The following is a 57,671-nucleotide window of genomic DNA, read 5'->3' on the forward strand; positions in this document are numbered from 1 at the left end:
GATTTTCCCTTGCGCTTTGCTGTAAACGGTATCCGAAAACCCATAAGGGCCGCCAATTACGAAAACTAAAGTTTTGATTCCGGAATTCATTTTCTTTTGCAACTCTTCAGAAAAACCAACGCTAGAGAAATTTTTACCGTTTTCATCCAGTAAAATAAGCTGATCTGTTGGTGAAAGCTTGGATAGAATCAATTCGCCTTCTTTTTCTTTTTGTTGGCTCTCAGATAAATTCTTGACATTTTTTATATCCGGAATAATCTCCAGATCAAATTTGATATAAAACGACAAACGTTTGGTATAATCATCTATCAAAGTTTGAAGCGATTTGTTATCTGTTTTGCCTATGGCGATAAGTTTGATGTTCATTGATGTTTGTTTTTTCCACGAATCGCACGAATTAACCCAAATTTTAAAATAAAAAAACCTGTATAAACCGTTTATTCTGTGAGCTTATTTTTTATTCTCAAAAACCGTTTCAAAATGTTCTACCACAGGAAATGGTTCATAATAATGATGAAGTATCTTTTTCCATTCTAAGTATGCCTCAGAAGTTCTAAAACCAACGGTATGGTCTTCGAGTGTATTCCAGTCGACCAGTAAAAGATATTTGTTTTCAACTTCAATACATTTCTCCAGGCGATGTCCCAGATAACCTTCAATTGACGAAATATATCGACTTGCTTTTGCAAAATCGGCTTCAAATTGAGTTGCCAGATTTGGTTTTACATAAAGAAAAGCGGCTTCCAGAATCATACTTATAATAATTTTATCTGCTGAATTTGTGGAAAAAATGACACTCTCGCAGATTGCTTCGTCTGTTCGCTATCGCTCGGGTTAGCTGATCAGGCAGATTTGTTTTGAATTTTTGGCAAAAAAAAAATGGTGTCAATCCGCTTTAAGCGGTTTAAAATCTGCGTACAATAAAAAGTCTAGTTTTTAGAAAATTTATCTTCAAAAGTTTTAAACCTTGCATCCAGATCTTTCAATAATTGTTTTTTAACTGCTGAATCCTGAATAAAACTGTAATTGATACTATTGTAAACATATTGTTTTATAGTAGCATACGAAACATCCTTGTATCTTTTGGCTAATAAAACATATTGCTCCGTCATATTTGTTCTTAGAATTCCCGCATCATCCGTACTGATTACGATTGGGACATTAAATTCTTTATAAAGAGTAAATGGGTGGCGGTTTTCTTTTACCTTCAAAATGAATTCATTACTGGTTAGGTTGATTTCAATTGGAATATTTTTTTGAGCCATATAGCGCAATAAATCATAAGAATTTGCTTCATAAGCGATATCAACACCATGCCCAATTCTATTAGCACCCGCGATATAGATGGCATCATTAATATGCCAGGTTAAATCTTCTGGCTGAACCAATCCTAAAGTCAATTCACCCGCATGAAGCGTGTATTTTACATCAGGAAACTTAGAATGGCAGTATTTAAACATCATCATGTGTAACCAATAATCTTTCATCGAGTTTTCGCCATGTTCCGGTGAAACAATGTTCACTCCCGCAACGAGTTTGCTGTCGTTGGCAGAGATAAAGGCGATACTTAAATTTTTAAATAAATCGACAGGATCCATAAAACGCAGCACAAAATTCTGATAGCGCATAGTAAAACGCTCATCGTCAATTTTTAAGTCTTTGTGCAGTTTAGCGATAAAATTAGTATTGAAATCTACAGAATACTTCTTAGCATCTTTCAGTTGAAGTGATTTGTACAACTCGTCTAAAAGTTTAAGTGTCGCTTTTTCGTCCTTTTGAGCTGCTGCCTGACGTAATTTTGTATTAAAATCAGCTAGGTCAGAAACATTCATATTACACGGAATCGTAGATAATTGTGTTTCAATATAACTTACATTTTCAGAAAGCGCACGTTTTTTTAATTCCAGCATTCCTTCGGCAAAATGGCCTTTAATAGTAGGTTCGAATTTTTGAAAAGAATCAAAAAACAAATCATCAGAAGGTACAGAGCCATTATAATCTTTTGCAGACCAGGTTTGCATAACCTGTTGTTGGTAATAATCTAGTTTGCCCTCACTTTTTAGAGAAGAGAAGGTCTGCCAATTTCCTTTTTCGGGTTTTGTCTTAGAGACTTCCATAGTTTCTAAATTCAGATAAAAGTCTTCTGCAATCGCTCTTTCTAAAAGAGGTTCTGCATAAATTGATCCGGAAAAATGATGGTGTAAATCACCGCCTTTTGGCATTTGTTGAAAGAAAGCTGTTGAGAGAGCTTCGTTGTTTCTAATTTTTTCTAAATAACTGTCAGCTGTTTGAGAAAAGCCGATTTGTGCTATAAAAATACAGAAAAGTGTAATTATCCTTGTCATACTCTAAGTTTAAATTACATGCAAATATACGAGTTTCTACCGAGATTTAAAAATTGATCTCGTTGTGTTGTTTTTTTACCGCAAAGAGCGCAAGGTTTTGTTATGTGCTAAATTTTATATAAACGCAAAGTTCGCAACGCTTTACCTAAAAAGAGTTTGCGAACTTTGCGGTTAAAAAAAACATCTCAAAAGATTTGGGTTGCGCTCCGCTGGAGCTTTTAATGTTGGAAAATTACATTATTGATAAAGATTTTGCTGTGTTGGAGCAGTTTTTTGGGAATAATTTTTTACCGCAAAGAGCGCAAGGTTTTGTTATGTGCTAAATTTTATATAAACGCAAAGTTCGCAACGCTTTACCTAAAAAGAGTTTGCGAACTTTGCGTAATTCTTTGTGTACTTTGCGGTTAAAAAACTTAGTAGTTTTAAGAAAAAAGCACATCATGAATCTCGGCAACCTTATCAAAAACGCTTTTCGCAAAAGGACAAAGAGGGATAATCTTCAGGTTATTAGTTCGGGCATACTCTACAGCGGCCATTACCAGTTTTTTGCCAACGCCTCTTCCGTTAAAATCTTCATTTACTTCCGTATGGTCGATGATGAATTTAGAATCGCCTGCCCAGGTATAGGTCATTTTTCCGGCTTGTTTTTCGTCTTCTACAGCTTCAAAATAGCCTCTTCTTGTGTCGTTTATTTGTTGAATTTCCATGATGTGTTATATTAATGTGGTTTTAATTTCTATTGAATTTTTTAGTGTTTTATGTATCGGGCAGCTATTGGCAATCGTTTCAAGACGTTGTCTTTGCTTATCATCTACTTCGCCGATAATTTCAATTTTTCGGGTAAACAAGGAAACTTTTTGATCCAGATCCCTTTCAAAATCTACTTTGATCTTGATTTCTGTGACATCCCATTGCTTACGATTGATATACATTCGAAGTGTTATCAAAGTACAGGAAGCTAAAGAGGAGGCCAGCAGTTCTGACGGACTAAATCCTAAATTTTTGCCTCCCATTCCCTGCGGCTCGTCGGCAATTACAATGTTTCCGCTGGCAGATGTTATTTCTGTGCGATACAAACGGGTGTCGATTTGTGCTGATAGTGTATCCATAGTTATCGCATTTTAGGGTCAGGTAAAGGAACAAATTCTGTTTCGCCCGGAACTTTAGGGAAAGTCTGTTCGGTCCAGTCTTTTTTTGCTTTTTCGATCAGGTTTTTATCTGAAGAAACGAAGTTCCAGAAGATGAAATGTTCTTCAGGAAAGGGCTGTCCTCCAAAAATATAAACCGTTGTATTTTCGGCTATTTCAAATTCGCATAACGTACTGTCGTTGGTAATCAGAATTTGTTTCGGATCGTAAACATGCTCACCGCTTTTGATGCTTCCTTCAAGGATGTATAAACCACTTTCGCCGAATAAATCTTTTCCAATGCTAATTTTTCGGGCTTCCGTGCTTTTAATTTCAATAAAATAAAGCGGGCTATAAACCGGAACCGGTGATTTTTTGCCAAACGCTTCTCCTGCAATTAATTTATAGGAAACGCCATCTTCCTCCCAACTTGGGATATCACTTTCTTCTACATGTGCAAAATTAGGATCCATTTGTTCGAGTTCTTTCGGTAATGCAACCCAAATTTGCAGACCGTGAAGCATTTTGTCAGAATGTCTAAGATATTCCGGAGTTCGCTCTGAGTGAACAATTCCTTTTCCTGCAGTCATCCAGTTTACAGCGCCTGGTTTTATTTCCAGTTCGGTACCCAGGCTGTCGCGGTGCATAATGCTTCCTTCAAACAAAAAAGTCAAAGTAGAAAGTCCGATGTGCGGATGTGGAGGCACATCCATATTTTGATACTGATTTAAATGTGCAGGTCCCATATGATCAATAAATACAAATGGTCCAACCGCTCTTTTTTCACGGAAAGGCAGTAAACGGCCTACCATAAAATTGCCAATATTGGCAGCGCGTTCTTCGATGATTAAACTGATATTTGACATGTTCTTTGTTTTAGTTGAAAGCAAAATTACAGCTGTAGTTGTAATCTGTAACTTAATTTAGATTAAGAAAGTTGTTTTCGGTATTCTTTATAAAAGTAAGGAATAGAATTAAAAAAGATTTGATTTGAATTGAAAAAGAGCATCAATTACACCAGTTTTCACGAACTAATTTTGTATAATGATTGAACACGTAGAAACATAGAACTCAAACAAGATACTAAAAGAGAGTTTAAGAAAATCAAGATTTTTTCACAGAACTATGAGTTTTATTTAAAATGAAATGACTTTGCATACAATCAAAAACTATGTTTATATGTGCTTAAAAATTTACTCAATCAATTTGTGCTAATCTGTGTAATTCGTGTTCTTGTCTTAATCACTCAATCAATTCAAAATTGAGTGTTTCGCTTTCTGTTCCGTTAATAATGATTGATAACTGATGTGTTCCGGTATGAAAAACACGTGTGGTGATGATTTTGAACGACTGGTTTCGCTCTATTTTGGTTGTTTCATTAGGGGGATAAATCTTCTCACTGATTTTAAAGACCTTTTTCGCCAGATGTCCTTTCGCTTTTTTGTAATGAATCGCATACTCTAGACGAATCGTTTTTGGCTCTTGGTTTTTATTGCTTAAGTGAAATTGGAACTGCAGATAATCTCCAATTTTTACAACAGGAGTCTTGATTTCGAAAGAAGAAAGTTCAATATTGGTGCTTTCCAGACCATAATGACTCAGGATTTCAGGATGCCCCTGTTTTAATAAAGTTCTACATCCATGTTTTATAATTCCGTCAGTTTCTTTGCTGTGACCTTTCCAATTACGGGCAATTTCAAGGACGATTTGCGGATTGTCTTTTACAATATCGTTCAGGTTATTGGCGACACTTCGGCGCACATATTCCGAAGGGTCATTTTTTAGGTTCTCTAAAATAGAGAGAATAGAGGCGGGGTCTTTTTTTAGATACGGAATTGCCATGGCCCACGGTAATCTTGAGCGGCTTCCTTCGCTGGCCAAGCGGCGAACATGATGGTTTTCGTGAAGGGACCATTTGGTCATTTCGTCGGTCATTTCTTCTTTGTATTTTAAAATGAAAGGACGAACGGCAAACTCACAGCTTATAAATTGTGTGATCGAAACAAAGGCCTTTGTCGAAGTTTTAAAATCATCCAAACCATACATTTCGATATAGTCTGCAAAGAAAATAAATGCGAGATTGCTATCCGTGAAGCTGTTTTTCTTCAGGTTTTCAATGATTTTATCAAGTAAAGAAACGGCTTCCGGAAAATTTTGAGGCATAAAGTGGTGCAAAACAACAGTGGTATGTTTCATGCGGTCTTTCCATTCTTTTTGACCAAAATCACCTTCATAGATAGCCTCAATAAATTTATGTTTGTCGAATGTTGGATGCACCTCCGCTACGGCCTGACCAAATTTTTCGTAAAAAGTAACCGAGTATATGTCTTTAATTAATCCCATGGTTTTGTTTGAATGAACCTCAAAGGTATTTATTGTTCTTTAATTTTTTGAACGATTAACTGATTAAGTTTAGTTAGGAATGAACACTTAATTTTTCGTGCTTTTTTAATGGTTTGTAAATTTTAAAATCAAAGCTAAGCTTTCAAATCCACAAAATATATCCTACTTTAGCATCTTATAAAATTTAAGAAAAATGATTAGCGAAGTACAGTTTCAAGACGAATTACAACTATTGATCAGTAATGCAATTCGGGAAGATGTAGGCACGGGAGATTATAGTTCTCTGGCTTGTATTCCGGACACGGCACACGGGCAGGCTAAATTATTAGTTAAAGATCAGGGGATTATTGCTGGTGTTGCCTTGGCGAAAATGGTTTTTGAATATGTAGATCCAAAATTAAAAGTGAAAACTTTTATAGAAGATGGAACTCATGTAGAATACGGTGATGTGGTTTTTGAAGTTTCGGGAAGCTCTCAGTCTATTTTGAAAGCAGAAAGAGTTGTCTTGAATACCATGCAGCGTATGTCGGCAATTGCTACCAAAACAGATCAGTATGTTCAGTTACTGGAAGGAACCGGAGCTAAAATATTAGATACGCGTAAAACGACTCCAAATTTCAGGGTTGCCGAAAAATGGGCGGTAAAAATCGGAGGAGGAGAAAACCATCGTTTTGCCTTGTATGATATGGTTATGCTGAAAGACAATCATATTGATTTTGCGGGTGGAATTACACTTGCCATCAAGAAAACCAGAGACTATTTAGCAGCGAATGATTTAGATTTGAAAATTATTGTCGAAGCCAGAAATTTAGATGAGATTCGCGAGATTCTTTTGAGTGATGGGGTTCACAGAATTCTTATCGATAATTTTAATTATGAAGACACTAAAACGGCTGTGCAATTAATTGGTAAAAAATGCCAGACAGAATCTTCAGGAAATATTAACGAAAAAACGATACGTGAATACGGACTTTGCGGTGTAAACTATATTTCGTCTGGAGCTCTAACGCATTCTGTTTACAACATGGATTTAAGTCTGAAGGCTTTTTAAGTGAGTTGTGAAATGTAAAATGAAAAATGTTAGGTGTGAAATGTGAGTAAATAAAGGCATAGCTTGTGTAAATTTAATTATCGAGTATCTGGCAATTTAAGAATCTAACTATCTAAAAATCTAAAATAAATATGTCAAAAGAGATAGAAGACCGGATCGACAAAATTCCGGTTGTGCGATCTGTAGTGTACTTTTTCAAGAGAATAAAATTACCTTGGCTGGAAGGTTTTTCGTTGTATGATTTGCTTGAAATGTATACGATTGGTATTATTGAAGGAGCATTTTCGTATCATGCGAGCGCTGTTTCGTTCAGCTTTTTTATGGCTTTGTTTCCTTTTGCGTTATTTATTTTAAACTTGATCCCTTTTATACCTATTGAAGGATTTCAACAGGATTTTTTACAGTTTGTACAGCAAGGCGTTCCTCCAAATACATACGATGCGATCAGTAAAATTATAAGTGATATTTTAAACAATAGTCATTCCGGTTTATTGTCATCAGGTTTTTTGCTTTCGATATTTTTAATGGCGAATGGTATTAATGGAATATTGAGTGGTTTTGAGTCTTCGAAACATGTTTTTGACAAACGTGGTTTTTTAAGCCAGTATTTGGTGGCGCTGGCGATTTCGCTTGTGATGACCATCATATTGTTTGTAACAGTGGCAACCATAGTAGTTTTTGAGGTCTTTATTCAAAAAACAATCATTCAGGATGTGTTGAGTGATCGTATTCCGCTGATTATTTTAGGGAGGTATTTGTTTGTTATTTTAATGATTCTGATAACATCTTCAATTTTATTGCGTTATGGTACGAAGCAGTATAATAAAGTGCCTTTTATAAGCATTGGGTCTGTTTTTACAACCATTTTAATTGTGATATCTTCATTCTTTTTTGGGATTTGGGTTATAAAATTCTCAAAATATAACGAACTTTATGGTTCGATTGGTACATTATTAATTCTAATGTTTTACATTTGGATAAACTGTATGATTCTGCTTTTGGGATTTGAATTGAATGCCTCTATCAGAAAATTAAAACAAAAAAAAAATAAATAATATGAAAAATTGGATGTTAACGATTGGTGTTTTTTTTCTAACATTAGGCACAATTCAAGGTCAGGGTGTAATTGGAAAATGGAAAACAGTTGATGATGAAACCGGTGAAGCTAAATCGATTGTAGAGATTTATGAAAAATCAGGTAAAGTGTATGGTAAAATTGTAGAAATACTTCGCGAAAACCACAAAAAGGACTTATGTACTAAATGTGATGGAGCAGATAAAAACAAGCCAATTCTGGGGATGGTCATTATCAACGGACTTAAAAAAGACGGTTCTGAATACAGTGGAGGAACAATCTTGGATCCAACAAACGGGAAAAAATACAAATGTTATATTGCATTAGAATCTGCGGATAAACTTAAACTTCGTGGTTATGTTGGTATTTCTATCATGGGAAGAACACAATATTGGAGCAGAGTGAAGAATTAATTTCAAAAAAAAATAAAATGCGAAAATTAGCATTGATTGTTTTAGTCCTGGCACAGCTATCCAATAGTTTTGCACAATCTAAGAATTCGCCATTACAAATAAGTCATCTTACGGGTGACTTTTATGTTTATAGGACGTTTCATGAATATAAAGGAACACAGATTTCGGCAAATGCCATGTATCTTGTTACAGCTAAAGGTGTTGTATTGTTTGATGCTCCCTGGGATAAAACACAGTTTCAGCCTTTGTTGGATAGTATAAAGACAAGGCATCATAAAGAGGTTATAATGTGTTTTGCTACGCATTCACATGAAGACAGGGCAGGAGGTTTGGAGTTTTACCGAAAAAAAGGAATCAAAACCTATACAATAAAACTAACAGACGAAATTCTGAAAAAAAACAAAGAAGAAAGAGCGGAATTTGTTATTCCAAATGATACTCTATTTACGGTAGGTAAATATACTTTTGAGGTTTATTACCCGGGAAAAGGTCATGCGCCTGACAATATTGTAGTTTGGTTTAATAAAGAAAAAGTGCTTTACGGAGGCTGTTTTATTAAAAGCGCCGAAGCAAAAGATTTAGGTTATCTGGGAGATGCAGACGTGAAAGAATGGCAGAAATCTATTTTGAGAGCGCAGTCGAAATTTAAAAACCCAAAATACATTGTTACAGGTCATGACGATTGGAAGGATTTGACCTCTTTAAAGCATACACTCAAACTGGCGCAGGAATACAACGGGACTAAGGTTACTAAGTAATAATCTGTTTTTTCTGTATCAAAGAGTTGCAGTTGTTAAGATTTGGTTTTGGAGCTAAATCGTCATTTATAAATTCTATAAAATATTTACATGTTTTTTGTTGAAGTCGTTTTGCCGCTTTCTTTGGCTAAAACTTTTACGTACCGTGTTTCTGAAGCTGAATTTCATTTTATTAAAAAGGGAATGCGGGTAGCGGTACCATTTGGTAAAAGTAAAATTTATACAGCATTGGTGATTGATCTGCATCAAAACGAACCAGGCTTGTATGAAGCCAAAGAAATTCATCAGATATTAGACGAAAAACCTATCGCAACGGAAGTTCAGATTAAACACTGGCTTTGGGTGGCGAATTATTATATGTGCGCTATTGGGGATGTGTACCGTGGCGCTTTCCCAAGTGGATTGTTGTTGGAGAGTGAAACTATTATTTCGTATAAAGTGGATGCAGTAGTGGATCAAAATGAACTTTCGGACGATGAGTTTTTGGTTTATGAAGCTCTGCAGCAACAAAGTTCTTTAAAGATTCAGGAGATTATTTCGATGTTAAATAAGAAAAATATCCTTCCAGTTCTTCAAAAAATGATTGCCAGAAATATTATTGTTTTAGAAGAAGAAATTAAAGAAGGATATAAACCAAAACTGGTTCGTTATGTGAAATTGCATGTTAAATACGAGTCGGATAATGGTTTAGGGGAATTGTTGGAGGTTTTGAAAAATGCCAACAAACAAAAGGAAATTGTACTGGCATATTTTCAGATTATGGCGTCTGATAAAAAGCCGATTACGGTAAAAAAACTGGTTGAGGTTTCAAATTCAACTTCGGCTGTAGTCAAAACGCTGATTGATAAAGAAATTTTTGAAGAGTATCTTTTGCAGCAAGACAGAGTTTTGTTTACGGGACAAACAACAGACCAGCAATTGTTGTTAAGTGAAGCGCAGGAAAAAGCTTTTATTTCGATCAAAGAGAATCTTTTAGAAAAAGAAGTTTGCCTGCTTCATGGTGTTACCTCAAGCGGAAAAACAGAAATTTACATTAAACTGATCGAAGAGTACCTTGCAACCGGAAGGCAGGTTTTGTATCTGTTGCCGGAAATTGCTTTAACCACACAATTGGTTTCCAGATTAAGACTTTATTTTGGAGATAAAGTGGCGGTTTTTCATTCTAAATACAGTAATAATGAAAGGGTAGAGGTTTGGAAGCAAACCCTTGAAAATTCAGAGAAAGCCCAAATAGTAATAGGAGCAAGGTCTGCGCTGTTTTTGCCTTTTGACAATTTAGGTCTATTGATCGTAGACGAAGAGCACGAACAGACTTTTAAGCAAACAGATCCTGCGCCGCGTTATCATGCCAGGGATGCAGCAATTGTTTTGGCTAATTTTCATAAGGCAAAAGTATTGTTAGGTTCGGCAACACCAAGTATTGAAACCTATTTTAATGCACAGGCAGATAAGTACGGTCTGGTATCACTTACTGAGCGTTATAATAATGTTCGAATGCCGGAAATTGTTCTGGTAGATTTGAAAGATAAACATTTTAGAAAAAGAATGACGGGGCATTTTAGTGATCTTTTAATTGAAGAAATCGCGGAGGCCTTGTCTTTGGGTGAGCAGATAATTTTGTTTCAGAACAGACGTGGATATTCACCTATAATAGAATGTATGACTTGTGGTCATGTACCGCATTGCCAGCAGTGCGATGTGAGTCTGACTTTTCATAAGCATAAAAATCAGCTGCGTTGTCATTATTGTGGTTATTCGATTGTCAAACCAACGCATTGCCATAGCTGTTCAAGTATCGATTTGACTACTAAAGGATTTGGTACGGAGCAAATTGAACAGGAACTGGTTACTCTTTTTCCTAAAGCTAAAACCGGACGAATGGATCAGGATACAACCCGAGGAAAGTATGGCTTTGAAAAAATAATTGATTCCTTTAAAAATCGGGAAATTGATATTTTAGTAGGAACACAAATGCTGGCCAAGGGACTGGATTTTGACAATGTGAGCCTGGTTGGGATTATGAATGCCGATAATATGTTGCATCATCCGGATTTTAGAGCTTTTGAACGCAGTTATCAGATGATGACGCAAGTCGCGGGAAGAGCAGGAAGATCAGAAAAACAAGGAAAAGTTGTAATTCAAACCTATAATCCAAATCATAACACGATTCAGCAGGTTACCAATCATAATTATATAGGTATGTATAAGGAGCAATTGTATGATCGACAGATTTACAAGTATCCGCCTTATTTCAGAATTATAAAACTGACTTTAAAGCATCGTGATTTCGATAAATTAAAAGAAGGGTCTATGTGGTTGTATCAGGTTTTAAGTCAGAATTTAAATATGCCGGTACTGGGGCCTGAAGAACCTGCAATCAGCAGAATCAGGAATGAGTATATTAGAACCATTCTGATCAAGATTCCGCAGAACCTACATTTGGTAAATACTAAAAAAACTATTCAGAAAATGCTGAATAGTTTTGAAGCTGTGGCTCAGTACAGAGCTATAAAGGTTGTTGTAAACGTTGACTTTTACTGATTAAGACGACGTTGATAATGCTTTTACTAAATCTTCTTTTTTGTTTCGGCTAAGCGGAATTTTGGTAATACCTATCTCGGCAAATTTACTGTTAAAGCGTTCTACTTTATCAATGTTAATAATATAGGACTTGTGTACACGAATAAATTTTTCTTTTGAAAGATCATTTTCAAAAGATTTCATAGTCGAAAGTACCAGATTGCTATCGTCTTCGGTAACTACTCTTACATAATCACCAAAAGCTTCTATCCATTTGATTTTTGCTGTGAATATTTTGAGTTTTTTAAGATTGCTTTTAATAAATATGTGTTCGCCTTCTTCTTCTTTGATATCTTTTTTTAGTAAATGCATATCAATAGCTCTTTTTACGGAGGCATTAAAACGATCTACGGCAATAGGTTTTTGAAGGTAATCGGTAGCGTCATAGTCAAATGCTTTTAAAGCATATTCTGCTTTAGAAGTAATGAATATAATTTGAGGCTTAGATTTTAGTCCGTCAAGAAAGTCAAACCCATTAATAACGGGCATTTCTATATCAAGAAATATTAAATCGATATTATTTAGAGAGATACAGCTTTTTGCCTCTATTGCATTAGAAAAATCCCCGATTAAATGCAAACCTGGGTGATTATTAACTAATTTTGCAATAATGGTCCTTTGTATAGAACTATCATCTACAACAACACAGTTTAGTTTCATAACATTAAAATTTAGAATAAATTCAGGATAGCAGTAGTAAATGTATTATTTTTTTAAGAAAAAAACTAAAATTGGCATGTATTTTTTGTTGTACAACGAATAAAAGTAAAAAAGTGTTGGATATTTAAAATTTATGGTTACTTTTGCACCCAATTTTAACAAATAAATATTGTATTTATGAATCATTATGAAACTGTTTTCATTTTAAATCCCGTTTTATCTGAGGTTCAGGTGAAGGAAACAGTAACGAAATTTGAAGAATTTCTTACTAGTAGAGGAGCTGAAATGGTATCGAAAGAGGATTGGGGTCTGAAAAAAATGGCTTACGAAATCCAAAACAAAAAAAGTGGTTTTTATCACTTATTCGAATTCAAAGTATCTGGAGAAGTTCTAATTGCTTTTGAAACTGAATTTAGACGTGACGAAAGAGTTATGCGTTTCTTAACTGTGAGTTTAGATAAACATGCTATTTCATGGGCGGAAAGAAGAAGAGCTAAATTAAAATCTACTAAAGCGTAATTATTATGTCTACAATCGAGCAATCTGCAAAAGGAAAAAAAGACGGAGATATCAGATATTTAACGCCTTTAAACATTGAAACTAACAAGACTAAAAAGTATTGTCGTTTCAAAAAATCAGGAATCAAATACATCGATTATAAAGATGCTGATTTCTTATTGAAATTCGTAAATGAGCAAGGGAAAATTCTTCCTCGTCGTTTAACTGGAACTTCATTGAAATACCAAAGAAAAGTTTCTGTAGCTGTAAAAAGAGCTCGTCACTTAGCTTTAATGCCATACGTGGCCGATTTATTAAAATAATTAAAAACTCTAGTCGCTGGTTTCTGTTGAGTCAGAACCTAACTTCTAAAATATAAGGACAACAACATGGAACTTATTTTAAAACAAGACGTACAAAACTTAGGATTTAAAGATGATGTAGTATCTGTAAAACCTGGTTACGGTCGTAACTTTTTAATTCCTCAAGGTTTTGCTACTTTAGCAACTCCTTCTGCTAAAAAAGTTTTAGCTGAAAATCTAAAACAAAGAGCACATAAAGAAGCTAAAGTTGTTGCTGATGCAAAAGCATTAGCTGAAACTTTAAAAGCACTTGAAATTAAACTTACTGCAAAAGCTGGTGGAGAGAAACTTTTTGGTTCTATCACTAACATCGACATTGCTGAAGCTTTAGAGAAATCAGGTAACGCTATTGATAGAAAATTCATCACTAGTGGTATCGTAAAACGTACTGGAAAATATACAGCTAGCATCCGTTTACACAGAGATGTTATTGTAGAATTAGCATACGAGATTATCGCTGAAAAATAATATTTTGTTAACTTCTTGTTAATAAAATCTGAAAACCACTCCTAGGAGTGGTTTTTTTTTGTCTAATTTTGAGAGGAATAACACACTCAAAATCAGCAAAATGAAAAAAAACTTTGCATTGTTACTATGTGTGTTTGCCTTAACCACTACTATCGGGCAAACAACAACGTCGAGTATTAAAGGGATTATCAAAAGCTCTTCCAATGAGCTCTTGCCCGGTGCTACTATCTTAGCAATTCATACTCCTACAGGAAGTAAATATTCAGCTGTTTCCAACGAAGATGGAAGGTTTAATATTTTGAACATGAGAATTGGAGGTCCCTACAAAATTGTCGTGACTTTTGTAGGCTTTCGAAATCATGAATATACAGACTTGTATCTCGATCTGGGGAAACCTTTTAATCTTGACGTCGTTTTGGAAGATGAAAGTCAGACGCTTGAAGAGGTGAAAATCGTGTCTAAGGATAAAGTTTTTAAAAGCGGAAAAACGGGGGCCGAAACTACAATTGGGAAAAGGGAGCTAACAGCTTTACCAACCATTTCCAGATCGGCAGAAGATTTTACACGTTTAGAGCCAACTGCAAGCGGAGGTTCTTTTGGAGGAAGAAACGACCAGTACAATAATTACTCTTTAAATGGTGCTGTATTTAATAATCCTTTTGGGTTGGATGCTGCAACACCCGGAGGACAGACAGGATCGCAGCCTATTTCGCTTGATGCTATTGAGCAGATTCAGGTGGCGACAGCTCCTTACGATGTTACTTTGTCCGGTTTTACGGGAGCTTCTGTCAATGCAGTAACCAAGTCGGGTACAAATGAGCTTCATGGGACAGCTTATGGTTTTTACAGAAATCAGGATCTGACAGGAAGTAAAATTAAAGGAGAGAAAATATTTGTGCCAACCTTAGAGCAAACTCAGGCGGGATTTAGTTTAGGTGCTCCTATTATTAAAGATAAGTTATTCATTTTTGGGAATTTTGAAATCGACAAGCGAAGTGATTTAGGGGCAAATTTCGTTGCTAATAACAATGACGGCGTAACCGGAATTAATGAGTCAAGAGTTTTAGAGTCTGATTTAATTGCGGTTTCAAGTGCTTTGGCTAAGTTGGGGTATGATACAGGACCTTATCAGGGGTTTAAACACGAATCCAATTCGAATAAAGGGATTATAAAGGTAGACTGGAATATCAATGACAATCATAAGCTGGCGGTTATTTATAATTTTCTCGATGCTTCAAAAGACAAACCAGCGCACCCTACTGCTTTGGGTTTTAGAGGGCCAAATGCTTCCATTTTGCAGTTTAGAAATGCAGGGTACCAGATTAACAACAACCTCAGTTCTTTTCTGGTCGAATTAAATTCAAAGTTCAGTGAATCGGTTTCAAATAAGTTACAGGCCGGGTATTCGCATTTTAATGACTACAGGGTGCCATTTTCAGTTCCGGCTCCTGTAATTAATATTCAGGATGGAGCGGGTTCTAATTATATTATTGCAGGACATGAACCTTTTTCTATTAATAATACTTTAGATCAGAAAGTAATTCAGATTACAAACAATCTGAGTTATAATGTGGGCAAACATGCCTTTACTTTTGGAGCTTCGTTTGAGAAATTTAAGTTTGCGAACTCCTTTAATCTGGCCGGTTATGACAATTTTGGAAATCCAAACGGATATGCCGGAACCTTTTTCACACCTTATTTTACAACGCAGGATTTTTTAAATGATGCTGCCAAACCTTTTGCCACCAGTATTATCGCGCAGAATTTGAAGTATGCTCAGGATGTTTTTGCAACTAAAAGCAATTTTGAAGTGGGAAGTAATGGAGGGTGGAAACTGGCTGAATTGAATGTAGGACAATTGGCATTTTATGCCCAGGACGACATCAGTATCGGGGATGATTTTAAACTGTCGTTGGGGTTAAGAATAGACAAACCCTTGTATTTTAATACTGCCGATTTGATTCAGAAATACATAGATACGGATAATGGCGGGGGCAAAAGAAATAACAATACCGATTATTTTAATCCGCAAACAGGTCAGGCTGTTAAGTTAATTTCTACCGATTTACCTAGTGATCGAATTTTATGGTCGCCTAGGATTGGTTTCAACTGGGATGTTAATGGTGATGCTACTTCGCAGCTTCGTGGAGGTTCGGGAGTTTTTACCGGAAGAATTCCTTTTGTGTGGTTAGGCAATCAGGTTAGCGGTGCCGATGACAGCTTTTTCCAGATTATGGATCCGGATTATAAATGGCCGCAGGTTTGGAGAACGAGCCTGGGATTTGATCACCGATTTGAGAGTAATTATATCGTAACAGCAGATTTGTCTTATAATAGAGATATCAATGCGGTACACGTTCAGAATTGGGGATTAAAAGCACCAACCGGTACATTGGCGGGTGTAGACAACAGGTTTATTTATCTAGCGGCAGATAAGGGAGCAAACAATGCTTATGTAATGACAAATTCAGATAAGGGGAGTGCTTTTAATGCAACGCTAAAAGTGCAGAAAAACTTCGAAAATGGTCTTTATGCCAGTGTGGCTTATAATTATCTGAAATCGAAGGATGTAAACTCTATCGAAGCTGAAATTACAGGAGATGCTTTTGCTTTTAATCCGGCCTTAGGAAATGTAAACAATGATGTGCTTTCGAATTCGAAATACGGAGACAATCATCGTTTTATAGCGGTAGGTTCTAAAAAATGGAAGTATGGAAAAGACAAGTGGGCAACAACGGTTTCTGCTGTTTTTGAATACGCACAAGGAGGACGCTTTAATTATACGTATGGAGGAGATATCAATGGAGACGGTTCCAATGTAAATGATTTAATTTATATTCCTACAACAGCTGAAATAGCGCTAATGAATTTTAGTGCAGCGGGAGAAGGAGCTGCTTTTGACCAATTTATCGCCCAGGATAAATATATGAAAAATCGAAGAGGGCAGTATGCAGAGCGTTATGGCGCAATATCTCCGTGGAGAGGAAGATGTGATCTGAAGATACTGCAGGATTATAACTTCAAGATTTCTTCGGCTTCTGATAAAAAGAATACGATTCAGTTTAGTATTGATGTATTGAATTTTGGGAACTTGCTAAATTCAGACTGGGGAGTGGTTCAGGTACCTACAAGTGTGCAGCCTATTGGGGTGAAAGTTGTTGGAAATACGCCAACGTATACTTTTAACGGAACACAGACCAAAACGTTTAATTATGATGCCAGTTTAATGTCGAGATGGCAGGCGCAATTTGGTATACGATACATTTTTTAGTAAAGCAAAAAAAGTTATAAATTTGCCCTCGCATTTGCGGGGGCTTTTTTTATGGATACAAAAAAAGTTCCGGAATTTTATACAAGCTCTTTTTAGAGTGTTTAACACAAGAAAAATAATGAAATACGCAAGATTAACAAAAGAGCAATTTGATGAATTGCACGCAGAATTTGCCAGCTTTTTGGCGACGCAGGCTATTGATAAAGCAGAGTGGGATGCTCTTAAAGTAAATAAACCGGAAGTTGCTGAACAGGAACTGGATGTTTTTTCAGATTTGATCTGGGAAGGTGTTTTGTCGAGAGCAGAATTTCTGGAGCACTTTTCTAGAAATCACATTTTTTTATTTCAGTGTTTTGAAACCCATGTTCAGTCTATTGTATTAAAATCACTGGTTGCTGAAACTGATTTTCTGACCAAAGATGGTTTGCAGTGGTTATCTGATAATATGTTTACTGAAAATATAGAAATGAAAGTGGGCAAAAAAGTATTTACAGAAGATCGAAATGCCTCTATTTTTGAATTAATTCAGCAAGGAGCATTCTTAAGTGACGGACAATTGTTTAAGCAAATTAATTCGATTATTGAATCGTAATTGCTCTTTTTGAAGATTTAAAGGTTTGGAATAGGTAAATGTTTGATATTTAAATGTTTACCTATTTTTTATTTTTTTAACTTTTGTTTAATTTTTAATGTTTTTTTTTACCCGTATTTCTACGCATTTTTTCTGAATAATTTAAAAAAAGTAGCTCTTTCTTATCAATTTTTAGATTTACTTTCCATTTATGCTTTTTTTGCATAATTTTAATCGATTACCTTATATATTTGTAATCTTTTACTTTCTTTTTATTAAGGTTAGAAAAAATAAAAATATTTTTTAACATTTTATTTTAGCTTCTTTTTACGTTATAAAGGCAGGTTTTTCCGATGATTTGCATGTTTTTTGAATTTGTTATTTCCAGTAAATTTGAAAAACAGTAAAATTATACTTGTTTCGTATGCTCCTTTTTTCTAATTTTAGTATTGAAAAAGTTAAACAAAACTTTTTGATCCTTTTTTCCAAAAACATCGATTTAATATATTTTTAATAAAGTAAGTGGTGTTTTTGTACCGTTATCTAGAGTTGAAGTTTTTTATAATAACTTAATTAGTTTGCGTATGGAATTGATCACTACTTTCTTTATCAAGTTTGCATTAGGTTTTCGTATTATTTTAGCTTTGTCTTATAAGAGTTTGAATAAAATTGAATTTATCATCAAATTGAATTTTTGTTCCACTTCAAACTTATTTCATCAATTTTCCAATTCTGTTATTTTTTCATTTTCAAATCCCAATCGGGGGTTTGTCGATGAAGCGTATTGTCGTGTTTAAATTTTTTTAAATACAGACTGCGTTTTTTAAAATGAACTGATTCAATTTTTAGAGTTCTGTTCTAAAAGAAACAAAGTTTATAAAAAGAATTAATCAGCTTTTTTTGACTATTGAATCATACTATATATGATGTAGAATTCCCCAATTCTCCGAAACGTATATTTTCTTTAATGAAAATTGGTTTATAACAAATCACTCTTTTTGGAAGTCTGATCTAGATCAGTATTTCCCAATTTTTTGGTATGTCTTTTATTCGAAAAGAGTAGGAGCGGTTCTTTAGTATACTTCTGTATACTCGGTGCAACATGATTTTTTACTGAAATGTTGTTTACATTCTTAGTATTCTGGGAATCTAAATTTTATTTCAACAAGTTGATTATTAGTGTTTTTTTTGAAATTGCCTAAGCACGTCTGCTTATCGCAAGAGGTATTTTATTGTCCATTTTCTAATCTTCCAAATTATGAAAAAAAATTTTACTTTTTATGATCTCCTAGTAAAGAGGAGATTATTGGGACTATTTTTTTTATTGCTGCTTTGCAATAAAAACTTTGCCCAGACTTTCTGTAGACCCATCTCCAATACGAGCAGTAGAGCCGGAGTGTGTTTGGGAACTACAGAGGTACTTAATCCAACCTTTGCTTATGATGCGAGTACGAGTACGTACGCTTCATTGACCAATGCATTGGGAGTTCTTTGCTCCGTGCAGGAAACAGTGAAGTTTGGTCAAATGGCAAAAGCCGGTGACCAAATTGTGATCGTTTACGGATCAAATGCAGACCTGTTAGATGTTGGTTTAGTAGCCAACACGACTATTCAGCCCAGTAATTCGGTCGCGGGTACAAGCAGTACAGCATTGGCTTTAAATAGTCCATTGTTGAATGTAAACGCCATAAGCGGAGCTACTACAGCTACTGTAAAATATACCCTGACAGCTGATGCAGATCAGGTTAAAGTAGAAATAGGCGGACTGCTTAGTGTCCTGACTAATGTAAGGATTTATGATGTTCGGTTGCAGTTTGCAAAACCAACTATTGCTGGTGGAGCAACACAATCTGTTTGTTTAGGACAGTCGATTGCGCTTTCAGCAACAGCTGCTGTAGGTACTACATTGGCCTGGTACAGTTCTCCAACCTCTACTACAGCGCTTTCAAATGTAAATACTTTTACAACACCTGCTTTAACGACAAGTACTACTTATTATATAGGTATATCAAGAAGTGCCGGTTGTGAAAGCGATGAAAGATTTCCTGTTACAGTTAATGTTCTGGATCCTATATTACCGACAATTAGTACAGTTGGTACTTCAATTTGTTCTTCGGGAGCAACACAAGCAACAACACTATCAGTTATAAATCCGGTACTAGGAACAACTTATTCCTGGTTTAGTGCCGCAACGGGTGGTTCGGCATTAACTACCGGGAGTACCTATACACCAACTGTTCCAACGGGAACTACGAATTTTTATGTCGAGGCATCTATAGGTGTCTGTAAAACAGCAACACGAACTCCGGTTACGGTTACTTCAACTCCTGTTCCGGGAGTTGCCACTATTTTAACACAAAGTGTAACTATAGTTTCTGGTCAGAATGCAACACTTAGTGCTTCTACTTCAGAACCTGGTGTAACCTTAGATTGGTATGATGTAGCTACAGGAGGCGTTCGATTATTAGGAGACTCCAATACTTTTACAACTCCGGTATTAGTCGCTTCTAAAACTTATTATGTTGAGTCCCGAAACAGTGCGGGAGGCTGCGTTAGTGCAACCAGAGCACCGGTAACGGTAACGGTTATACCTGCTGCTTTAGGAGGTTGTTTAGAAGCCAATAGCCAGCAAACCACTCAGAACGGTCTGTGTTTGCTTTGTTCATCAAGTGCTCAGAACAATTCTGTTGACGGAAACAGTGCTACTTTCTCTTCTCTAACACTACCGATAGGTTTAGTGAACGGCTGGATTCAGCAAACACTACAATTTAATAATCCAGGAAAAGCGGGAGATATTATTGATGTTGATCTTGCATTGCCAGGAGGAATTGCAGATCTTAATTTGTTAGGAGTAGTTAGTCTTGCAACTTATAATGGAGCAACTTTTAACAACGACAGAAATTTTATTAATAACGCATTGATTTCTTTGCAGTTAGTATCCGGAAATAAGTTCAGAGCCACTTTTACTGCTGCAGCCAATTTTGATCGTATCGAAATTAGATTAGGCGGCTTGGTAAGTGTGCTAACGACTTTGGATATTTATCAGGCTACGCATCGTTATAAAGCGCCATCCTTTACCGGAAGCACCACAATTTGTGGAGGGCAAACGACTACTTTAACAGCAGACATCGTAGTTGGTGAAAGTGTTAAATGGTATGATGCTTTAACAGGAGGAACTTTATTGGCAAGCACTGCGGCTTATACTACGCCGGCTTTAACGGTAAACACTACGTATTATGTAGAAGTGACCCGCAATGGCTGTGTCAATAGTGAAAGAAACCCGGTTGTGGTTACGGTAAATAATCCGATCGCTCCGACACCAGTAACGGCCAGTCCTGCCAATTTATGCGGGGGAGCTACAACTTCAATAAGTATTGACTCACCGGTCGTGGGAACTGTTTATAAATGGTACGACGCGAGTTCAGGTGGAAATTTAGTGTTTACGGGTACCGTTTTTGCGACACCAAATTTAACTACTACAACTACTTATTATGTCGAAGCTTCAATCGGAACTTGTATAAGTTCGAGCCGTACACCGGTTACCGTTACGGTTAATCCAAGACCTTCGGCACCAGTTGCAGTATCTTCACATGTGATTATTCAGTCAGGTCAGGATGCAACACTGGCAGTTGTGAGTAGCCCCGGTATTAATCACAACTGGTACGATGAACCTATAGGGGGAACTCTTTTGGCTACTAATGTAAATAGTTTTACACCTAGTCCGGCTTTAACGGTAAGTAAAACATTTTATGTAGAGTCAGTAGATCTAGCTTCCGATTGTACAAGCAGTACAAGAACAGCGATTGTTGTGACTGTAATTAGCGGAGTAAATAGCTGCTTGTTAGCCAATTCGCAAATAACCACTAAAGGAGGAACCACAAACTGTTTGACTTGTAGTTCTAGTGGAGATGGAAATTCTGTAGACGGAAACTCTGCTACAGCAGCGACTCTTTCAATACCTCTTGGTTTAGTAACCGATCATATTCAACAAGATTTAACCTTTCCAACAACGGGTCACACTGGTGATATTATCGATGTGGAATTGGGAATTCCTGTTGGACTTCTTGATATTAGTGCACTTTCTAATGTTAGCCTGCAAAGTTTTAATTCAGGAGTACCTAACGGTGATTTTAGCACAATCAATAATCTTTTGAATGTTCAGATTTTATCCGGAAATCGTTTCAAAGCAAGTTTTGCAGCAGCGGGTACTTTTACCAGTGTGCGCGTTCGATTAAGTGGATTGGCAACTCTTTTATCAAGCCTGGAGATTTACGAAGCTTCATATAGATTTGCAAATGCTGTAATAACAGGAGCAGCCGCACCAATTTGTGCCGGACAAACTGCTTCCTTATTAGCAACTGCAACTGGTGGAGATACATTTGAATGGTACGATGCTCCAACCGGAGGCAATATAGTAGCGGTTAATCCAACTGCTGCATTGACCACTACAACAACATTTTATTTGGAAGCAACGCGTGGAGGAACTTGTATCAATACCGTTCGTCAGCCCGTTACTGTGACTGTATTGCCTTTACCGACAGCTACAGATATTAACATCACAACTCCTTTGACCGCTTCTTGTTCAGGAGGTATTGTTTTGACTCCAACATCAGCTTTAGCGGGAGCAACTTTTAAATATTATTTAGATGGAAATAAAACACAGGAGGCAACCGGAACAATATCCGGAGTTACCTATGTTAAAGATTCCGGAACTGGTGCTCTAACGATTACCGGACTTACTGCGTTAAACTCTCCTTATACCTATTATGTATCTGTGTTTAACGGTGGTATTTGTGAGAATGCAAACGGAAACTTAAAAGCAGTGGTCGTAAACTTCCCAACAGGTTCAGTTTTGACAGTAACACCAACTTTGGCCGGTTGTGCTAAAGTGAATTTAAAAGATGCTATTGTTAGTTTTAATCCAACCACTACTTATACTTTTTATGATTCGTTAAACAATCCGATAACAGATCAGGCCGCTGCAAATATTACAGTAAATGGTAATTATTTTATTCAGGCTCAAGCGAATGGTAGTGATTGTCCATCTGCTAAGGAATCGGTAGCAGTTACCATTAATCCGTTGCCAACCTTAACAGGAGTAACGAGTTCAATAGTGGTTCCTAAAGGTACTTCTGTTGCTTTAGCAGCAACTTCAAACGGAACAATTACCTGGTACGATCAGCAGGGAAATGTAGTGCCTTCAAATAATACAGGACCTTTAAACACGGTAGGTGTTTTTAGTTATACAGTAGTTGCCAGTAACGGAACCTGTACCACAAGTCAGACTATTACGATTAGCGTAATTGATCCTGCTACCTGCGATCCGTTATTAGAAAGAGTTTATGCTACTACACAATTGTCAGGCTCTATTATTACAGGAGGCGTGAGCAATGGACCATTAGCTGTTGACGGTGATCCAAGTACACACTCCACCATTACAACCGGTTTGGGACTTTTGGGTATTGGAACAACCTGGCAAAATCTGCAATGGCCAACAACAATTGTTAAAGGAACACCTGTAACGGTAAAAATTGGTTTAGAAAACAGTTTAATTGCTGTGGCCCAAAACATCTCAGTAGTGGGTACTAAACGTGACGGATCTAATAATCCTATTGATATTGGAACTTTACAACCCATAACAGGATCTTTATTAAACTTATTACCGGGAGAAAATTCATTTGAATTTACTTTTGTTCCGTCTAATACTTCCGGACTTCAGGATTATGATGGTATCCGTGTACAATTAGGATCAGTTTTAAGCGTAGCACAAAACATCAGTGTATATGATGCTTATTACAAAAAACAAGTAACTCAGATCACTTGCGGACAGGGAGATATTGAAGATGTTTTCTCTGGTGTAAGAGATTTGGGAATAGGAGCATTAACCGCTACAGTGGGAGTTTCAAACCCATGGAATATAGCCGACAAAGATATTGCTACCTATGCCACTATGTTTAATGCAGTAGGATTATTGGCTGCTGCTGAACTTACAACAACGTTTAGAACGCCTTCTATGGTTGGGGATAGTTTAAGAATTGTAATCTCAAAACCCGGAGTAGTTTTAAACCTTAATTTGCTTACCGGATTTTCGATTCAGCTTTATTCAGGAAACATTCCGGTTGGCGCACCAATTGAAAACACAAGCAGTCTGTTGACTTTAAAACTACTTTCAGGAGACACGATGGCGATGACTATTGTTGCTCCTCAAACACAGCCTTATGATAAAGTAGTGATAACACTTGGCGGTGTTGCCAGTGTTTTAGATCAGCTTAGAGTGCATTCTATTGATCGTGTAACCAATACAAAAGTGATAGGAAGTGATCCTGATAATAAAGTCACGGTTTGCCCCGGCACCGACATTACACTCGTCGTCCCGCCCAAACCTTGTGCGGATTATGAATGGTACGATTCGCCTACAGGAGGAAATCTCGTAGCCAGTGGTCAGACTTATACCTTGCCAGCTACATTAGCAGCAGGAACTTATAAATATTATATTCAGCCAATTCGTTACGGTTGTCCTGCTTTAGAAAGAGGAGAAGTAACTGTGGTTGTAAGAGCTACTGTTCCTGCAGCAACGATAACAAACGTAACTATAAACGGAGGACCAGCTACTATCATTTGTTCAGAAACCGGTACGGTAACCTTAGATGCAGTTTTAAGTGCTACACCGGTACTTACAAATCCGGTATACCACTGGTATAGCTTTGATGGTACAACGAGCCAGTTAATTCCTGGACAAGTAACCTCTAAATTGATCGTAACCGGTTTAGTTCCGGGAACCTATACCTATTATGTTGGAGTAAGTTCAGATGAATATTGTGAAACTGCTCCGGCAGACAGAAAACAAGTGACCTTTACTATTTTACCAAATTCTTTGGTAACCGATATTTCAATAAATAATGCTTCTATTTGTCATGATACGCCAGTTACTTTAACACCATCAAGTACGTTGTCGAACCCTATTTTTGCCTGGTATTTAGATGCTAATAAAACGCAGCCTATTTTTACCGGAACAATTGGAGGAGTGGATTATGCGATTAGTGGTACAGGGGCTTTAACAGCTACAGGTTTGACACCGGCAATGAGCCCAATGTCTTATTATGTTGCTGTTTCAAGCGATTTTACATGTCAGAATAAAAATGGAGAGTTGAGACTTGTGACGGTTCTTATTAATGATCCTGCGACACCAACATCTACACCAGCCAATCAAAGTTTCTGTTTGGTTAATGCGCCTACAGTTGCCAATCTTCAGGCTGATCAGGCCAATGTGGTTTGGTACCTTGCAGCAACAGGAGGAACTGCATTAGATCCAACAACAGCTCTAACTACCAGATCTTATTATGGAGCCATCAGAGACCTTAATGGCTGTGAAAGCTCAGTGCGATCAGTAACAGCCGTAACCGTTAGCGATCCTGGTACACCAACTTTAGTAACAGCCGGAACACAAAACTTCTGTTTGGTCAATGCACCAACATTTGCAAGTGTTCAGTTTAACGAAGCCAATATCGTTTGGTATACCGCTTTAACCGGTGGAACAGTTATTCCATCTACTACAGCTTTAACCAGCGGTACTTATTATGCTGTAATCAAAGATCCAACTACGACTTGTGAGAGCGCAGTAAGATTGGCGGTAACCATCAGTGTAACTGATCCTGGTACACCAACCTTAGTAACAGCCGGAACACAAAACTTCTGTTTGGTTAACGCACCAACATTTGCAAGTGTTCAGTTCAACGAAGCCAATATCGTTTGGTACACCGCTTTAACTGGTGGAACAGTTATTCCATCTACTACAGCTTTAACCAGCGGTACTTATTATGCTGTAATCAAAGATCCAACTACGACTTGTGAGAGCGCAGTAAGATTGGCGGTAACCATTAGTGTAACCGATCCTGGTACACCAACCTTAGTAACAGCCGGAACACAAAACTTCTGTTTGGTCAATGCACCAACATTTGCAAGTGTTCAGTTCAACGAAGCCAATATCGTTTGGTACACCGCTTTAACCGGTGGAACCGTTATTCCATCTACTACAGCTTTAACCAGTGGTACTTATTATGCTGTAATCAAAGATCCAACTACGACTTGTGAGAGCGCAGTAAGATTGGCGGTAACTATCAGTGTAACCGATCCTGGTACACCAACCTTAGTAACAGCCGGAACACAAAACTTCTGTTTGGTCAACGCACCAACATTTGCAAGTGTTCAGTTCAACGAAGCCAATATCGTTTGGTATACCGCTTTAACTGGTGGAACCGTTATTCCATCTACTACAGCTTTAACCAGCGGTACTTATTATGCTGTAATCAAAGATCCAACTACGACTTGTGAGAGCGCAGTAAGATTGGGGGTAACCATTAGTGTAACCGATCCTGGTACACCAACCTTAGTAACAGCCGGAACACAAAACTTCTGTTTGGTCAATGCACCAACATTTGCAAGTGTTCAGTTTAACGAAGCTAATATCGTTTGGTACACCGCTTTAACCGGTGGAACAGTTATTCCATCTACTACAGCTTTAACCAGCGGTACTTATTATGCTGTAATCAAAGATCCAACTACGACTTGTGAGAGCGCAGTAAGATTGGCGGTAACCATCAGTGTAACTGATCCTGGTACACCAACTTTAGTAACAGCCGGAACACAAAACTTCTGTTTGGTCAATGCACCAACATTTGCAAGTGTTCAGTTTAACGAAGCCAATATCGTTTGGTACACCGCTTTAACCGGTGGAACCGTTATTCCATCTACTACAGCTTTAACCAGCGGTACTTATTATGCTGTAATCAAAGATCCAACTACGACTTGTGAAAGCGCGGTAAGATTGGCGGTAACCATCAGTGTAACTGATCCTGGTACACCAACCTTAGTAACAGCCGGAACACAAAACTTCTGTTTGGTCAATGCACCAACATTTGCAAGTGTTCAGTTCAACGAAGCCAATATCGTTTGGTACACCGCTTTAACCGGTGGAACCGTTATTCCATCTACTACAGCTTTAACCAGCGGTACTTATTATGCTGTAATCAAAGATCCAACTACGACTTGTGAGAGCGCAGTAAGATTGGCGGTAACCATCAGTGTAACTGATCCTGGTACACCAACCTTAGTAACAGCCGGAACACAAAACTTCTGTTTGGTTAACGCACCAACATTTGCAAGTGTTCAGTTCAACGAAGCCAATATCGTTTGGTACACCGCTTTAACTGGTGGAACAGTTATTCCATCTACTACAGCTTTAACCAGCGGTACTTATTATGCTGTAATCAAAGATCCAACTACGACTTGTGAGAGCGCAGTAAGATTGGCGGTAACCATCAGTGTAACCGATCCTGGTACACCAACCTTAGTAACAGGCGGAACACAAAACTTTTGTTTGGTCAACGCACCAACATTTGCAAGTGTTCAGTTCAACGAAGCGAATATCGTTTGGTACACCGCTTTAACCGGTGGAACCGTTATTCCATCTACTACAGCTTTAACCAGCGGTACTTATTATGCTGTAATCAAAGATCCAACTACGACTTGTGAGAGCGCGGTAAGATTGGCGGTAACTATCAGTGTAACCGATCCTGGAACTCCTGTTATTACCAAAACTAGTCAGGATTTCTGTTTGGTAAATGCGCCAACTTTTGCAACAATTGACGTAAGTCCAGCGGTTGCTGCGAATATCGTTTGGTACACCGCTTTAACCGGTGGAACTTTAATTCCATCTACTACAGCTTTAACAACCGGAACGTATTATGCCGCAATTAAAGATCCGACAACGACTTGTGAGAGCGCTGTACGATTAGCTGTAACGATAAGTGTGACCGATCCGGGAACTCCTGTTATTACCAAAACTAGTCAGGATTTCTGTTTGGTCAATGCGCCAACTTTTGCCACAATCGACGTAAGTCCAGCAGTTGCGGCCAACATTGTTTGGTATACTGCTTTAACCGGAGGAACTTTAATTCCATCGACTACAGCTTTGACAACTGGAACTTATTATGCTGCAATCAAAGATCCAACAACGACTTGTGAAAGTAATGTAAGATTAGCTGTAACAATCAGTGTAACCGATCCGGGAACTCCTGTTATCACCAAAACGAGTCAGGATTTCTGTTTAGTCAATGCGCCAACTTTTGCCATAATCGACGTAAGTCCAGCAGTTGCGGCCAACATTGTTTGGTATACTGCTTTAACCGGAGGAACTTTAATTCCATCGACTACAGCTTTGACAACTGGAACTTATTATGCTGCAATCAAAGACCCAACAACTAATTGCGAAAGTAATGTGAGATTAGCGATTAACATTAGTGTGACCGATCCAGGAACTCCTGTAATCACTAAAACCACTCAGAGCTTCTGTTTGATTAATGCACCAACTTTTGCTACAATTGACGTAAGTCCAGCCGTTGCTGCGAATATCGTTTGGTACACAGCTTTGACAGGAGGAATTTTAATTCCGTCTACAACAGCTTTGACAACCGGAACTTACTATGTTGCAATCAAAGATCCAATAACTACTTGCGAGAGTAATGTGAGATTAGCGATTAACATCACCGTGACCGATCCGGAAGCACCAATTATTACTAAAACCACTCAGAGTTTCTGTTTGGCAGATGCACCAACTTTTGCCACAATTGACGTAAGTCCAGCCGTTGCTGCGAATATCGTTTGGTATACTGCTTTAACAGGAGGAACTTTAATTCCTTCGACTACAGCTTTGACTACCGGAACGTATTATGCAGCAATAAAAGATCCTGTATCAGGATGTGAAAGCACAGCGAGATTGGCGATCAATATCAGTGTAACCGATCCAGGTACACCAACTTTGGTAACTGCAGGCACACAAAATTTCTGCTTGGTTAATGCACCAACTTTTGCAAGTGTTCAGTTTAATGAAGCTAACATTGTTTGGTATACTGCTCTAACCGGAGGAACCGTTATTCCATCGACTACAGCCTTAACTAGTGGTACTTATTATGCAGTAATCAAAGATCCAACAACGACTTGTGAAAGCGCTGTAAGATTAGCTGTAACAATCAATGTTGCCAATCCGGGCACACCAACTTTGGTAACTGCAGGAACACAAAATTTCTGTGCGGTAAATGCACCAACTTTTGCGAGTGTTCAATTTAATGAAGCTAACATCGTTTGGTATACTGCTTTAACGGGAGGAACATTGATTCCTTCAACTACGGCTTTAACTAGTGGAGTTTATTATGCAGCAATAAAAGATCCTGTATCAGGGTGTGAAAGTGCTGTAAGATTAGCCGTAACAATCAATGTTACTGATCCTGGTACGCCAACTTTAGTAACGGCAGGAACACAAAATTTCTGTACGGTTAATGCACCAACATTCGCAAGTATTCAAACGAATCAAAGCAATATTGTTTGGTATACTGCTTTAACCGGAGGAACGGTTATTCCTTCAACTACAGCTTTAACCAGCGGTACTTACTATGCAGTGATAAAAGATCCTGTATCAGGATGTGAAAGTGCTACCAGATTAGCGGTAACCATTAATGTTACTGACCCGGGTACACCGACATTAGTAACAGCCGGAACACAAAACTTCTGTGCGGTAAATGCACCAACTTTCGCAAGCATTCAAACGAATCAAAGCAATATCGTTTGGTACACTGCATTGACAGGAGGAACCATGATTCCATCTACTACAGTTTTAACTAGTGGAGTTTATTACGCAGCAATAAAAGATCCTGTATCAGGATGCGAAAGCGCGGTGAGATTGGCAGTAACAATAAGTGTAACTGATCCAGGTACACCAACCTTGGTAACTGCAGGAACACAAAATTTCTGTACAGTTAATGCACCAACATTTGCAAGTATTCAAACGAATCAAAGTAATATTGTTTGGTACACTGCTCTAACTGGCGGAACAGTTATTCCATCAACGACAGCTTTAACCAGCGGTACTTATTATGCAGTGATAAAAGATCCTGTATCAGGATGTGAAAGTGCTACCAGATTAGCGGTAACCATTAACGTTACTGATCCGGTTACACCAACAACAACAGCTACTGCTCAGGTTTTCTGTTCAGGAAATAATCCAACGGTTGCCAATATTCAGGTAAACGGAAGCAACATTGTGTGGTATACCACCGCAACAGGTGGAACTGCCGTTGCATCGACTACAGCATTGGTAAATGGAGATTATTATGCTGTTACAAAAGATCCGGTAACAGGTTGTGAAAGTAGTATCCGACTAAAAGTTACTGTGACTGTTGGGAATTCGAATAATCCTACCACAACTGCAGCATCTCAGAATTTTTGTTCTACAAGTGCTCCAACCTTTGCGAGTATTCAGGTAAACGAAAGCAATGTAGCGTGGTTTAGTAGTGCAACTGGCGGAACAGCAATTCCATTAACAACAGCATTAACTTCTGGTACATATTATGGAGAAATAACAGATCCGATAACAGGATGTAAGAGTGCAGCGCGTTTAGCAGTTACAATTACTATTGCTAATCCAATGCCTACACCAACAACAACTTCGGCAATTCAGAATTTCTGTTCTGTAAGTGCAGCAAAAGTTTCGGACATTCAGGTAAACGAATCTAATGTAATTTGGTATAGTACTGCAACAGGAGGAACAGCAATTCCATCAACAACAGCTTTAGTGAGCGGTAATTATTATGGAGTTATTGCAAGCGGTTCAGGCTGCGAGAATCCAGTAAGATTGCTGGTTACTGTGAATGTAAATTCACCAGGAAATGTCACTACGCCAAGAACGACACAAGTATTCTGTTTGTCATCAAATCCAACAATCCAGAATATCGTCGTAAATGAGTCAAATGTGGTATGGTATGCTTCAGCATTAGGAGGAACACCTTTGGCAGCAAATACACCTTTAACAGCAACAACTTATTACGCAGGAACACTTAGTAACGTTACTAATGGTTGTGATAGAGCTGCAAGATTAGGAGTAACTGTTGCTTTTGATAATGATGCTCTGGTTCCTATTACCACGACAGATGATACACCATGTGTATTCCAGGGAGTAACATACTCAATTGCCAATGGAAAATCAAATTATGTGTGGTCGGTTACTAACGGAACAATTACTTCCGGAGGAGGAGTTAATGATGGCTCAGTAACGATTTCCTGGTCTGACATTGGACCTGGCAGAGTTGTAGTCCAGTATATTAATACTTGTGACGAGAGAACTACGAAATCCTTAAATGTAGTTGTAGCAACTTGTTCTGACTTAACGATAACCAATACAGTTAGTAATTCTACACCTAATTTTGGTGATCAGATTACCTTTAAAGTAACCGTAAATAATGTTGGTCAGGGTAATTTTATAAATACAATAGTAAGTGATTTATTGCCTAGTGGATACAATTTGGTAAGTGCATCTACGACTGCAGGAACATACAATTTGTTAACAGAACTCTGGACAATTCCAACATTGAATGCTGGTCAAAGTGTAGTACTTACAATTGTAGCAGAAGTGTTACCGAGTGGTAAATACTTAAGTGTTGCAACTGTTGAGACTTCGACTCCGTTAGATGTAGATGCATCAAATAATTCGGCTTCAGTTTCTATCGAACCAATTTGTTTGACCGTTTACAATGAGTTTACACCAAATAATGATGGAGCTAATGATCTTTTCAGAATAGATTGTATCGAAACTTATCCAAATAATGAGTTGAAAGTGTATAACAGATACGGTTCATTAGTATATAGTAAACAACATTATGAAAATGATTGGGACGGAACCGCCAATGTTTCCGGAGTTATTAATAGAGGAGATATGCTGCCAACAGGTACTTATTTCTACGTAATAGCGATTGGAGACGGAACGGTTAAAAAAGGTTGGTTGTCTATAATGAGATAAGCAGCTGTATTAATCATCTAATAAATTAAACTTAATAAGTATCGTTATGAAACTATATATAAAATCATTAGAAACGTATTTTATTTTAATATGTTCGTTTATCACAGTTTGCGTCAGTGCCCAACAGGACCCGGAGTACACGCAATACATGTACAATACGATGTCAGTAAATCCGGCTTATGCCGGGTCTACCGGAACCTTAGAGGCAACACTTTTGCATCGTTCGCAATGGGTTGGAATAGATGGGGCACCAGAAACACAATCATTTTCTGCTCATTCACCGCTTCTAAACGAGATGATTGGTTTAGGACTAAGTGTTGTTAACGACAAAATTGGCCCCTCAAACGAATTGTATATTGACGGAAATTTCTCTTATTCAATTCCTTTAGGATATGAAAAAAGACTGGCTTTTGGGTTAAAAGCGGGGATGAGAATGTTAGATGTAGATTGGTCTAAAGGAAGATTCTATAACAATAATGATGTATTGTTGAATCAGAATATTAACAATCAGATGAAACTGGCTGTAGGAGCAGGGGTTTACTATTATACCGACAAATGGTATGTAGGTCTTTCCGTTCCAAGTTTTATTCAAAGTGATTATTATGATGATATTCAGGAATCAATATCTTACGATCGTTTGCATTATTACTTAATGGGAGGTTATGTTTTTGATCTGAATCCAAACTTAAAGTTTAAACCGGCATTTTTAGTAAAGGCAGTGAGTGGAGCACCACTTACTGCCGATATTTCGGCGAATTTTATGATTGCAGAAAAATTTGTAATCGGTGCATCCTATCGAACAGATGATTCGTTAAGCGCCTTGGCAGGTTTTCAGATCTCCAGAAGTTTTTACATCGGATATGCTTTTGATTATACCGTAAGTGACCTGAACAAATACAACGATGGATCTCATGAGATCATCCTGCGTTATCAGTTTACTAAAAAACAAAGTAAAATCAAATCACCTCGATTCTTCTAAAACATAAATCCTATGAAAAAACTATATATCCTCAGTTTGCTCTTGAGCATTACTTTTAGTTTTGCACAAAAGACCAATTTAAAAAAGGCCGATGCATTATTTAGGAATTATTCCTATTTAGACGCATCAAAGGCCTATGAAGAATGTTTGCAAAATATCGAGAACCCATCGGCGCAGACCATTAAAAATGCTGCAGATTCTTATTATTTTATTTCCGATGCAAGAAATGCCCTTAGATGGTATAAAAGATTGTATCAGGTACAGGGTAATAACTTAACCGACATTTACTATCTGCGTTACATTCAGTCCATGAAAGCTGTTATGGATTATGAGGAAGCTCATAAAATTACCAAAGAATACCTCAATAAAAAGGGAGATCAAAAAGAGATCAATCGGTATGTCGCTCAGAAGAAATATATAGACAGTCTCGCCAAAACAAAGTCACTTTATGAAGTTAGAAATTTAGATATCAACACCAGTAAATCTGATTTTGGAGCTACTTTTTTTCAGGACCGAATTGTATTCTCATCAGCAAGAGACACCACGAAATTTGCTGATAAACTCTACAATTGGAACAATCAGCCTTTTTTGAATTTGTATGTAGCCGAGAGAAATCCTGCTGATGGGAGCCTGTTCAATGACAAATTGTTTATGCCAAATGTAATGACTAAATATCATGAAGCCACTGCTTCTTTTGATGCCAGCGGAAAAACAATTTACTATTCCACCAATATTGTCAAGAAAAACAGATTGGTAGTGGACCAGGACAGAATCAATAACTTTCAGATTCTAAAAGGATCTATAGTGAATGAAAAAGTTGAAAATCCGCAGAAAATTTTCTTTGACAGTGACGATTATTCCGTTGGGCATCCTAGTTTGAGTGATGACGGCCGAATGCTTTTCTTTGCTTCAGATATGCCCGGAGGATATGGTGAAACCGATTTGTATGTGGTAAAAATCGCTAATGACGGAACCATGAGTTCCCCAGAGAATTTAGGGCCAAAAATCAATACAATAGGCAATGATCTTTTTCCATTTTTTCGAAACGGAATATTGTATTTCTCTTCCGATGGACATTATGGTTTAGGAGATTTGGATGTATACGAAAGCAAGCTTTTGTCGAATGGAAGTTTTTCAACCCCACAAAATTTGGGAACTCCGATAAACAGTAACAAAGACGATTTTACTTTTGTAATTGATAAAGCCGGGAGTTATGGGTATGTGTCTTCAAACAGAGCCGGAGGAAAAGGCGATGATGACATTTATTCCTTTACAAAAGGACAGCCGATTTGCAATCAGAACATTTCGGGTAAAGCAATTGATCATAAAACAAAAGCATTGCTATCAGATGTTACTATAGTGGCTTATGACCCTTATAATGCGGTTCTGGCTGAAACAAAAACAAATTTTGACGGAAAATATGCAATCACGGTTCCCTGCAACAAAACTGTACGTTTGCTGGCTTCAAAATTTAATTACAGTGACGACGAAAAAGCGGTCGTAACAACCAAAGTTAATGAAGCCGAAATTACCAATGTTGACTTTGAACTGAGTAATTATGATGATTTGGTAGTGAAGAAAGCAGGAGTTGAAAAGGTAGATGTCAACCCGATATATTTTGATTATGACAAATACGACATTACTCCTCTGGCAGCCGCCGAATTGGAGAAAGTAGTTTTCATCATGCGAAAATTTCCTAAAATCCGAATCAAAATTGAGTCACACACAGACTCCAGAGGTAAGGATGCTTATAATTTGAAACTTTCTGACAACAGAGCCAAATCAACACGAGATTATATTCTTTCTCAGGGAATTGATGCTTCAAGAATTGAAAGTGCTATCGGTTATGGAGAGACCCGCTTAGTCAACAAATGCAAAAATGGTGTAAAATGTACCGAAGCGGAACATTTGTTAAACAGACGTTCAGACTTTATTATAATCCAGAAATAACGTTGCATTATTATTTTAATACCATGCTTATTAAGATACAAATGGAACAGAAAGAGACCATTTGGAAGTTGGTTTTTATTAATTCTTTTTACGAAGAATGGGCAGGAAGAAAATCAAGTTGCATTGTTTTGCAACTTGATTTTTGATTTTGTAAAACTTTTGTTTTTTACTGTTTTTGAACAAAAATAATCCTAATTTTGAGATACAGTTATTCAAAATCACAACTTCCAGTATATTAAAATTTTATGAGTATTCAAGAAACAATTCAGACTTTACGAAACGAACTTAATCAGCACAATTATAATTATTATGTGTTAGACAACGCTACAATTTCTGATTATGATTTTGATATTAAGTTAAAAGAACTTCAGGATTTAGAAAATAAACACCCTGAGTTTTTTGATGAAAATTCTCCAACGCAGCGAGTGGGAGGTACTGTGACGAAAAATTTTAAAACAATTGCACATCAGTACCGTATGTATTCTTTAGACAATTCTTATTCGAAAGAGGATTTGTTGGATTGGGAGAACCGAATTCAGAAAGTTTTAGGGAATGTTGAGCTGCAATATACCTGTGAATTAAAATACGATGGAGCCTCTATCAGTATTACTTACGAAAACGGAAAATTAGTACAGGCTTTAACCCGAGGTGATGGTTTTCAAGGTGATGAGGTAACCAATAATATTAAAACGATAAAATCGATTCCTTTGCAGTTAAAAGGAAACTACCCGGAAAAATTTGATATCAGGGGCGAAATTATTTTACCTTTTGCAGGTTTCGAAAAAATGAATCAGGACTTAATTGAAATTGGAGAAACTCCCTATTCAAATCCAAGAAATACAGCCTCAGGAAGTTTGAAATTACAGGACAGTGCTGAGGTTGCCAAACGTCCTCTAGAATGTTTGCTATACTTTGTTACCGGAAACAATCTGCCATTTGCATCTCAGTTTGAAGGACTGGAATCTGCCAGAAAATGGGGATTTAAAGTACCTAACGAAGCAAAACTGGTACAAAACATGCAGGAAGTTTTTGACTTCATTGATTATTGGGACGTACACCGTCATGATTTACCCTATGAAACCGATGGTGTAGTGGTAAAGGTAAATAGCATTCAGCATCAGGAAGAATTAGGATATACGGCGAAGTCACCGCGTTGGGCAATAGCCTATAAATTCAAATCAGAACAGGTTTCAACCAAACTACAATCCATTTCATACCAAGTAGGCCGTACGGGTGCGATAACCCCGGTCGCCAATTTAGAACCGGTACAACTGGCCGGGACCATAGTAAAAAGAGCGTCTTTACACAATGCCGATCAGATTGAAAAACTGGACATCAGAATAAATGACACTGTTTTTGTAGAAAAAGGAGGAGAGATTATTCCAAAAATAATTGCAGTAGACCTGTCCAAGCGTCCTGAAAATTCAGAACCCACCCAATACATCACACACTGTCCGGAATGTCAGACCGAGTTAGTTCGAAATGAGGGAGAGGCCAATCATTATTGTACTAATTTTTATGGATGTCCTCCGCAGATTATTGGAAGGATCCAACACTATATTTCTAGAAAAGCAATGGATATTGAAGGCCTTGGCGGTGAAACCGTTGCCTTACTTTTCAACAATGGATTGGTACACAATTATGCAGATTTATATGAACTAAAAGTAGAAAATATCTTACCTTTAGAGAGAATGGCGCAAAAATCTGCCGAGAATCTGGTAAAAGGAGTTGAAAAATCAAAAGAAATTCCATTTGAGAGCGTTTTGTTTGCTTTGGGAATTCGTTTTGTTGGGGAGACTGTCGCTAAAAAACTGGCGAAACATTATAAAAATATCAATGCATTGAGTCAGGCTACTTTAATGGATCTGATTTTAGTAGATGAAATTGGAGAAAGAATTGCTAAGAGCGTAATTGAGTTCTTCGAAAATGAAGAAAATCAAAGGATTATTGAACGCCTTAAGAGCTACGGAATTCAGTTTGAAATTGTTGAAAAGATAAATCCAAACGCTACCGAAAAATTCGTTGGAAAAACATTTGTAGTTTCGGGAGTTTTTACTCAATTCTCAAGAGATGAATTGAAGAAAACGATTGAAGACAATGGAGGGAAAGTAGGAAGTTCTATTTCGGCAAAAACAGATTTTGTTGTTGCAGGCGATAATATGGGACCGGCTAAATTAGAAAAAGCCAGTAAATTAAACATCCCTATTTTATCAGAAGAAGATTTTATAAATAAATTAAATGAAAGCGAATAAGCCGTCGTTAATTTTATTCTTTTTAGCATTACTGTGCACAATCATTTTTGAATGGGCACAGTTAGATTTATTTGCAATCTATTCCAAAGCCATTGTAGTTCCGGCTATTTTTATTTACTTTTTAATTAGCAATGAATTCAGCATAGGAAAAACTGAAGGCGTCATTTTTTTGTTTTGCTTTATCGGACAGGTGTTTAATCTGATGGATGTCGAAAGTTCTGAACTTGGCGGAGTCTTATGTTTTTTAGTAGTATACCTTTTAATTGTCCGGCTTTATTTTAGAGAACATGAAAAAATAAAGCTGGCCAAAAAAGATATTCTGCCTGTATCTATAGTAGTTATTTTTATCGTCTACCTATTGATATCGGTTTTGGGGATGAAGTTTGACAATATGAAGCAGTTCAGCATAATTTATACTATCTACGGAATTGTTTTAAGTGTACTAAGTTATTTTTCATTTGTCAGTTACATAACAAAAGGCACTCACTTAGCTTTACTCATGTCATTAATGGCTATTAGTTATATCTTTTCAGATATATTTTACATCTTCAATGAGTATTTTACTTATTCCGTTGTTCTCGTATTGATTCGTGACACTACTCAAATTTTGGCGTACTTTTTTATGGTTGAGTATTTTCTTCAAAAAGATAAAAACAAAAAAAAGAAAAGTGTTATACAATAATCGATTTTCCTTGGTTCGTATGAGCTTTATCTTTATCAAAGTAAAAATCTATTCTTCCCAAATTAATTCCGTAACAACCTACCTGATTCACAAGAACCTCTTGTCCGGTTTTGTTTTTAACAACAGTTGGTTTGTCTAAGAAAGTATGTGTGTGGCCTCCAATAATCAAATCAATATCCTGAGTTTGAGCTGCCAGTTTTAAATCACAAATTTTAGATTCGTCATCCTTGTATTTGTAACCAAGGTGTGATAAACAAACAACCAAATCACATTTTTCCTCTTTCTTTAATAACTGCGTCATATCCTGCGCAATCTCTACCGGATTGTTGTAAATCGTTTCTTTGTACATTTGTTTATCAACCAAACCTGCAAGCTCAATCCCTAAACCAAAAACACCTACTTTAATTCCGTTTTTATTAAAAATTTTGTACGGTTTTACAAGACCGTTCATTACTGTATTTTTAAAATCGTAGTTCGAACAGATAAAATCAAAACTGGCGTGAGGCATCTGCGCGTGCAGTCCGTCAAGACCATTGTCGAAATCGTGATTTCCAATAGTTGATGCGTCGTACTTCATCATACTCATCAGTTTAAATTCCAATTCTCCTCCATAATAATTAAAATAAGGAGTTCCCTGAAAAATATCACCGGCATCCAGTAAAAGTACATTTGGATTTTCTTTACGGATCGTTTCAATAAGTGCTGCTCTGCGTGATACACCACCTTTATTAGGGTTACGTGGATCATCAGCAGGAAATGGATCAATATGGCTGTGAACGTCGTTAGTATGTAGAATGGTTAAGTGTTTAATATCGTTGGTTTCAAAACTGCTCAACGACAAACCTAAACTTAGTAAGGCAGTACTTGCAGCTGTTTTTTCGATAAATTCTCTTCTTTTCATTTTATATTTTTTTTACGAAAACTGTAATGTAATTTGTTAACTTTTTTGTCACGAATTTAGATGAATTGGAATTTTTAGAATTGAAATTCGTGTAGATTCGCGAAATTCGTGGCTATCCTTTTTATTCTTCTGTAATTCGGATGTCTTTTGCTACCGGAATTGTATCTACTTGTTTAAAATAATCGATTAGCACGTCTCTAAGTTTGTAATTTAGATCGTATTTCTGAACGCTTTTTGCAAAAAAAGCCATGCTGTCTCCGCCATTTGCTAAATAGTCATTTGTAGCTACGTAGTAAATTTTATTAAGATCAAGAGGTTTTCCCTGAATCATAATGTTTTTTGCCGTTTTGTCTTTTGCAATTGTAAAAGTCATACCTGATAAAGGCTGTGCTTTTTGTGCCTTAATAATATAAGCAGTCATCTCTAAAATCTGATCTCCTTTTAAAGCCATCACAACCATGCTGTTTTCAAAAGGCATAATTTCAAAGGCTGTTCTGTTGGTCACATTTCCTTTAGGCAATATTGCTCTGATACCACCATGATTTAATAAACACAAATCGATGGTTTTGTTCTCACGGGCCTTAAAAACCAGATTTCCTCTTTCAACACAAACATCAGCCATTAGGTTTCCGATACTTGTTTGCCATTTTCCGGTGCTTTTGTCAAGAGTTTCCGGGCAATATGCTAAAACATTGTCTAAATCCTTGTTAATGTGATCGCGATAAGGTTTAATAAAGTTTTCAATTGCAGGAGTTTCAGTTCCTTTTTCGGTTATCGGAAGCTGCTTTCCTTCGATTTTTGTTAGATTATAATTTTTCTGACTGCAGGAAAATATAAAAAAAAGTGTTAAGAATATAACAAAAAGTTTCAAAACTCCGTTATACTTTTTTAGTTTTACCATCTTAAATGCGACTTAAATAATTAATTTTGTAATCTGGTAAAAGTACTATGTTTTTAAATTATATAAAGGAATTTTTTGTAAAAAAATCATTAAAAAATAACTTGAATAATGTCAAAAATGAAGTGTTTACAAGTAATGTGCAAACAATTGGTTTACTGATTGATGAAAGTGAATTTCAGTATTCAGAAGATCTGGTAAAGGAGTTGATCTCGAAAGGAATCAAGGCTGAGAACATAAAAATTGTAGCGTACAGTAGTAAATTTAGCGAGAAAAAAACGTATTCAAAGCCTATTTTTGGTAGAAAACACATCAATTGGAAGGGGGAGATCACAGCAGCTTTCGTAAATGAATTTATAACAACAGAATTTGATCTTTTGATTAGTTATTATGATATCGAAACAGCCATTTTGATGATGATAACCGCCAGATCAAAAGCGAAGTTTAAAGTAGGATTCACGTCAGTAGATAAAGATTTAAATCGATGGATGATTGATACTGCTATAGAAAATCATAAACTTTTCGTGCACGAATTGTTTAAATATTTAAAGAGTATAAAATAAAATTATAAAGTAGAATATGCAATCATTAATAGGAACTGGTGTTGCGCTTGTAACCCCATTTAAAAAAGACTTATCAGTAGATGTTGAAGCTTTGCAGCGCATTGTTAATTTTTCGATTGACGGCGGGGTTGAGTATCTTGTGGTCATGGGAACAACGGCTGAAAATGCTACTTTGACAGAGGACGAGAAAGAACTGGTGATGCAAACAGTAATCGACACTAATAAAGGTAGATTGCCTTTGGTGCTTGGAGTGGGCGGAAATAACACCATGCAGATAGTAGCCGAATTAAAAACAAGAGACTTCTCTGCTTTTGAAGCTATACTTTCTGTTTCTCCTTATTATAATAAACCAACACAGGAAGGAATTTACCAGCATTTTAAAGCCATTGCAGAAGCTTCTCCGGTTCCGGTAATCTTATATAATGTTCCAGGAAGAACCTCTAGCAACATGTTGCCGTCAACAGTAATCCGTCTGGCTAATGATTTTAATAATGTCGTAGCGATTAAAGAAGCTGCCGGAGATATGGTTCAGGCGATGCAGCTGATTAAAAATGCACCAAAAGATTTTCTTATTATTTCAGGAGATGATATGATTGCTTTGCCGATTGTTTTGGCTGGCGGAGCAGGGGTAATCTCGGTTATTGGACAAGGTTTTCCAAAAGAATTTACAGAAATGATTCGTTTAGGACTAAATAAAAAGGTAACTGAAGCGTTTAAAACTCAGTACTTTTTGTCAGATTGTATCGATATGCTTTTTGAGCAGGGGAATCCTGCGGGGATCAAGCAAGTCTTTCAAGCCCTTGGTATTGCTGAGAACATAGTACGTTTGCCTTTGGTGGCCGTTGATGATTCTTTAGCAGGCAGATTGAATGAATTTGTGAAAAATAGCATAAAATAAGCATGAGATTGTCGGTATTTTATTATACCAAAAAATATTTTGTAGTAGCTAAATTAATAACTAAATTTGCCACCGGAACTTCGGTGTGATTTTGCTTTGGCATAATTGTCTAAGAAATCATAATAAAAGTAAGAAAATGAAAAAAATAGTATCTCTATTAATTGTTGTTGTCCTTTTTTGTTCTTGTAGTGAATACCAAAAAGCGTTAAAAAACGAAGATGTTGCCGCAAAATTCGAAGTTGCAACAAAAATGTATGATGCAGGTAAATATTCAAAAGCCATACGTCTTTTTGAACAATTGGCTCCTTCGTACAGAGGGAAACCTCAGGCAGAGAAATTATTTTACATGTTTTCGCAATCGTATTATAAAACGAAACAGTATTATTTAGCGGGTTATCAGTTCGAAAGTTTTGTTTCGGGATATCCGCGAAGTGAAAAAGTTCAGGAAGCTGCTTTTTTAGGCGCTTATAGCTACTCAAAATTAGCCCCTGTTTACAGCTTGGATCAAACAGATACTGTAAAAGCTTTAGAAAAATTGCAGACTTTTATTGAAAGCTATCCAAATTCTGAATACATTGTTCAGGCAAATGAAGCAGTGAAAGTTTTGAACGGTAAACTGGAGAAAAAAGCATATGAAAATGCTAAAGGATACAATACAATTTCAGATTACAAATCGGCATTAATTGCTTTTGATAATTTTATTGCTGATTTTCCTGGAACACCATTAAAAGAAGATGCGTTGTTTTATAAATACGATTCAGCATATAAATTGGCAATAAACAGTATTCCGTCAAAAATGGAAGAGCGTTTAAATGTAGCTAAGGTAGCTTATGGTAACTTAATTAAGTTTAATAGTGCTACTAAGTATAAAAAAGAGGCAGATGAAATGAATGCCAGAGTGGAAACAGATTTACAAAAATTTACTAAATAAAATAAAGTCATGGATTTAAAAAAGACGAATGCTCCTGTAAATACAATAACTTACAATAAAACAGTTATTGAAGAGCCAACAGGAAATGTGTATGAGGCAATTACCATTATGGCTAAAAGAGCAAATCAAATTAATTCTGAAATTAAAAAAGAATTAACTGAGAAATTAGAAGAGTTTGCTACTTATAATGACAGTCTTGAAGAAGTTTTTGAAAATAAAGAACAAATTGAAGTTTCTAAATTTTACGAAAAATTACCAAAACCACATGCATTAGCAGTTCAGGAGTGGTTAGACGGTAAAACATACCACAGAGGTTCAAATAAATAATATAGTATAATGTCAGTTTTAAACGGGAAGAAAATTTTACTGGGAGTTTCTGGTGGAATTGCAGCCTATAAAACAGCTTCATTAGTACGACTCTTTATAAAAGCAGGTGCACATGTCCAAGTGATAATGACACCTGCTTCTAAGGATTTTGTAACTCCACTTACGTTATCTACACTATCTAAAAATCCGGTACATTCCAGTTTCTTTAATCAGGATGATGAAGATGCTGTTTGGAACAATCACGTTGATTTGGCTCTTTGGGCCGATTTGATGCTGATAGCACCTGCAACTTCTAATACCCTGTCTAAAATGACTACCGGAAACAGCGATAATCTTTTAGTTGCTACTTATTTGTCGGCGAAATGTCCAGTTTATTTTGCTCCGGCAATGGATTTGGATATGTACAAACATCCTTCGGTTTTATCCAGTTTCAATGCTTTGAAAAGCTTTGGAAATATTATGATTCCGGCTGAAAGTGGTGAGTTAGCCAGCGGTTTATCCGGAGAAGGCAGAATGGCTGAACCAGAGAATATTATTGCTTTTTTGGAAGCTGATTTAGAAAGTAAATTGCCTTTAAAAGGAAAAAAAATATTAATTACTGCCGGACCTACATACGAAGCAATAGATCCTGTACGTTTTATAGGAAATCATTCTTCGGGAAAAATGGGTTTTGATTTGGCAAATGAAGCAGCAAACCTAGGGGCTCAGGTTATTTTGATTGCTGGACCGACACATTACAAAGCTAAAAATAATTTGGTTGAAGTAATCAGTGTAGTTTCAGCACAGGAGATGTATGATGCTTGTCATGAATATTTTAAGGATGTTGATGTGGCAATAGCTGCCGCAGCGGTGGCAGATTACAGGCCTAAAGTAGTGGCGGCGCAAAAGATTAAAAAAGCTGCAGATGAATTTTCAATAGAGCTTGAAAAAACAAAAGATATTCTGGCTTCCTTGGGAACGATCAAGAAAAATCAGTTTTTAATTGGATTTGCATTGGAAACTGAAAATGAAATTGAAAATGCAAAGCTGAAAATTCAGAAAAAAAACTTAGATTTGATTGTTTTAAATTCCTTACAGGATGAAGGAGCAGGTTTTAAAAAAGAAACCAATAAAGTAACCTTTATTGATCAGGATTTTAAAATTGAGCCAATGGAATTAAAATCAAAAGAGTCTGTTGCAGTTGATATTTTAAACAAAGTGGTTTCGCATTTTGCGAAATCATAATGATTTAGAGTAAAAAGCAAAGATTAAGAATAGTAAAAGCTATTACGTGCTTTAACCAAAATAATATCTTTCGTATGAATAAACTAGTTACTTTTTTAGCATTCTTAATTTTTAGCTTTACTCAAGCACAGCAGTTAAATTGCACTGTAACTATTAATACAGAAAGATTGCCTAATCCCAATCAACAGGTTTTTAAAACACTTCAGACTTCGCTGTCTGAGTTTGTAAACAAAACAGATTGGACAGGGACAGTCTTAAAACAAAACGAACGAATTAATTGCTCGATGTACATCACATTGTCCTCGAATACTTCCGATCAGTTTTCAGGAACTATTCAGGTGCAATCATCTCGATTGGTTTTTAATTCTACTTATTCTTCCCCAATATTAAATTATAACGATAAAGATCTTAATTTCAGGTATATTGAATACGAGCCTTTATTGTTCAATCCCACCACTTTTGAATCAAATTTAGTTTCTGTAGTTTCTTTCTACAGCTATTTGATTTTAGCAATGGATGCAGATAGTTTTCAAATGGGCGCAGGAAATCAATATCTTGAAACTGCCCAAAACATTGCAAATGTTGCGCAACAAGGTGGATCTAAAGGCTGGAACCAATCTGACGGAGTTCAGAATCGTTATTATCTTATAACTGATATGATTTCGCCAATGTATAACGATTTACGTCAAACGACGTTCTTGTATCATACCGGTTTAGATGGTATGAGTCAGGATTTGAAAGCATCAAAAGAAAAAATCAAGTCTGCCTTGATGCTTATTGGAAAATTGAATTCGGTAAAGCCTAATGCTTTTTTGACCAGAGTTTTCTTTGATGCCAAATCAGATGAAATTGTTTCGATATTCTCAGGTGGACCAAGTATTCCAATCACTGATTTAACAGATGTTTTGAATAAAGTTTCTCCTTTAAATTCCACAAAATGGTCACAGATTAAATTTTAATCTATTTTAATTATTTTCTTTATTAACTTTTATATTTCCCAAATTCTTTATGATAACGTCCTTGTCGATTAAAAACTATGCTCTGATTGAAAAATTAACTATAGATTTTTCAAGAGGTTTTTCTATAATTACAGGAGAAACTGGTGCGGGTAAGTCCATTATATTAGGAGCGATAGGATTGGTTTTAGGAAAAAGAGCCGATTTAACTTCATTAAAAAATAAAGAAGAAAAATGTGTTATTGAAGCACAATTTGAAATTTCTAAATACAACCTAAAAGATTTTTTTACAGCAAATGATCTTGATTATGAAGATGAAACCATCATAAGGAGAGAAATTTTACCTTCAGGGAAATCACGTGCTTTTATTAATGATAGTCCGGTAAATTTGCAGGAATTGCAGGATTTGAGTTTGTTTCTGATTGATATTCATTCACAACAACAAACTCAGGAGTTATCGGATGAAAGTGTTCAGTTTAAAATTATTGATGCAATTGCTAATAATGGCGATACAATTCAATCGTACCAAAATGTATTAAAAGGATACAAATCAGATAAATCCAAACTAAATGCTTTGTTGAAAAAACAAAGTGATTCCGGAAAAGAACAGGAGTATAATACTTATTTATTAAATGAGTTGGTTACTGCTAAGCTAAAATCGGGTGAGCAGGAAGAGCTTGAGGCTGATTTTGAAAAACTAAACAATGTCGAGATTATAAAAGAATCAATAGATAAATCGTTGGCAATTGCTAACGAAGAACAGTTTGGTGTTTTTCACAATCTAAATGAAATTAAAACGGCATTGCAAAAAATAACGCTTTTTTCGCCGGAATATCAAGCTGTTTTTGAGAGAATTACCAGTCTGACGATTGAGTTTGATGATGTTTCGAAGGAGCTACAAAATGTTTCTGAGAAGCTTTTAAATGATCCTGCGCAATTAGAGTTAGTAAGTCAGAAGCTGCAGTTGATTTATAATTTGCAAAAAAAGCATCAGGTAACTTCTGTTGATGAATTACTTGGAATTCAGGCTACATTAGAAAATACACTACTTGAATTAGATAATATAGAAGAAGAAATTGCTGTGTTGTCAAAAACGATCGAGGATAAAATTACAGAATTAGATGTTTTTGCGGGATTAATTAATCAAAACAGAACCAATGCAATTCCGGTTTTATCGCAAAAGTTAATTACAATCTTAGAGACGTTGGGAATGCCGAATGTTCGTTTTAATATGGAACTTTTACCTTTAGAAACTTATTTCCAAAACGGGAAAGATGAATTGCAGTTTTTATTTTCTGCTAATAAAGGAACTGATTTTGGATTGCTTAAAAAAGTAGCATCGGGAGGAGAAATGTCTCGTATTATGTTGGCTGTAAAAGCAATTTTGGCGCAATATTCAAAATTGCCAACTTTAATCTTTGACGAAATAGATACGGGAGTTTCCGGAGAAATAGCGATAAGAATGGGAGAGATTATGAAGGAAATGAGTGCTACTATGCAAATTTTTGCCATAACCCATTTGCCGCAAATTGCAGCCAAAGGAGATTCTCATTTTAAAGTTTCTAAATCTACTGTAGATGAGGATACACAATCAGAACTTAAGCTATTATCTCAGGATGAAAGACTTACCGAAATTGCTCAGATGCTATCAGGTGCTAAAATCTCTGATTCGGCATTAAATCATGCAAAAGAATTATTAAATTAAATATTTAAATTATATTTGCTCGCATAACCATTAGACTAAAATCAGAATATAATATGATTAAAAAACTATATGTTTTGTCTTTTATTTGCTTCTTTGTTAGTAAGATAAATGCTCAGGAGGTTGCTCCGAAAGAAGTTGCAGAATTGACAGGTAGCGAATCTAAAACTTATTTAGTAAAAGACTTTCCTGAAGGTGTTTATAAAACGTATGAAAATTTTATTGCAAAATCAGGAATTTTCATGGGTGATGCATTGGAAAGACGTACTATCGCAGGTTATAAATCAATCGAAAAGAATGCGGATGCTTATCATGTTTTCTTTTGCTGGAAAAGAAACAATGCAAAAATTACGGATTATTTTGCTATTGTTTACAATGGTAACTTGTACATTCAGCAAAGATATTTAATGCAGTTTGCTTCAAAGGAAGACGGAAATATGTCTGCCGATAATCCAAACTCTTATCATAGAGTTTTAAATGATGGAAGGTTTTTGTATCTCGAAGGACCTTTCGCTAATATGTGGTCTAAGGCTTTTGCTTACAATGCGGGAGCGGTAGGAGGGGCAATTGCGGCTAATTTGAATACGTTAAAAGGAATCGTATTTAATGTTGATAAGAAAGAGTTCAATTTTATAAGAGAGTGCGAAAATTTAAATGCATTAATCGAAGAGTATAATGGGGTTAAAATTGAATGTAAAGATAAAAAAGTTGATATTTTAACCGTTAGGGAAAATGTGAACAAAATTATTAAATAGTAAATATTTGTCTATTTCTTAGAAATAGAGTATGTTGTTTAGATCAAATTAAATTGAAATAAAAAAGTATGATTATAGAACCTAGAATGAGAGGATTTATTTGCTTGACAGCCCACCCAAAAGGTAGCGAGCAAAATGTTAAAAATCAAATAGAATATATCAAATCAAAAGGACCAATTGCAGGTGCAAAAAAAGTATTAGTTATTGGCGCTTCAACAGGTTTTGGATTAGCGTCAAGAATTACAAGTGCTTTTGGATCTGATGCCGCAACAATTGGAGTGTTTTTTGAAAAACCACCGGTTGAAGGTAAAACAGCTTCTCCAGGATGGTATAATTCTGCTGCATTTGAAACAGAAGCTCACAAAGCAGGTTTATATGCAAAAAGTATCAATGGAGATGCTTTTTCAAACGAAATAAAAAGACAGACTTTAGATTTAATCAAAGCTGATTTAGGTCAGGTTGATCTTATCATTTACAGTTTAGCTTCTCCGGTTCGTCAACATCCGGTTACAGGAGTTTTACATCGTTCTGTTCTAAAGCCAATCGGTCAAACTTTTACCAATAAAACAGTTGATTTTCATACCGGAAACGTTTCAGAGGTTTCTATTGCTCCGGCAAATGAAGAAGACATTACCAATACAGTTGCTGTAATGGGTGGTGAAGACTGGACGATGTGGATTGATGCTTTAAAAGCTGAAAATTTATTAGCTGAAGGAGCTACAACAGTTGCTTATTCTTATATTGGACCATCATTGACAGAGGCAGTTTACCGTAAAGGAACAATTGGTCGTGCAAAAGATGATTTAGAAGCTACAGCATTTTCGATTACAGATAGTTTAAAATCTATTGTAGGAAAAGCATATGTTTCTGTAAACAAAGCCTTGGTAACACAGGCGAGTTCTGCAATTCCGGTTATTCCGTTGTATATTTCTCTTTTATATAAAATTATGAAAGAAGAAGGAATACATGAAGGTTGTATCGAGCAGATCCAGCGCTTGTTTCAGGACAGATTGTACAACGGATCTGAAGTTCCTGTAGATGAAAAAGGCAGAATCAGAATCGACGATTGGGAAATGCGTGAAGATGTACAGGCTAAAGTGGCTAAACTTTGGTTAGAAGCTACAACTGAAACATTGCCTGCAATTGGAGATTTAGCCGGATATAGAAATGATTTCTTAAACCTGTTTGGGTTTGAATTTGCCGGAGTAGACTATGCTGCTGAAGCGAATGAAGTTGTTGAAATTGAAAGTATCAAATAAACAGAAAAAAAATAGTACTATATATCAAAACCATTCGTCGCTACGAATGGTTTTTTTATGAATATAACATATCTTTGTTAAAATTTTGAAATTTAAAATATTTCCACTTTAATACCGCATAATCTGCTATGATTTTTTCTTTAATTATACCCGTGTATAATCGTCCGGATGAAGTAGATGAACTTTTAGAAAGTTTATCAAAATCCGATTATAATGAAGCTTTTGAAATTGTTCTTGTCGAAGACGGATCATCAATACCTTGTAAGGACGTTGTGATGAACTATCAGGGCAAGCTGAACATTTCTTATTATTTTAAGGAAAATTCAGGTCCTGGAGACTCAAGAAACTTTGGAATGCAAAAAGCCAGAGGGGATTATTTTATCATTTTTGATTCAGATTGTATTATTCCTTCTAATTATTTGACAGAAGTTCGAAAAGCACTTAACGAAGATTATGTTGATTGTTTTGGAGGGCCGGATAAAGCATTAGATAGTTTTTCGGATATTCAGAAGGCAATTAATTTTGCAATGACTTCATTTTTAACAACAGGAGGAATTCGCGGTGGGTCTGAAAAAATTAATAAGTTTCAGCCGAGAAGTTTTAATATGGGGATTTCAAAGAAGGCTTTTGTTGCATCAAATGGTTTTGGAAACATTCATCCGGGAGAAGATCCGGATCTTTCCATTCGTTTGTGGAATTTGGGTTTTGAAACCAGATTGTTTCCGGAAGCTTATGTGTATCACAAGCGCAGAATTGATTGGGAGAAATTTTCGATTCAGGTAAATAAATTCGGAATAGCCAGACCCATATTAAACAGTTGGTATCCGGAACACAATAAATTGACATTCTTTTTTCCTACGGTCTTTATCCTTGGATTATTATTAGCTTTTTTATTGTTAATTTTTAATATTGATATTTTATTACAATTTTATTTTGTATATTTCGTTGTAATTTTTCTTACAGCCAGTATTCAGAATAAAAGCATCAAAATTGGGTACTTAGCTGTGATCGCAGTTTGGAAACAATTTTATGGTTACGGAACTGGATTTTTAAAATCGTTCGTAAAAGTTATTATTTTAAAACAAAAACCCCAAGAGGCTTTTCCTCGTATGTTTTTTAAAATATAGATATGGCTAAAATTATTGGCCTGACAGGTGGAATAGGGAGTGGAAAAACGACCATAGCAAACTACTTTGCAGAAATGGGAGTCCCTTTATACATTGCCGATGATGAAGCCAGAAAAATAATGCAATCTGAAAACATTTTACAACAAATTAGAACCGCTTTTGGAGATTCATTTTTTGAAAATAATGTTTTAAACAGAGCAAAATTGGCGGAAATTGTTTTTAATGATGCTGAAAAACTGGCAGCATTAAATGCAATTGTACACCCTGCAGTTAAAGAGGATTTTGAACTTTGGTTATTAAAAAACAAAAAATATCAATATGTAATTTATGAAGCCGCAATTTTGTTTGAAAGTGGTCGTTATAAAGATTGTGATGTTATTGTAACCGTTACCGCGCCGGAAGAACTCAGAATTGAAAGAGTACTTAAGCGTGATAAAACCACACGGGAGCAAGTTTTAAGCCGAATGAAAATGCAATGGAATGATGAAAAACGAATTTCTTTAAGCAATTTTGTTATTAATAACAGTAATCTTAAAATTGCTAAAGAAGAAGTTGTTAAAATTCTTAAAATTTTAAATATAAAACAAAATCAGTCTTAAATGTTAATATTTGGTTAATGTATTATTTAGTATATTGTTAAAATATTAATTTTGTTTCGATGAATAAATTATTTTTTAGATTACTTGTTTTATTGATGAGTTTGTCCTTAATAGGGATAATTCTGGTTCAGGTATATTGGTTCAATTCATCGTTCAAGAACAACGATGAACAGTTTAAATATCATGTTACTCAGGTAATTGGAAATGTCGCAGACAAGCTGGAGCAGCAAGAAGAATATAGTTTTTACGATAAATACAACCGCATTAAAGACAGCACCGGTAAAACACCTAAAAAAGAAGATTTACTTCAGGTTTTTTACATTCAGAGAAACGCAAAAACAAACAAGACAATAGTTTATTCTAATACGCTTACATCTGAAGATTATGATATTAGTGGCTCAATTTTTAATAAAAAATTTAGCAGCGAAAGATTTAAAAACTTTAGTTCAAAGAGAGTTACAGAAGTATACAATAACAACAATAATATAGATAATAATACTTTAGGACAAAGTATTATACCGGATTTAAAAATCGAAAAATCGGGAAGCCTTGATATATTAAATAAAGTTCAACAGCAAATTCAATACAAAGATATTGCTTCTCTGACACCGATAGAAGGTAGGATAACAAAGGATAAACTTCAAAAACTCTTAAAAAAAGAACTGGAAGAATATGGTGTAAAAACCAAATTTGAATATGGTGTTCTTAATAATGGTCTTGCGACGAAAGTAAGATCTGATGGATTTCATTATGATAAAGACGCAAGTTACCACGTGCCAATTTATACGGATAATGAGGGGAATAGTAAATACGAATTGTTTCTTACGTTTCCTCATAAAAAGAAATTCTTACTGTCTGAATTATTAAGTATTACAATACTTTCAATAATTTTTACATTAATCATTATAGTTGCCTACACCAGTGCACTAAATCAATTGCTGCGTCAGAAACATATTTCTGAAATCAAAACCGATTTTATAAATAATATGACGCATGAGTTTAAGACTCCGATAGCGACAATTAATCTGGCATTAGATGCCATTAAGAATCCTAAGATAATTGAAGATAAAGAGAAAGTGTTTCGCTATCTTCAAATGATTCGGGATGAGAATAAAAGAATGCATGCCCAGGTAGAAAACGTTCTTCGTATCTCTAAATTAGAAAAAAGAGAATTAGATATTACAAAAGAACCAACCGCAATTCATGATATCATTGATGATGCCATCGAACATGTAAATTTAATTTTAGAAGACAGACAAGGAACAGTAGTGAAGCATTTTAATGCAGCAAGAACGACCAGTTTGATTAATGAAGTACATTTTACGAATGTATTGGTTAATATTTTAGAAAATGCAATAAAATATTCTCCTGGTAAGCCTGAGATAGAAATTTTTACAGAGAATGTAAAAGACATGATTCTGATAAAAGTAAAAGATAACGGTCTTGGTATGAGCAAAGTAGCTCAAAAAAGAGTTTTTGAGAAATTTTATAGAGAACATACAGGAGATTTACATAATGTAAAAGGACACGGTTTAGGTCTAGCTTATGTAAAAAGAATAGTAGAAGATCATAATGGTCAAGTATATGTTGAAAGCGAGAAAGGAAAAGGTAGCACCTTTATAATAAAAATACCATTAATAAATTAAAATATGGAAAATAATAACAAAAGAATACTTTTAGTAGAAGATGACCTTAATTTTGGGGCAGTTCTTAAAGATTATCTAATGTTAAATGACTTTGAAGTTACTTTAGCTAAAAACGGTATGGAAGGTTTCGAAAAATTCAAGAAGGATGTATATGATTTATGTATTCTCGATGTAATGATGCCTTATAAAGATGGTTATACTTTAGCCAAAGAAATTAGAGAGAAGAACAGTGAAGTGCCGATTATCTTCTTAACGGCAAAGTCAATGAAAGAAGATGTATTGAAAGGATACAAAGCTGGTGCTGATGATTATTTGAATAAGCCTTTTGATTCAGAAGTTTTATTGATGAAAATTAAAGCAATCATTCAAAGAAAATCTGCTGATACAAAAGCAGAACAGGTTCAGTTTGAGTTTAATATTGGTAAATTCCATTTAAATTCAAAACTTAGATTTCTAACATTTGAAAACGAAGAACCGATTAAATTGTCTCCAAAAGAGAATGAATTGCTTAAAATGTTGATTCTTCATGAAAATGATTTAATGCCAAGAGAATTAGCCTTAACTAAAATCTGGAGAGACGATAACTATTTTACATCAAGAAGTATGGATGTTTATATCGCTAAACTTAGAAAATACCTAAAAGCTGATGAAGATGTTGAAATCCTAAACATTCACGGTGAAGGTTTTAGACTAGTTGTTAAAAGTAAAGTTACAGAATAACAAAAAATATAACCAAACAAAAAAATATTAGAGCCCTGAGAAATCAGGGCTTTTTTTATGGAGTAATTTTTGTCTTGGAACTATATGAGGTTAGATATGGTTCAGTTGCAAATAATGGGGATTATGAATCAAATTTGGATTCGAAAATGAAATTCTGACTATACGGATTCGCCAGGCGAAAACACGGAGCAAAACAGATTCTTAAGTTTTATATAATGTAGAATATTGTTGCCATAACTTTTTATCCTATTAAAAATCCGCTCTAATCATCGTTTTCGTGAAACGAATCTGCATGATCCGAGTATTGTTTCTTTATAGTTAAATAAATATTCAAAAAAAAATAATATTAAAGCATGATTTTTATCTTTTTGATTTTGAGTATTCTACCGTCTTTTTTGGTTTTTATAATAATATAAATAAATTTTTTGTAACGATTTTTCTTAAAATAAATTTGGAAAATCAAAAAAGTATTCTGAATATTTGCAGACGAAAAAAATAATAACCCTTTAAAAACGAAGAAAAAATGTTTGTACTTACATCGACATCACAGAGCTTCACATCAAATGAATTTGGTGCAGCACTTCTTCGTGGCTTATTTCAATCCTAGAAATATACTTTTAGATATATAAAGCCCGAAGACATTTTGTTTCGGGCTTTTTTTTATTCTAGACACTTCAAATTTTCCCGAAAATCGATTTTACTTATCCTTCATGGATAAAATGTTAAGCCTGTTTGGCTGTTAATTTAATGCACTATAATTTTTAATGCAAAATTATATGGTAGAGGAGTATGCTTTGTGTGCTCGTCTTAAAAGTAAAAGAAAGAAAAAAAGATTAGTAAAGGAAGATTTTGAAAAACACCTGATTCAGTTAAGAAAACTTGAAAAAAAGCTTTGGGAAAAACGGAGAGATTTACCTCTTGTTCCACTCGAGGTCCCTTATCAAAAGGGATGGCAGCGTAATTTTATACTGAGAGAAGATGTGGCAAGATCGAGTGAATCTTCATTTTACGAAAGCTTATTGGAAAAAATAAACACGTGGCAGTTTTCTTCTGAAAAATCTTTTAAAAGGAAAAAAAAGAGAAAAAGAAGAAATGTTTATACCGAAAAGTTACAAACCGTAAAAGAATTTTCAGAGTGGGAGTGGAAAAGTCCGAAATTAGAATTAACCGAGAAAGAAAAAGCACATTTTTATAAACGCGAACGTTGGTGCAGCAATTTTAAGCGATATAAAATTCATTACGTTTTTAATGAGCCATGGCGTTATGTACTTTGTGTTAGTCCGTACATGATAACACATACGAAGCTGGTTGATTCAGATTTGGAGAGTGAAATTCAGCTGCTCGACAATTACATTACTAATCTTAATTTGAGACATAAGATAAACAAATTAGTAGATGGTTTTTCGCATCGTTGGAGTTACTATGAAAGTGAAAATCCAAAAGAGAAAAACCCAATTAAAAATAAAAGTCTGAAGGTATTGTATCAGCAATATCTGGACGAAATGATATAAATCATGGGAAATAAATTATCTGGAAAAGACCTGATTAAATTAGGGTTTCCAAAAAACAATTCAATAAATATCGCCTTAGGGCAGATTAACAGATATAGAAAGAGAGAGAAAAAAGAATCTATCCTGACAGAAGCTAAAGATGTATTGTTACATCCGGAAAAATATGAAGGCAACGGAACCTGGGGTAAAGTAGCTGAAGGTTTAATAAAACCAGTTCAGGTAAGAATGCATCAGTTGAAGACAACAAGAGTTCCTTTTAAAATTTTTGGAGAAAATGAGATTGATCAACAGGCAAAATTTCAATTGTATGATTCGTTAAAACTGCCTATTTCGGTAGCTGGAGCATTGATGCCGGATGCACATTCGGGGTACGGGCTGCCAATTGGAGGCGTTTTAGCAACAGATAATGCTGTAATTCCGTACGGAGTTGGAGTTGATATCGGATGCAGGATGAGCCTTTCTATTTTCGATTTACCGGCTTCGCATTTTAAAGGAAAGGAATATCAATTGGAAGCAATTTTGAAAGATAATACCAAGTTTGGGATGTATGAAACTCATGCTTCAAGAGTCGATCATGATGTTTTTTATAAAAGTGAATTTCAGGATATTCCATTGTTAAAGAATCTTTTGCCGAAGGCCTACAAACAACTGGGAAGCTCTGGCGGAGGAAACCATTTTGTAGAATTCGGGATTGCTAAAATTGAAAATCCGGAGAACGAATGGAAGCTCGAAAAAGGAGAATATTTCGCCGTTCTTTCGCATAGTGGTTCTCGTGGATTAGGTGCAAACATTGCAAAACATTATACCTATTTGGCAACAAAACAATGTCCGTTACCAAAAAACGTTCAGCATTTGGCCTGGCTGGATTTAAATACGCATGATGGTCAGGAATACTGGCTGGCTATGAATTTAGCAGGAGAATATGCGAAAGCCTGTCATGATGATATTCATCGACGAATTGCCAAAGCAATTGGAAAAAGAGTAGTGGTAACAATCGAAAATCACCACAATTTTGCCTGGAAAGAAATGGTAAACGGTCAGGAATGTATTGTACATAGAAAAGGTGCAACGCCTGCCTCAGAGGGCCAATTGGGAATTATTCCCGGTTCGATGACGGCGCCAGGTTATATTGTAAAAGGCAAAGGAAATGCGGAAAGCTTAAACTCTGCTTCGCATGGCGCAGGGCGTTTGTTTTCAAGAGCGAAGTGTAAAAGTACCTTCACTCAAAGTGAGATTAAAAAGGTGTTAAAAGCCAACGATGTGACCTTAATTGGAGGAAATATTGACGAAGCGCCTATGGCATATAAAGACATTACAAAAGTGATGGCAAATCAAAGTGATCTGGTGGAAGTGCTTGGAACTTTTACACCAAAGATCGTTAGAATGGACCGATAAAAAGACAAAGAGTATGAAAAGATTTCAGGATGAGAATAAGTTTTTAGAAAGTTTTTTACACGAGATTTTAGTGCAGTGTCCGAAATGTGACTCTAAAGCTAAAGTTAAAAATAAACTTTCGGAAGAATGTAAATGCGGGCATTGTTATACTAAAATTTTGGAGTGTAAACATTGCTTTTATAAGCTTGACAGGCCCGTTTACCAATACATTGCTTATGGTAAAGCCTATTGCAATCAGTGTTATGAAAAATATGAATTTAAATCGCAGTTATTAAAAGAAAAGCCGGAAAAGTATAAAGCGAAATGTCCGCATTGTAATTTTCAGGAAGAGTGGAAACCAAAAAATCAAGAGGTTTTGCAAAATTCAAATAGTAACGACGGTTTAGTGAAAGAACAATGGTATAATTTGCCGCTTTGGTTTCAAATAGAAGTGGATAAACATATTTTCTGGGCCTATAATAAGCAGCATATGGAGTATTTAGAACGGTATATCGGAGCAGGGCTGAGGGAACGAAATCCAAGAATGAATTTCGGATCGAGTTTGGTGTCCCGTTTACCAAAATTTGTAAAAGAAGCCAAGAACAGAGAAAAGCTTCTTAAAATATTAGAGAAATGGAAAAAATAATTCAGATAACAGCGGGTCGGGGACCGGCAGAATGCACCTGGGTAGTGGCCCAGGTGCTTAAAAAAGTTTTGGACGAAGCAGAGGAACAACAATTAGAAACAACTTTGCTGCAGCGAGAAGCAGGGCAGGAAAACGGAACAGTAGAAACCGCTACTATCTCTGTAAAAGGGAAAGACGCTGTCCGATTTGCTGATTCCTGGATAGGAACGATTCAATGGATTGGTCAAAGTCAGTTTAGGAAAATGCATAAGCGAAAAAACTGGTTTATAGGTATTTTTGAGATTGAACCACAAAAAAATGCATCAATTTCTGAAAGCGATATTCAGTATCAGGCCATGCGCAGTTCCGGAGCGGGCGGGCAACACGTAAACAAAGTGAGTTCGGCAATCAGAGCAACTCATGCGCCAACAGGAATTGCAGTTGTTGCTATGGACAGCCGTTCTCAGCACCAAAACAAAAAACTGGCAACAGAACGATTATTAAAAAAACTGGAAGGCGAAACTTTGCAACAACTTAAAAACCATGTTGGGAAACAATGGGAAAATCAGCTGAATATTCAGCGGGGTAATCCGATTAGAGTTTTTTCAGGAACTGACTTTAAAAAGAACAAGGCAGAGAAAAGTTACAAAGGAACACGTCAAAAACTTAAAACCGATTTACGAAATGAAAGCAATAGATAAATACCTTTTTCAGGCGTTGGACAGTTATCCGTATTCATTAGAAGAAACTATTGAATCTTTGGATTATGCCTTTTCCTACGATGCTAAAAATACGATGGTTTTGTGCTTGTATGGAAGAATTCAGTCAGAACAATTGTGGAATTACGAAGAGGCAAAAATCTATTTTCAGGAAGCCCTGACGATTAACATTCATGCACTCGAAGTATATCCGCACTATGTTCAGACTTTAATTTTAAACGAAGATTTTGAAGAAGCGCAAAAGTTAATCGATTTTGCTTTAACTATAAAAGGAATAAACAAATCTGAAATTTTTGTAAAGAAAGGAATCCTTTACGAAGCACAGCAAGAGTTTCAATTAGCACTAAAAGAAATTAAAAAAGCTAAACTTTGTACGTTACAATTTGTTTTTGAATCCGATATTGCTGAAGTAGAGAAAAGAATTAAAGGCAAGATTGAGTTGACGCAAAAGAAAAAGAAAGCTGAAAAAACGAAAAAAGATTCGAAGAAGAAAGTAAAGTAATCTTCCTGTAAAGAAAAACGAGGCGATTATGCCTCGTTTTTTTTATCAGGAATTTACAGAATCACCACGAATTTTAAACTTTTATATTTTTTTGGGAGTATTTTATTTCCAGTGTAATTCCAAAGCAAAACAAGTTTTATCTTGTTTTGTAATGCTGAACGTTGCCTTAGTGTGATTGTCGTCTTCGCTCTCATGGATGATGACTTTATCTTTTAACGACAGTTCCTTCATGAAATTCATTTCAAAGCTTTTTACCTCCTGTTTAAGAATTCTTTTCTCCTCTACATGATCAAGGCACCATTCTAAATATTTGACATTATTGACGTGATTTACAATGTCCAGATCCGAGAGGTAAACTGTTTTTTCAAAAACTGCTTCTTTTTCGTGGTTGATGTTTATTTTTGAAAAACCTTCAGTAGTTGCGCGTTTTTCGGGATACAATTCAAAATGTTGGTAAGGCAAAGCCAAAGCTTCGGGACGTCGTAACTGTGTATTAAAAACAGCCCAGTACGTTTCGCAGCCTACTATTTTTTTTCCGTTTACATGCATCTCTAAAGCACGAACAGAACGAGAATTTTCTAAACTGTTAATCCATGTTTTTACCGTTACAACATCTTGCCATTTTGGTAAAGCTGTAATTTCAACGCGCATGCGGCTTAACACCCAGGCCTGATGAAATTCCTGCATATCAAAAAAGCTAATGCCTCCGGCTTCAGAATGCGCAGCAGCTGTCAATTGCAGAATATTACATAAATCAGTATACTTTAGAAAACCATTTGGCGTACATTGTGTAAAATTGATTTCCCAGTCTTTGCTTAAGACAGAAGTAAAATTTGGAGATATTGGCATTGCTGAATTTTAAATTTTAGATTGTTGATTTTAGATTTTTCTATCAGAGGAAAGAAACCGATTTTACTTTAGAAGATTTTCTATGTAACTTATGATTTCGTTTCGATCTGTCGCATAATCAAACCATTTTGTGTCTTCATTTCGTTTGAACCAGGTCAGTTGTCTTTTAGAGAAACGTCTGGTATTTTTTTTGATTTCTTCGATGGCAAAAGGCAGCGAAAATTCTCCGTCAAAATAACTAAATAATTCTCTATAACCGACCGTTTGTAAAGCATTTAACGCTTTGTTGGGATATAGAGCCTTGGCTTCTTCCAATAATCCCTCATTCATCATCAGATCCACACGTTGATTGAT

45 protein-coding genes (2 of these 45 cut by a window edge) are annotated in these 57,671 nt (G+C 35.9%); 33 read left to right on the forward strand and 12 right to left on the reverse strand.

The annotated features are described in order from the left end of the window. The 7 genes from rlmH to AC3IS6_RS14505 form a co-directional block, all read right to left on the reverse strand. Positions 1–366, reverse strand: partial view of a 23S rRNA (pseudouridine(1915)-N(3))-methyltransferase RlmH gene (rlmH, locus tag AC3IS6_RS14475; protein WP_026982293.1) — the 5' portion only. It extends 108 nt beyond the left edge of the window; only the first 366 of its 474 coding nucleotides appear in the window; it begins with the start codon at positions 364–366; its stop codon lies off the left edge, out of view. 84 nt (positions 367–450) lie between these two features. Further along, entirely contained in the window at positions 451–753 is a 303-nt protein-coding gene (locus AC3IS6_RS14480) for an antibiotic biosynthesis monooxygenase family protein (RefSeq protein WP_489160341.1), read from the reverse strand. A 176-nt stretch (positions 754–929) separates the two neighbouring features. Then, positions 930–2,345, reverse strand: a complete 1,416-nt coding sequence (locus AC3IS6_RS14485) for an amidohydrolase family protein (RefSeq protein ID WP_489160342.1) — start codon at positions 2,343–2,345, stop codon at positions 930–932. A gap of 422 nt (positions 2,346–2,767) precedes the next feature. Then, complete coding sequence (locus AC3IS6_RS14490; RefSeq protein ID WP_489160344.1) at positions 2,768–3,052, reverse strand: GNAT family N-acetyltransferase; 285 nt, start codon at positions 3,050–3,052, stop codon at positions 2,768–2,770. A 6-nt stretch (positions 3,053–3,058) separates the two neighbouring features. Next, entirely contained in the window at positions 3,059–3,454 is a 396-nt protein-coding gene (locus AC3IS6_RS14495) for an OsmC family protein (RefSeq protein WP_489160346.1), read from the reverse strand. Positions 3,455–3,456: 2 nt separating this feature from the next. Then, positions 3,457–4,338: a pirin family protein gene (locus AC3IS6_RS14500; protein ID WP_489160347.1), complete on the reverse strand. Its 882-nt coding sequence runs from the start codon at positions 4,336–4,338 to the stop codon at positions 3,457–3,459. Between the two features lie 376 nt (positions 4,339–4,714). Continuing rightward, positions 4,715–5,815, reverse strand: a complete 1,101-nt coding sequence (locus AC3IS6_RS14505; RefSeq protein WP_489160348.1) for a DNA alkylation repair protein — start codon at positions 5,813–5,815, stop codon at positions 4,715–4,717. A 193-nt stretch (positions 5,816–6,008) separates the two neighbouring features. Between AC3IS6_RS14505 and nadC the strand changes: the two genes are divergently transcribed. The 5 genes from nadC to priA all read left to right on the forward strand — a co-directional run bounded on the left by nadC (position 6,009) and on the right by priA (position 11,653). Beyond that, entirely contained in the window at positions 6,009–6,866 is an 858-nt protein-coding gene (gene nadC, locus AC3IS6_RS14510) for a carboxylating nicotinate-nucleotide diphosphorylase (protein ID WP_489160350.1), read from the forward strand. Between the two features lie 131 nt (positions 6,867–6,997). Further along, positions 6,998–7,921 carry a YihY/virulence factor BrkB family protein gene (locus AC3IS6_RS14515; protein ID WP_173966872.1) on the forward strand — a complete coding sequence of 308 codons (924 nt, stop codon included), beginning with the start codon at positions 6,998–7,000 and terminating at the stop codon, positions 7,919–7,921. 1 nt (position 7,922) lies between these two features. Beyond that, entirely contained in the window at positions 7,923–8,354 is a 432-nt protein-coding gene (locus AC3IS6_RS14520) for a DUF2147 domain-containing protein (RefSeq protein ID WP_070908556.1), read from the forward strand. A 17-nt stretch (positions 8,355–8,371) separates the two neighbouring features. Further along, positions 8,372–9,112 carry a subclass B1 metallo-beta-lactamase gene (gene bla-B1-FLAV / locus AC3IS6_RS14525; protein ID WP_281924124.1) on the forward strand — a complete coding sequence of 247 codons (741 nt, stop codon included), beginning with the start codon at positions 8,372–8,374 and terminating at the stop codon, positions 9,110–9,112. A gap of 90 nt (positions 9,113–9,202) precedes the next feature. Further along, a complete protein-coding gene (priA, locus tag AC3IS6_RS14530) occupies positions 9,203–11,653 on the forward strand; it encodes a replication restart helicase PriA (protein ID WP_489160353.1) in 2,451 nt (816 codons plus the stop codon). On the opposite strand, the gene AC3IS6_RS14535 is transcribed toward priA, so the two are convergent. Beyond that, positions 11,654–12,352 (reverse strand): LytR/AlgR family response regulator transcription factor, encoded by a 699-nt coding sequence (locus AC3IS6_RS14535; RefSeq protein ID WP_173966876.1) that lies wholly within the window; start codon positions 12,350–12,352, stop codon positions 11,654–11,656. Between the two features lie 177 nt (positions 12,353–12,529). On the opposite strand from AC3IS6_RS14535, the gene rpsF reads away from it, so the two are divergent. From rpsF to AC3IS6_RS14585, 10 genes are all read left to right on the forward strand, one after another. After that, complete coding sequence (gene rpsF, locus AC3IS6_RS14540; RefSeq protein ID WP_041518692.1) at positions 12,530–12,871, forward strand: 30S ribosomal protein S6; 342 nt, start codon at positions 12,530–12,532, stop codon at positions 12,869–12,871. 5 nt (positions 12,872–12,876) lie between these two features. Further along, the gene (rpsR, locus tag AC3IS6_RS14545) at positions 12,877–13,173 is read left to right on the forward strand and encodes a 30S ribosomal protein S18 (RefSeq protein ID WP_002987043.1); all 297 of its coding nucleotides are present in this window, start codon (positions 12,877–12,879) and stop codon (positions 13,171–13,173) included. 66 nt (positions 13,174–13,239) lie between these two features. Then, positions 13,240–13,680: a 50S ribosomal protein L9 gene (gene rplI / locus AC3IS6_RS14550; protein ID WP_173966877.1), complete on the forward strand. Its 441-nt coding sequence runs from the start codon at positions 13,240–13,242 to the stop codon at positions 13,678–13,680. A 100-nt stretch (positions 13,681–13,780) separates the two neighbouring features. Next, entirely contained in the window at positions 13,781–16,951 is a 3,171-nt protein-coding gene (locus AC3IS6_RS14555) for a TonB-dependent receptor (protein ID WP_489160356.1), read from the forward strand. 118 nt (positions 16,952–17,069) lie between these two features. Next, complete coding sequence (locus AC3IS6_RS14560) at positions 17,070–17,543, forward strand: DUF6495 family protein (RefSeq protein WP_489160358.1); 474 nt, start codon at positions 17,070–17,072, stop codon at positions 17,541–17,543. A gap of 1,237 nt (positions 17,544–18,780) precedes the next feature. After that, entirely contained in the window at positions 18,781–31,368 is a 12,588-nt protein-coding gene (locus tag AC3IS6_RS14565; protein ID WP_489160360.1) for an Ig-like domain-containing protein, read from the forward strand. Between the two features lie 46 nt (positions 31,369–31,414). Further along, positions 31,415–32,347 (forward strand): PorP/SprF family type IX secretion system membrane protein, encoded by a 933-nt coding sequence (locus tag AC3IS6_RS14570; RefSeq protein WP_489160362.1) that lies wholly within the window; start codon positions 31,415–31,417, stop codon positions 32,345–32,347. 12 nt (positions 32,348–32,359) lie between these two features. Then, entirely contained in the window at positions 32,360–34,297 is a 1,938-nt protein-coding gene (locus tag AC3IS6_RS14575) for an OmpA family protein (protein ID WP_489160364.1), read from the forward strand. A 245-nt stretch (positions 34,298–34,542) separates the two neighbouring features. After that, positions 34,543–36,549: an NAD-dependent DNA ligase LigA gene (gene ligA / locus AC3IS6_RS14580; protein WP_489160366.1), complete on the forward strand. Its 2,007-nt coding sequence runs from the start codon at positions 34,543–34,545 to the stop codon at positions 36,547–36,549. Next, complete coding sequence (locus AC3IS6_RS14585; protein ID WP_489160368.1) at positions 36,536–37,231, forward strand: hypothetical protein; 696 nt, start codon at positions 36,536–36,538, stop codon at positions 37,229–37,231. The genes ligA and AC3IS6_RS14585 overlap by 14 nt, the downstream gene beginning before the upstream one ends. Here the strand turns inward: AC3IS6_RS14585 and AC3IS6_RS14590 are convergent. Together AC3IS6_RS14590 and AC3IS6_RS14595 are read right to left on the reverse strand one after the other, a co-directional pair. Then, on the reverse strand, positions 37,221–38,132 hold the full coding sequence (locus AC3IS6_RS14590) for a bifunctional metallophosphatase/5'-nucleotidase (protein WP_489160370.1): 912 nt from the start codon (positions 38,130–38,132) through the stop codon (positions 37,221–37,223). The two genes, AC3IS6_RS14585 and AC3IS6_RS14590, sit on opposite strands and share 11 nt — an antisense overlap. Positions 38,133–38,253: 121 nt before the next feature. Next, positions 38,254–39,033: a 5'-nucleotidase C-terminal domain-containing protein gene (locus AC3IS6_RS14595; RefSeq protein WP_263360561.1), complete on the reverse strand. Its 780-nt coding sequence runs from the start codon at positions 39,031–39,033 to the stop codon at positions 38,254–38,256. A gap of 47 nt (positions 39,034–39,080) precedes the next feature. Between AC3IS6_RS14595 and AC3IS6_RS14600 the strand changes: the two genes are divergently transcribed. The 18 genes from AC3IS6_RS14600 (at position 39,081) to AC3IS6_RS14685 (ending at position 56,468) form a co-directional block, all read left to right on the forward strand. After that, positions 39,081–39,593, forward strand: a complete 513-nt coding sequence (locus AC3IS6_RS14600) for a DUF6913 domain-containing protein (protein ID WP_489160371.1) — start codon at positions 39,081–39,083, stop codon at positions 39,591–39,593. A 16-nt stretch (positions 39,594–39,609) separates the two neighbouring features. Then, positions 39,610–40,491, forward strand: coding sequence for a 4-hydroxy-tetrahydrodipicolinate synthase (gene dapA / locus AC3IS6_RS14605; RefSeq protein WP_489160372.1), 882 nt, complete (start codon positions 39,610–39,612; stop codon positions 40,489–40,491). 136 nt (positions 40,492–40,627) lie between these two features. Continuing rightward, entirely contained in the window at positions 40,628–41,422 is a 795-nt protein-coding gene (locus AC3IS6_RS14610) for an outer membrane protein assembly factor BamD (RefSeq protein WP_173964082.1), read from the forward strand. Positions 41,423–41,431: 9 nt separating this feature from the next. Next, the gene (locus tag AC3IS6_RS14615; protein WP_007807938.1) at positions 41,432–41,749 is read left to right on the forward strand and encodes a DNA-directed RNA polymerase subunit omega; all 318 of its coding nucleotides are present in this window, start codon (positions 41,432–41,434) and stop codon (positions 41,747–41,749) included. Between the two features lie 9 nt (positions 41,750–41,758). After that, positions 41,759–42,973: a bifunctional phosphopantothenoylcysteine decarboxylase/phosphopantothenate--cysteine ligase CoaBC gene (gene coaBC, locus AC3IS6_RS14620; RefSeq protein ID WP_489160375.1), complete on the forward strand. Its 1,215-nt coding sequence runs from the start codon at positions 41,759–41,761 to the stop codon at positions 42,971–42,973. 74 nt (positions 42,974–43,047) lie between these two features. Then, positions 43,048–43,932, forward strand: coding sequence for a type IX secretion system protein PorD (gene porD, locus AC3IS6_RS14625; protein WP_489160376.1), 885 nt, complete (start codon positions 43,048–43,050; stop codon positions 43,930–43,932). A gap of 49 nt (positions 43,933–43,981) precedes the next feature. Continuing rightward, entirely contained in the window at positions 43,982–45,634 is a 1,653-nt protein-coding gene (gene recN / locus AC3IS6_RS14630) for a DNA repair protein RecN (RefSeq protein ID WP_489160377.1), read from the forward strand. 53 nt (positions 45,635–45,687) lie between these two features. Next, a complete protein-coding gene (locus AC3IS6_RS14635; protein WP_489160378.1) occupies positions 45,688–46,386 on the forward strand; it encodes a hypothetical protein in 699 nt (232 codons plus the stop codon). A 68-nt stretch (positions 46,387–46,454) separates the two neighbouring features. Beyond that, the gene (gene fabV / locus AC3IS6_RS14640) at positions 46,455–47,645 is read left to right on the forward strand and encodes an enoyl-ACP reductase FabV (RefSeq protein ID WP_489160379.1); all 1,191 of its coding nucleotides are present in this window, start codon (positions 46,455–46,457) and stop codon (positions 47,643–47,645) included. Between the two features lie 128 nt (positions 47,646–47,773). Further along, entirely contained in the window at positions 47,774–48,772 is a 999-nt protein-coding gene (locus AC3IS6_RS14645) for a glycosyltransferase family 2 protein (RefSeq protein ID WP_489160380.1), read from the forward strand. A 2-nt stretch (positions 48,773–48,774) separates the two neighbouring features. After that, positions 48,775–49,371, forward strand: coding sequence for a dephospho-CoA kinase (coaE, locus tag AC3IS6_RS14650; protein WP_489160381.1), 597 nt, complete (start codon positions 48,775–48,777; stop codon positions 49,369–49,371). 59 nt (positions 49,372–49,430) lie between these two features. Then, positions 49,431–51,017, forward strand: a complete 1,587-nt coding sequence (locus AC3IS6_RS14655; RefSeq protein WP_489160383.1) for a sensor histidine kinase — start codon at positions 49,431–49,433, stop codon at positions 51,015–51,017. Positions 51,018–51,020: 3 nt separating this feature from the next. After that, the gene (locus AC3IS6_RS14660; protein ID WP_099711827.1) at positions 51,021–51,737 is read left to right on the forward strand and encodes a response regulator transcription factor; all 717 of its coding nucleotides are present in this window, start codon (positions 51,021–51,023) and stop codon (positions 51,735–51,737) included. Positions 51,738–52,513: 776 nt separating this feature from the next. After that, the gene (locus AC3IS6_RS14665) at positions 52,514–53,248 is read left to right on the forward strand and encodes a hypothetical protein (RefSeq protein WP_489160384.1); all 735 of its coding nucleotides are present in this window, start codon (positions 52,514–52,516) and stop codon (positions 53,246–53,248) included. Positions 53,249–53,251: 3 nt separating this feature from the next. Beyond that, positions 53,252–54,643: an RtcB family protein gene (locus tag AC3IS6_RS14670; RefSeq protein ID WP_489160386.1), complete on the forward strand. Its 1,392-nt coding sequence runs from the start codon at positions 53,252–53,254 to the stop codon at positions 54,641–54,643. A 13-nt stretch (positions 54,644–54,656) separates the two neighbouring features. Beyond that, complete coding sequence (locus AC3IS6_RS14675; RefSeq protein WP_489160387.1) at positions 54,657–55,268, forward strand: hypothetical protein; 612 nt, start codon at positions 54,657–54,659, stop codon at positions 55,266–55,268. Next, positions 55,256–55,948, forward strand: a complete 693-nt coding sequence (prfH, locus tag AC3IS6_RS14680) for a peptide chain release factor H (RefSeq protein ID WP_489160389.1) — start codon at positions 55,256–55,258, stop codon at positions 55,946–55,948. Before AC3IS6_RS14675 ends, prfH begins: the two co-directional genes overlap by 13 nt. Continuing rightward, positions 55,932–56,468 carry a tetratricopeptide repeat protein gene (locus AC3IS6_RS14685; protein WP_489160391.1) on the forward strand — a complete coding sequence of 179 codons (537 nt, stop codon included), beginning with the start codon at positions 55,932–55,934 and terminating at the stop codon, positions 56,466–56,468. The genes prfH and AC3IS6_RS14685 overlap by 17 nt, the downstream gene beginning before the upstream one ends. 102 nt (positions 56,469–56,570) lie before the next feature. Here AC3IS6_RS14685 and AC3IS6_RS14690 read toward each other — a convergent pair whose 3' ends face one another. Together AC3IS6_RS14690 and miaA are read right to left on the reverse strand one after the other, a co-directional pair. Then, complete coding sequence (locus AC3IS6_RS14690) at positions 56,571–57,317, reverse strand: acyl-[acyl-carrier-protein] thioesterase (protein WP_489160392.1); 747 nt, start codon at positions 57,315–57,317, stop codon at positions 56,571–56,573. A 63-nt stretch (positions 57,318–57,380) separates the two neighbouring features. Continuing rightward, positions 57,381–57,671 carry the final stretch of a tRNA (adenosine(37)-N6)-dimethylallyltransferase MiaA gene (gene miaA / locus AC3IS6_RS14695; RefSeq protein ID WP_489160393.1) on the reverse strand. Its footprint extends 630 nt past the window's final position, so only the last 291 of its 921 coding nucleotides appear in the window; its start codon lies off the right edge, out of view; it ends in the stop codon at positions 57,381–57,383.

The sequence above is a fragment of the Flavobacterium sp. KH_035 genome (genome assembly GCF_057839565.1).

Bases quoted from the DNA above. Each gene is read 5' to 3' on its own strand.
- AC3IS6_RS14480 (WP_489160341.1), bottom strand. From the start codon at position 753: ATGATTCTGGAAGCCGCTTTTCTTTATGTAAAACCAAATCTGGCAACT.
- AC3IS6_RS14485 (WP_489160342.1), bottom strand. From the start codon at position 2,345: ATGACAAGGATAATTACACTTTTCTGTATTTTTATAGCACAAATCGGC.
- AC3IS6_RS14490 (WP_489160344.1), bottom strand. From the start codon at position 3,052: ATGGAAATTCAACAAATAAACGACACAAGAAGAGGCTATTTTGAAGCT.
- AC3IS6_RS14495 (WP_489160346.1), bottom strand. From the start codon at position 3,454: ATGGATACACTATCAGCACAAATCGACACCCGTTTGTATCGCACAGAA.
- AC3IS6_RS14500 (WP_489160347.1), bottom strand. From the start codon at position 4,338: ATGTCAAATATCAGTTTAATCATCGAAGAACGCGCTGCCAATATTGGC.
- AC3IS6_RS14505 (WP_489160348.1), bottom strand. From the start codon at position 5,815: ATGGGATTAATTAAAGACATATACTCGGTTACTTTTTACGAAAAATTT.
- nadC (WP_489160350.1), top strand. From the start codon at position 6,009: ATGATTAGCGAAGTACAGTTTCAAGACGAATTACAACTATTGATCAGT.
- AC3IS6_RS14515 (WP_173966872.1), top strand. From the start codon at position 6,998: ATGTCAAAAGAGATAGAAGACCGGATCGACAAAATTCCGGTTGTGCGA.
- AC3IS6_RS14520 (WP_070908556.1), top strand. From the start codon at position 7,923: ATGAAAAATTGGATGTTAACGATTGGTGTTTTTTTTCTAACATTAGGC.
- bla-B1-FLAV (WP_281924124.1), top strand. From the start codon at position 8,372: ATGCGAAAATTAGCATTGATTGTTTTAGTCCTGGCACAGCTATCCAAT.
- priA (WP_489160353.1), top strand. From the start codon at position 9,203: ATGTTTTTTGTTGAAGTCGTTTTGCCGCTTTCTTTGGCTAAAACTTTT.
- AC3IS6_RS14535 (WP_173966876.1), bottom strand. From the start codon at position 12,352: ATGAAACTAAACTGTGTTGTTGTAGATGATAGTTCTATACAAAGGACC.
- rpsF (WP_041518692.1), top strand. From the start codon at position 12,530: ATGAATCATTATGAAACTGTTTTCATTTTAAATCCCGTTTTATCTGAG.
- rpsR (WP_002987043.1), top strand. From the start codon at position 12,877: ATGTCTACAATCGAGCAATCTGCAAAAGGAAAAAAAGACGGAGATATC.
- rplI (WP_173966877.1), top strand. From the start codon at position 13,240: ATGGAACTTATTTTAAAACAAGACGTACAAAACTTAGGATTTAAAGAT.
- AC3IS6_RS14555 (WP_489160356.1), top strand. From the start codon at position 13,781: ATGAAAAAAAACTTTGCATTGTTACTATGTGTGTTTGCCTTAACCACT.
- AC3IS6_RS14560 (WP_489160358.1), top strand. From the start codon at position 17,070: ATGAAATACGCAAGATTAACAAAAGAGCAATTTGATGAATTGCACGCA.
- AC3IS6_RS14565 (WP_489160360.1), top strand. From the start codon at position 18,781: ATGAAAAAAAATTTTACTTTTTATGATCTCCTAGTAAAGAGGAGATTA.
- AC3IS6_RS14570 (WP_489160362.1), top strand. From the start codon at position 31,415: ATGAAACTATATATAAAATCATTAGAAACGTATTTTATTTTAATATGT.
- AC3IS6_RS14575 (WP_489160364.1), top strand. From the start codon at position 32,360: ATGAAAAAACTATATATCCTCAGTTTGCTCTTGAGCATTACTTTTAGT.
- ligA (WP_489160366.1), top strand. From the start codon at position 34,543: ATGAGTATTCAAGAAACAATTCAGACTTTACGAAACGAACTTAATCAG.
- AC3IS6_RS14585 (WP_489160368.1), top strand. From the start codon at position 36,536: ATGAAAGCGAATAAGCCGTCGTTAATTTTATTCTTTTTAGCATTACTG.
- AC3IS6_RS14590 (WP_489160370.1), bottom strand. From the start codon at position 38,132: ATGAAAAGAAGAGAATTTATCGAAAAAACAGCTGCAAGTACTGCCTTA.
- AC3IS6_RS14595 (WP_263360561.1), bottom strand. From the start codon at position 39,033: ATGGTAAAACTAAAAAAGTATAACGGAGTTTTGAAACTTTTTGTTATA.
- AC3IS6_RS14600 (WP_489160371.1), top strand. From the start codon at position 39,081: ATGTTTTTAAATTATATAAAGGAATTTTTTGTAAAAAAATCATTAAAA.
- dapA (WP_489160372.1), top strand. From the start codon at position 39,610: ATGCAATCATTAATAGGAACTGGTGTTGCGCTTGTAACCCCATTTAAA.
- AC3IS6_RS14610 (WP_173964082.1), top strand. From the start codon at position 40,628: ATGAAAAAAATAGTATCTCTATTAATTGTTGTTGTCCTTTTTTGTTCT.
- AC3IS6_RS14615 (WP_007807938.1), top strand. From the start codon at position 41,432: ATGGATTTAAAAAAGACGAATGCTCCTGTAAATACAATAACTTACAAT.
- coaBC (WP_489160375.1), top strand. From the start codon at position 41,759: ATGTCAGTTTTAAACGGGAAGAAAATTTTACTGGGAGTTTCTGGTGGA.
- porD (WP_489160376.1), top strand. From the start codon at position 43,048: ATGAATAAACTAGTTACTTTTTTAGCATTCTTAATTTTTAGCTTTACT.
- recN (WP_489160377.1), top strand. From the start codon at position 43,982: ATGATAACGTCCTTGTCGATTAAAAACTATGCTCTGATTGAAAAATTA.
- AC3IS6_RS14635 (WP_489160378.1), top strand. From the start codon at position 45,688: ATGATTAAAAAACTATATGTTTTGTCTTTTATTTGCTTCTTTGTTAGT.
- fabV (WP_489160379.1), top strand. From the start codon at position 46,455: ATGATTATAGAACCTAGAATGAGAGGATTTATTTGCTTGACAGCCCAC.
- AC3IS6_RS14645 (WP_489160380.1), top strand. From the start codon at position 47,774: ATGATTTTTTCTTTAATTATACCCGTGTATAATCGTCCGGATGAAGTA.
- coaE (WP_489160381.1), top strand. From the start codon at position 48,775: ATGGCTAAAATTATTGGCCTGACAGGTGGAATAGGGAGTGGAAAAACG.
- AC3IS6_RS14655 (WP_489160383.1), top strand. From the start codon at position 49,431: ATGAATAAATTATTTTTTAGATTACTTGTTTTATTGATGAGTTTGTCC.
- AC3IS6_RS14660 (WP_099711827.1), top strand. From the start codon at position 51,021: ATGGAAAATAATAACAAAAGAATACTTTTAGTAGAAGATGACCTTAAT.
- AC3IS6_RS14665 (WP_489160384.1), top strand. From the start codon at position 52,514: ATGGTAGAGGAGTATGCTTTGTGTGCTCGTCTTAAAAGTAAAAGAAAG.
- AC3IS6_RS14670 (WP_489160386.1), top strand. From the start codon at position 53,252: ATGGGAAATAAATTATCTGGAAAAGACCTGATTAAATTAGGGTTTCCA.
- AC3IS6_RS14675 (WP_489160387.1), top strand. From the start codon at position 54,657: ATGAAAAGATTTCAGGATGAGAATAAGTTTTTAGAAAGTTTTTTACAC.
- prfH (WP_489160389.1), top strand. From the start codon at position 55,256: ATGGAAAAAATAATTCAGATAACAGCGGGTCGGGGACCGGCAGAATGC.
- AC3IS6_RS14685 (WP_489160391.1), top strand. From the start codon at position 55,932: ATGAAAGCAATAGATAAATACCTTTTTCAGGCGTTGGACAGTTATCCG.
- AC3IS6_RS14690 (WP_489160392.1), bottom strand. From the start codon at position 57,317: ATGCCAATATCTCCAAATTTTACTTCTGTCTTAAGCAAAGACTGGGAA.